Annotated in this window: 51 protein-coding genes and 14 pseudogenes (1 of these 65 running past the window's edge); 30 read left to right on the top strand and 35 right to left on the bottom strand. The window is 49.5% G+C overall.

The annotated features are described in order from the left end of the window. From V6E55_RS19965 to V6E55_RS19905, 13 genes are all read left to right on the top strand, one after another. Window positions 1-114 carry the end of a T6SS immunity protein Tli3 family protein gene (locus tag V6E55_RS19965; protein ID WP_316943750.1) on the top strand. Its footprint begins 942 nt before the window's first position, so the window shows 114 of its 1,056 coding nt (coding positions 943-1,056); the start codon falls outside the window, past its left edge; its stop codon occupies window positions 112-114. Further along, window positions 98-2,032, top strand: coding sequence for a T6SS effector phospholipase Tle3 domain-containing protein (locus V6E55_RS19960; RefSeq protein ID WP_316943749.1), 1,935 nt, complete (start codon window positions 98-100; stop codon window positions 2,030-2,032). The genes V6E55_RS19965 and V6E55_RS19960 overlap by 17 nt, the downstream gene beginning before the upstream one ends. A 79-nt stretch (window positions 2,033-2,111) precedes the next feature. Continuing rightward, window positions 2,112-2,375, top strand: coding sequence for a PAAR domain-containing protein (locus tag V6E55_RS19955; protein WP_316943748.1), 264 nt, complete (start codon window positions 2,112-2,114; stop codon window positions 2,373-2,375). Further along, the gene (locus V6E55_RS19950) at window positions 2,375-3,805 is read left to right on the top strand and encodes a hypothetical protein (RefSeq protein WP_316943747.1); all 1,431 of its coding nucleotides are present in this window, start codon (window positions 2,375-2,377) and stop codon (window positions 3,803-3,805) included. Before V6E55_RS19955 ends, V6E55_RS19950 begins: the two co-directional genes overlap by 1 nt. A gap of 5 nt (window positions 3,806-3,810) precedes the next feature. Then, on the top strand, window positions 3,811-7,215 hold the full coding sequence (locus V6E55_RS19945) for an ImcF-related family protein (RefSeq protein ID WP_316943746.1): 3,405 nt from the start codon (window positions 3,811-3,813) through the stop codon (window positions 7,213-7,215). Continuing rightward, complete coding sequence (gene tssA, locus V6E55_RS19940; protein WP_316943745.1) at window positions 7,215-8,816, top strand: type VI secretion system protein TssA; 1,602 nt, start codon at window positions 7,215-7,217, stop codon at window positions 8,814-8,816. Before V6E55_RS19945 ends, tssA begins: the two co-directional genes overlap by 1 nt. Before the next feature lie 42 nt (window positions 8,817-8,858). Continuing rightward, window positions 8,859-10,613 (top strand): type VI secretion system baseplate subunit TssF, encoded by a 1,755-nt coding sequence (tssF, locus tag V6E55_RS19935; RefSeq protein ID WP_316943744.1) that lies wholly within the window; start codon window positions 8,859-8,861, stop codon window positions 10,611-10,613. Continuing rightward, window positions 10,577-11,662, top strand: coding sequence for a type VI secretion system baseplate subunit TssG (gene tssG, locus V6E55_RS19930; RefSeq protein ID WP_316943743.1), 1,086 nt, complete (start codon window positions 10,577-10,579; stop codon window positions 11,660-11,662). Before tssF ends, tssG begins: the two co-directional genes overlap by 37 nt. Beyond that, window positions 11,640-12,185 carry a type VI secretion system lipoprotein TssJ gene (gene tssJ, locus V6E55_RS19925; RefSeq protein ID WP_316943742.1) on the top strand — a complete coding sequence of 182 codons (546 nt, stop codon included), beginning with the start codon at window positions 11,640-11,642 and terminating at the stop codon, window positions 12,183-12,185. Before tssG ends, tssJ begins: the two co-directional genes overlap by 23 nt. Then, the gene (gene tssE / locus V6E55_RS19920) at window positions 12,185-12,655 is read left to right on the top strand and encodes a type VI secretion system baseplate subunit TssE (RefSeq protein ID WP_316943741.1); all 471 of its coding nucleotides are present in this window, start codon (window positions 12,185-12,187) and stop codon (window positions 12,653-12,655) included. Before tssJ ends, tssE begins: the two co-directional genes overlap by 1 nt. Window positions 12,656-12,695: 40 nt before the next feature. Continuing rightward, window positions 12,696-13,148 (top strand): hypothetical protein, encoded by a 453-nt coding sequence (locus V6E55_RS19915; protein WP_316943740.1) that lies wholly within the window; start codon window positions 12,696-12,698, stop codon window positions 13,146-13,148. A gap of 39 nt (window positions 13,149-13,187) precedes the next feature. Then, window positions 13,188-14,543 (top strand): VasL domain-containing protein, encoded by a 1,356-nt coding sequence (locus V6E55_RS19910; RefSeq protein ID WP_316943739.1) that lies wholly within the window; start codon window positions 13,188-13,190, stop codon window positions 14,541-14,543. A gap of 46 nt (window positions 14,544-14,589) precedes the next feature. Beyond that, the gene (locus V6E55_RS19905; RefSeq protein WP_316943738.1) at window positions 14,590-14,826 is read left to right on the top strand and encodes a hypothetical protein; all 237 of its coding nucleotides are present in this window, start codon (window positions 14,590-14,592) and stop codon (window positions 14,824-14,826) included. 417 nt (window positions 14,827-15,243) lie between these two features. Here V6E55_RS19905 and V6E55_RS19900 read toward each other — a convergent pair. Continuing rightward, a pseudogene (locus V6E55_RS19900) lies at window positions 15,244-15,400 on the bottom strand (DUF4942 domain-containing protein); the annotation flags it as partial. A 348-nt stretch (window positions 15,401-15,748) separates the two neighbouring features. Between V6E55_RS19900 and V6E55_RS19895 the strand changes: the two are divergent. Continuing rightward, window positions 15,749-17,950 (top strand): ATP-binding protein, encoded by a 2,202-nt coding sequence (locus V6E55_RS19895; RefSeq protein ID WP_316943737.1) that lies wholly within the window; start codon window positions 15,749-15,751, stop codon window positions 17,948-17,950. Between the two features lie 26 nt (window positions 17,951-17,976). Here V6E55_RS19895 and V6E55_RS19890 read toward each other — a convergent pair whose 3' ends face one another. The 16 genes and pseudogenes from V6E55_RS19890 to V6E55_RS19815 form a co-directional block, all read right to left on the bottom strand. Next, window positions 17,977-18,960 carry a DNA cytosine methyltransferase gene (locus tag V6E55_RS19890; RefSeq protein ID WP_316943736.1) on the bottom strand — a complete coding sequence of 328 codons (984 nt, stop codon included), beginning with the start codon at window positions 18,958-18,960 and terminating at the stop codon, window positions 17,977-17,979. After that, window positions 18,957-19,376 (bottom strand): hypothetical protein, encoded by a 420-nt coding sequence (locus V6E55_RS19885; RefSeq protein WP_192478178.1) that lies wholly within the window; start codon window positions 19,374-19,376, stop codon window positions 18,957-18,959. The genes V6E55_RS19890 and V6E55_RS19885 overlap by 4 nt, the downstream gene beginning before the upstream one ends. Window positions 19,377-19,976: 600 nt before the next feature. Next, window positions 19,977-20,177 carry a hypothetical protein gene (locus tag V6E55_RS19880; protein WP_192478179.1) on the bottom strand — a complete coding sequence of 67 codons (201 nt, stop codon included), beginning with the start codon at window positions 20,175-20,177 and terminating at the stop codon, window positions 19,977-19,979. Window positions 20,178-20,206: 29 nt separating this feature from the next. Continuing rightward, window positions 20,207-20,698 (bottom strand): DUF5983 family protein, encoded by a 492-nt coding sequence (locus V6E55_RS19875; RefSeq protein ID WP_192478180.1) that lies wholly within the window; start codon window positions 20,696-20,698, stop codon window positions 20,207-20,209. Continuing rightward, window positions 20,695-21,075, bottom strand: coding sequence for a TA system toxin CbtA family protein (locus V6E55_RS19870; protein WP_192478181.1), 381 nt, complete (start codon window positions 21,073-21,075; stop codon window positions 20,695-20,697). Before V6E55_RS19870 ends, V6E55_RS19875 begins: the two co-directional genes overlap by 4 nt. Before the next feature lie 57 nt (window positions 21,076-21,132). Then, window positions 21,133-21,498, bottom strand: coding sequence for a type IV toxin-antitoxin system YeeU family antitoxin (locus V6E55_RS19865; RefSeq protein WP_192478182.1), 366 nt, complete (start codon window positions 21,496-21,498; stop codon window positions 21,133-21,135). 21 nt (window positions 21,499-21,519) lie between these two features. Continuing rightward, window positions 21,520-21,741 carry a DUF987 domain-containing protein gene (locus tag V6E55_RS19860; RefSeq protein ID WP_047358709.1) on the bottom strand — a complete coding sequence of 74 codons (222 nt, stop codon included), beginning with the start codon at window positions 21,739-21,741 and terminating at the stop codon, window positions 21,520-21,522. 13 nt (window positions 21,742-21,754) lie between these two features. Beyond that, the gene (radC, locus tag V6E55_RS19855) at window positions 21,755-22,234 is read right to left on the bottom strand and encodes a RadC family protein (protein ID WP_024156448.1); all 480 of its coding nucleotides are present in this window, start codon (window positions 22,232-22,234) and stop codon (window positions 21,755-21,757) included. 12 nt (window positions 22,235-22,246) lie between these two features. Continuing rightward, window positions 22,247-22,720 (bottom strand): antirestriction protein, encoded by a 474-nt coding sequence (locus V6E55_RS19850; RefSeq protein WP_192478518.1) that lies wholly within the window; start codon window positions 22,718-22,720, stop codon window positions 22,247-22,249. A gap of 5 nt (window positions 22,721-22,725) precedes the next feature. Beyond that, window positions 22,726-22,989 carry a hypothetical protein gene (locus V6E55_RS19845; protein WP_192478183.1) on the bottom strand — a complete coding sequence of 88 codons (264 nt, stop codon included), beginning with the start codon at window positions 22,987-22,989 and terminating at the stop codon, window positions 22,726-22,728. Next, on the bottom strand, window positions 22,989-23,807 hold the full coding sequence (locus V6E55_RS19840) for a DUF932 domain-containing protein (RefSeq protein WP_316943735.1): 819 nt from the start codon (window positions 23,805-23,807) through the stop codon (window positions 22,989-22,991). The genes V6E55_RS19845 and V6E55_RS19840 overlap by 1 nt, the downstream gene beginning before the upstream one ends. A 115-nt stretch (window positions 23,808-23,922) precedes the next feature. Then, window positions 23,923-24,173, bottom strand: a pseudogene (locus tag V6E55_RS19835) (DUF905 family protein). Window positions 24,174-24,363: 190 nt separating this feature from the next. Then, window positions 24,364-24,831 (bottom strand): hypothetical protein, encoded by a 468-nt coding sequence (locus tag V6E55_RS19830; RefSeq protein ID WP_316943734.1) that lies wholly within the window; start codon window positions 24,829-24,831, stop codon window positions 24,364-24,366. A 96-nt stretch (window positions 24,832-24,927) separates the two neighbouring features. Further along, the gene (locus tag V6E55_RS19825; protein ID WP_316943733.1) at window positions 24,928-25,314 is read right to left on the bottom strand and encodes a hypothetical protein; all 387 of its coding nucleotides are present in this window, start codon (window positions 25,312-25,314) and stop codon (window positions 24,928-24,930) included. Window positions 25,315-25,534: 220 nt separating this feature from the next. Then, window positions 25,535-26,422, bottom strand: coding sequence for a GTPase family protein (locus V6E55_RS19820; RefSeq protein ID WP_040229917.1), 888 nt, complete (start codon window positions 26,420-26,422; stop codon window positions 25,535-25,537). A gap of 166 nt (window positions 26,423-26,588) precedes the next feature. Beyond that, entirely contained in the window at window positions 26,589-27,692 is a 1,104-nt protein-coding gene (locus V6E55_RS19815; protein WP_040229915.1) for a hypothetical protein, read from the bottom strand. Between the two features lie 1,196 nt (window positions 27,693-28,888). On the opposite strand from V6E55_RS19815, the gene V6E55_RS19810 reads away from it, so the two are divergent. The 6 genes and pseudogenes from V6E55_RS19810 (at window position 28,889) to V6E55_RS19790 (ending at window position 31,708) form a co-directional block, all read left to right on the top strand. Then, complete coding sequence (locus V6E55_RS19810) at window positions 28,889-29,464, top strand: inovirus-type Gp2 protein (protein WP_192478188.1); 576 nt, start codon at window positions 28,889-28,891, stop codon at window positions 29,462-29,464. A 102-nt stretch (window positions 29,465-29,566) separates the two neighbouring features. Then, entirely contained in the window at window positions 29,567-29,773 is a 207-nt protein-coding gene (locus V6E55_RS19805; RefSeq protein WP_192478189.1) for a helix-turn-helix transcriptional regulator, read from the top strand. Between the two features lie 116 nt (window positions 29,774-29,889). Next, window positions 29,890-30,009: pseudogene (locus V6E55_RS25890) on the top strand (putative zinc ribbon protein); the annotation flags it as partial. An 8-nt stretch (window positions 30,010-30,017) separates the two neighbouring features. Next, window positions 30,018-30,152: pseudogene (locus V6E55_RS19800) on the top strand (IS3 family transposase); the annotation flags it as partial. A gap of 496 nt (window positions 30,153-30,648) precedes the next feature. Further along, complete coding sequence (locus V6E55_RS25885; RefSeq protein ID WP_378108503.1) at window positions 30,649-30,957, top strand: VapE domain-containing protein; 309 nt, start codon at window positions 30,649-30,651, stop codon at window positions 30,955-30,957. Between the two features lie 70 nt (window positions 30,958-31,027). Beyond that, window positions 31,028-31,708, top strand: coding sequence for a hypothetical protein (locus V6E55_RS19790; protein ID WP_192478190.1), 681 nt, complete (start codon window positions 31,028-31,030; stop codon window positions 31,706-31,708). Between the two features lie 183 nt (window positions 31,709-31,891). On the opposite strand, the gene hxsA is transcribed toward V6E55_RS19790, so the two are convergent. From hxsA to qatD, 5 genes are all read right to left on the bottom strand, one after another. After that, window positions 31,892-32,527, bottom strand: coding sequence for a His-Xaa-Ser repeat protein HxsA (hxsA, locus tag V6E55_RS19785; RefSeq protein ID WP_192478191.1), 636 nt, complete (start codon window positions 32,525-32,527; stop codon window positions 31,892-31,894). Beyond that, window positions 32,524-33,636, bottom strand: coding sequence for a His-Xaa-Ser system radical SAM maturase HxsC (gene hxsC, locus V6E55_RS19780; RefSeq protein WP_192478192.1), 1,113 nt, complete (start codon window positions 33,634-33,636; stop codon window positions 32,524-32,526). Before hxsC ends, hxsA begins: the two co-directional genes overlap by 4 nt. Further along, entirely contained in the window at window positions 33,629-35,017 is a 1,389-nt protein-coding gene (gene hxsB, locus V6E55_RS19775; RefSeq protein ID WP_192478193.1) for a His-Xaa-Ser system radical SAM maturase HxsB, read from the bottom strand. Before hxsB ends, hxsC begins: the two co-directional genes overlap by 8 nt. After that, complete coding sequence (gene hxsD, locus V6E55_RS19770; RefSeq protein WP_192478194.1) at window positions 35,017-35,289, bottom strand: His-Xaa-Ser system protein HxsD; 273 nt, start codon at window positions 35,287-35,289, stop codon at window positions 35,017-35,019. The genes hxsB and hxsD overlap by 1 nt, the downstream gene beginning before the upstream one ends. A gap of 356 nt (window positions 35,290-35,645) precedes the next feature. Further along, window positions 35,646-36,395 (bottom strand): Qat anti-phage system TatD family nuclease QatD, encoded by a 750-nt coding sequence (qatD, locus tag V6E55_RS19765; RefSeq protein WP_225622849.1) that lies wholly within the window; start codon window positions 36,393-36,395, stop codon window positions 35,646-35,648. Window positions 36,396-36,474: 79 nt separating this feature from the next. On the opposite strand from qatD, the pseudogene V6E55_RS19760 reads away from it, so the two are divergent. Then, window positions 36,475-36,615 (top strand): annotated as a pseudogene (locus V6E55_RS19760) (IS4 family transposase); the annotation flags it as partial. Here the strand turns inward: V6E55_RS19760 and fdnG are convergent. Together fdnG and V6E55_RS19750 are read right to left on the bottom strand one after the other, a co-directional pair. Beyond that, window positions 36,595-38,353, bottom strand: a pseudogene (gene fdnG / locus V6E55_RS19755) (formate dehydrogenase-N subunit alpha); the annotation flags it as partial. The pseudogenes V6E55_RS19760 and fdnG overlap by 21 nt on opposite strands. Before the next feature lie 14 nt (window positions 38,354-38,367). Further along, window positions 38,368-38,849, bottom strand: a pseudogene (locus V6E55_RS19750) (transposase); the annotation flags it as partial. A gap of 250 nt (window positions 38,850-39,099) precedes the next feature. Between V6E55_RS19750 and V6E55_RS19745 the strand changes: the two are divergent. Together V6E55_RS19745 and V6E55_RS19740 are read left to right on the top strand one after the other, a co-directional pair. Then, window positions 39,100-39,312 (top strand): hypothetical protein, encoded by a 213-nt coding sequence (locus V6E55_RS19745; RefSeq protein ID WP_316943732.1) that lies wholly within the window; start codon window positions 39,100-39,102, stop codon window positions 39,310-39,312. 121 nt (window positions 39,313-39,433) lie between these two features. Continuing rightward, a pseudogene (locus tag V6E55_RS19740) lies at window positions 39,434-39,616 on the top strand (IS21 family transposase); the annotation flags it as partial. Here the strand turns inward: V6E55_RS19740 and V6E55_RS19735 are convergent. The 7 genes and pseudogenes from V6E55_RS19735 to V6E55_RS19705 all read right to left on the bottom strand — a co-directional run. Beyond that, window positions 39,606-39,937, bottom strand: a pseudogene (locus V6E55_RS19735) (transposase); the annotation flags it as partial. The pseudogenes V6E55_RS19740 and V6E55_RS19735 overlap by 11 nt on opposite strands. A gap of 70 nt (window positions 39,938-40,007) precedes the next feature. Continuing rightward, window positions 40,008-40,299, bottom strand: a pseudogene (locus tag V6E55_RS19730) (transposase); the annotation flags it as partial. Window positions 40,300-40,604: 305 nt separating this feature from the next. After that, window positions 40,605-41,564: a LacI family DNA-binding transcriptional regulator gene (locus V6E55_RS19725; protein ID WP_192478521.1), complete on the bottom strand. Its 960-nt coding sequence runs from the start codon at window positions 41,562-41,564 to the stop codon at window positions 40,605-40,607. A gap of 77 nt (window positions 41,565-41,641) precedes the next feature. Then, window positions 41,642-42,547, bottom strand: coding sequence for an ROK family protein (locus tag V6E55_RS19720; protein ID WP_008502520.1), 906 nt, complete (start codon window positions 42,545-42,547; stop codon window positions 41,642-41,644). 47 nt (window positions 42,548-42,594) lie between these two features. Next, on the bottom strand, window positions 42,595-42,909 hold the full coding sequence (locus tag V6E55_RS19715) for a PTS lactose/cellobiose transporter subunit IIA (RefSeq protein ID WP_008502519.1): 315 nt from the start codon (window positions 42,907-42,909) through the stop codon (window positions 42,595-42,597). Window positions 42,910-42,931: 22 nt separating this feature from the next. After that, window positions 42,932-44,254 (bottom strand): PTS cellobiose transporter subunit IIC, encoded by a 1,323-nt coding sequence (locus tag V6E55_RS19710; protein WP_008502518.1) that lies wholly within the window; start codon window positions 44,252-44,254, stop codon window positions 42,932-42,934. 14 nt (window positions 44,255-44,268) lie between these two features. Further along, on the bottom strand, window positions 44,269-44,580 hold the full coding sequence (locus V6E55_RS19705) for a PTS sugar transporter subunit IIB (RefSeq protein ID WP_192478196.1): 312 nt from the start codon (window positions 44,578-44,580) through the stop codon (window positions 44,269-44,271). A gap of 169 nt (window positions 44,581-44,749) precedes the next feature. Here V6E55_RS19705 and V6E55_RS19700 point away from each other — a divergent pair, with 169 nt between their 5' ends. The 5 genes from V6E55_RS19700 to manA all read left to right on the top strand — a co-directional run bounded on the left by V6E55_RS19700 (window position 44,750) and on the right by manA (window position 52,412). Further along, entirely contained in the window at window positions 44,750-46,021 is a 1,272-nt protein-coding gene (locus V6E55_RS19700; protein ID WP_192478197.1) for a PTS sugar transporter subunit IIC, read from the top strand. 209 nt (window positions 46,022-46,230) lie between these two features. Continuing rightward, window positions 46,231-47,568 (top strand): maltoporin, encoded by a 1,338-nt coding sequence (locus tag V6E55_RS19695; protein ID WP_192478198.1) that lies wholly within the window; start codon window positions 46,231-46,233, stop codon window positions 47,566-47,568. An 11-nt stretch (window positions 47,569-47,579) separates the two neighbouring features. After that, a complete protein-coding gene (locus V6E55_RS19690) occupies window positions 47,580-49,775 on the top strand; it encodes a CBM35 domain-containing protein (RefSeq protein WP_192478199.1) in 2,196 nt (731 codons plus the stop codon). 52 nt (window positions 49,776-49,827) lie between these two features. Next, window positions 49,828-51,246, top strand: coding sequence for a glycoside hydrolase family 1 protein (locus V6E55_RS19685; RefSeq protein ID WP_192478200.1), 1,419 nt, complete (start codon window positions 49,828-49,830; stop codon window positions 51,244-51,246). After that, complete coding sequence (gene manA, locus V6E55_RS19680) at window positions 51,243-52,412, top strand: mannose-6-phosphate isomerase, class I (RefSeq protein ID WP_134928573.1); 1,170 nt, start codon at window positions 51,243-51,245, stop codon at window positions 52,410-52,412. Before V6E55_RS19685 ends, manA begins: the two co-directional genes overlap by 4 nt. Window positions 52,413-52,584: 172 nt before the next feature. Here manA and V6E55_RS19675 read toward each other — a convergent pair. Continuing rightward, window positions 52,585-53,335, bottom strand: a pseudogene (locus V6E55_RS19675) (transposase); the annotation flags it as partial. A gap of 388 nt (window positions 53,336-53,723) precedes the next feature. Here V6E55_RS19675 and V6E55_RS19670 point away from each other — a divergent pair. Beyond that, window positions 53,724-54,320, top strand: coding sequence for a hypothetical protein (locus V6E55_RS19670; protein ID WP_134928576.1), 597 nt, complete (start codon window positions 53,724-53,726; stop codon window positions 54,318-54,320). Between the two features lie 218 nt (window positions 54,321-54,538). Here the strand turns inward: V6E55_RS19670 and V6E55_RS19665 are convergent. Then, window positions 54,539-55,409, bottom strand: a pseudogene (locus V6E55_RS19665) (IS630 family transposase); the annotation flags it as partial. A 26-nt stretch (window positions 55,410-55,435) separates the two neighbouring features. Here V6E55_RS19665 and V6E55_RS19660 point away from each other — a divergent pair. Next, a pseudogene (locus V6E55_RS19660) lies at window positions 55,436-55,759 on the top strand (IS66 family transposase); the annotation flags it as partial. A gap of 330 nt (window positions 55,760-56,089) precedes the next feature. Here V6E55_RS19660 and V6E55_RS19650 read toward each other — a convergent pair. Both V6E55_RS19650 and V6E55_RS19645 read right to left on the bottom strand, forming a co-directional pair. Beyond that, window positions 56,090-56,719, bottom strand: a pseudogene (locus tag V6E55_RS19650) (SDR family oxidoreductase); the annotation flags it as partial. A gap of 326 nt (window positions 56,720-57,045) precedes the next feature. Beyond that, the gene (locus V6E55_RS19645; protein WP_316943724.1) at window positions 57,046-57,588 is read right to left on the bottom strand and encodes a TetR/AcrR family transcriptional regulator; all 543 of its coding nucleotides are present in this window, start codon (window positions 57,586-57,588) and stop codon (window positions 57,046-57,048) included. Window positions 57,589-57,671 lie beyond the last annotated feature (83 nt).

Raw genomic sequence — 57,671 nt, 5'->3', positions numbered from 1 at the left:
CAAAGTATAGATTCTAAATATCTATGTAATAAAGGCATTGAAGCAAAAACTATTACATATACAACTGAGTCGAATGGGAAAAAGGAGGTGGTAAAAAATGGTCAGCAAAAATGAACTTGTTCGAGAACTTGAATGTAGGCTTGATGATAATGGACATCCGTCCTGGCAGTCGTTCCCTTCTCATAAAAATTGCCAAGTAAGAGGAGGTTGCGATTTACCACCACACTTACCAGGTATTATTATACTCGTCCATGGTGTTAACTCAACTGGTGAGTGGTTTTTAAATGCCGAAAAAAATATATGTGATGGCTTGAATAAAAGGCTTGGGTTAAATGGAACAAACTATGAGCTGGGAATTAATAAATATCTTTCGGATAATAAAGTAAATTTTGAGCCTCTAACCCCCAGAGACTTACCTGTGGTTGATAAAGAATGCTCCCCAATTATTCGATTTTATTGGGGGTACTCACCAGTTAAAGGTGAAGAGGATAAGTATATTATTCCTTTGGCCAATAGGCAGGGTGTTGATTATCACCAACTAAAAAGGAACGGGATACCTCACGAAAGTATTTTGAAGCAAGGTCCGTTTTTTTGGGGGGGAGGGCCATTTCAGAATGGAACAAATAATTTGCACTCTGTATGGAGTGGTAAAGGGTTTGAAGAAAGTGTGGCTGGTATTAAAGTTCAGTGGTTTAATGAAGACAAAGATCGCCTTTTAACCAATGCACCTCCGAGAAAATACTATGCTCATGCAGCCAAACGTCTCGCAGACCTGATTGATAGTGTTCGTAAAAAATATCCCAAAGATACGGTTACCATTATTTCTCACAGCCAGGGAACGATGGTGGCAATGGCTGCGGTTGCGATTGCTGAGCAAGCTCCTGATGCATTGTTTGTACTTAACTCTCCCTATGCAATGGATCATAACGATCTTAATGGTGCGTCGCTTCCTGCAGAGGAATGTATCTCACCTGAAGGGAGGCAAAGCACATTGTCTGCCATTGTTGATAAGGTTGCTTCCAGAAAAAATCACCTGTCATCGCTTGGCTATGAGGGGCTTTGCGTCGGTCAGACGGCAGATAAAAAGAGTTGGCGACCTGATGTCACTCTTGCTGGTGAAAATGGCATCAGTATTGCCGAACGAGATAATCACGGACGCACTTACATCTATTTTTGTCCTCATGACCGTGTTATGGGATCACGCCCGCTACGCTCAATTGGCTGGCAGGGATTACCCAATGATTCTCAGGGGCAACCTCATCCTCTGCTGAAAAAGCATCAGGGTAATTTATTTCAGCGCATGCTGGCTCGCAGTACCTCATGTGGCGAAGCTCCAAACGCAGTAACACCTTTTGCAAAACTGCCAGATGGCAAACCTTTTTGGGATGATAAAGGCGATAAGTATCAAAGCGGTAGTTTCACCTATCCGGAGCCTCCAGAATGGCAAACTGTTTTTATTAATGCCGAAAAAGTACCTGAACCTATTGATGCTGCAAAATTAGCTAATTTTGATGTATCACGCGTTGGAGCGGAGCATGACCAAGAGCAAAAAGATGGTTGGGGTGAAACAAAAAAAGGGGCAATTTATAAAAACGACAATACCTATGATAATTACATCAATCTATATCCCAATCAGGATATTGTGATTGGATTTAAAAATCTGGGAACTGAATCTGAGCCCCGAATGGTGCCTGTGACCCGTAAAGAGACGTTTGAAGAAAAGGATCTGCGCCTACGAACCTATGTTTCACAGCCCACGGATCATAGTACTCTTCCGATGCGTGCTGATTTCATGTCGCAGGTGGTAGCGTATGACTTACCGATTGGGTATTGCGATGCAACCTGGGATAAGGCATTTATGGCCGATTTACGACGTAAAGCGGATTGGGTGCAGGGCGAGGATCCCTATCTCTTCAGTGGAATACCTGACAAAGTGCCGGAACCTGATTTAATAAGCCGCGACACGGTTATTGATGAATTTAATAAAGCGCAGAGTAAGCTACCTGCTTACAGAACTGTAAATAAGGCATAAATATTATATATTGATTTTAATGTTTCGCGTGCTTTGTAAGGTTAAATGAAATATTTAATTATAAAGAAGGGAATGGCAAGTGGGGAAAAACGTTGTTGTTTTAGGGGATACTACTTCGCATGGCGGTAAAGTCACATCAGCCTCATCCAGTTTCAATATTTCAGGGAAGAATGCTGCTCTTTTAAATGACACAGTATCTTGCCCTGAGCACGGCACAAATAAAATTATTGAGTGTGATGTTTCTGCGTATGAAGAAAATGGTAGAGGGATCGTTTTGCATAACTGTAAAACACAGTGTGGGGCGAGCGTTATCGCAAGTATGCAGGATATGGAGGTTGGCTGATGGGATGGTCTCTGCCGGAGGTAACTGAAAAAAAACCGGCACCGGTCTGGTCGCCGTGGGTTTGTCTGCTGATTATTATCCTGGGTCTTTTCATTGGATTGCTTGTAGCAGTGTTTAAATCACCAATAACAGGGTTACCTTCGTTGAGCAGCGGGTACTGGTTACCACTGACGACCAGGACATTTGCAGGTATTTCTGCAGCCATTGCTATCTACAGCTTCTGGTGGGAAACACTGACAGTCCGTGCCTGGAACTGGAATGAATGGTGCCGGAGCACACGGCTGAAGTGGCGCTTACGCGCGCACCAGCATCTTGTCATTCTCAGCCATGTTTTCATCGCTGCCGATATTGGATTGCTGTCTCGTCTTGCACATACACAGGAAGGGGATAATACAGACACGCCACCTTTAACGTTGCTGCCTGACGCACCGCTTACGCCCGGCATTTCACGTTTTGAGCAGCTACTTCGTCATCTTATCGATCAGATAACACCTTCGATTCGGCGGCGATATCCTTCAGGCCCGCTCCAGATTATTGTTCAGACCAATGGCAGCGACAAAGATCGTGAATCTCAGTCTTTCTATCGTATCTGGACAGCAGGATCCCTCCCCTGGAAAATCGAGATTCATTTTCAGGACGCAGACTCATCCTTTGATGAATGGAATAAGTTTGTCGGGTCCTCAACGAGAGCAATACTGGTTCTGGCGATGCACTACCGCCAGCCCGACGATGTCCTGCAGGAATTTGCCACCGCGTTATTTTTGATGCCTCCGTCAATGCTGAATCCTGGTGAACAAAAAAATGCCTTACGGTTGTTCCGGGCAATGCCGCTCAATACCCGTATGTTTGCATCTGAACTTGGTGAATTACGGGATATGGCCCTCACACCTGCTGGCAGAAAGCATCTTGTCTGGCATAGTGGGCTGGCGGATGCACCACGACAGTCAGTGAGCAGGGTACTGAATGGTCTTGCGATCCCTCTGTATGATGGCGTTGGTACTGGTGGTGTCATTGACTATGACACCGCATGCGTTCGTTATGGTGATCTCGCTGGCTGGGCGATGATTGGTGCAGCAGCGGATATGGCCGCATATGGTCCCACCTGCCAGTGGCTTCTTCTTGAAGGTGAAGATGATGCCTGGGCTGTGACGCTCGGAAACACCGCCCCCGTTCTCGGGCAAGATCGTTTCGTGGTTCCGTCTCCGTTTCCCGGGGGATCAGTTCTGATGGCACTACTTTTGAACGTCGGGCTGTATAGCCTGATGATCCACTATTTCCCTTCAATCGCATTCTCCTGGTCTGGGATCACCCTGCTTCTACTGTCGCTGATTGTGACATTTCCCGGGTTAGCCATTTTGCTGCGACGCGTTATCGCCCGTCTTCAGCGCCCCGTATTTATCAGGGCTGCACGACAGTCCGGAAAGGAATAGCCGGCATGAAAAAGGTTTCAAAGCCCCTGGGAGCAGGATTACTCATTGTGGCAATTTTGCTGATGGTGCTCTTTGCTCTTGCACAGACAACGCAGTTGCCCTCCGACAATGGTGGCGATAATTTCTGGTATGTTCTGGCAGGTTTTATAACCCTCACTGCCGCGCTGTGTACCCTGGTCTTTTTTACGTTGTCCAGGCAGCAAAATCCTTCTCCCGTTACGCCTGATGGCGAAAACAATCACACTGAAGAAAAATCGTCGGATCAATATGACTTTTCGGCACTGAGAAAACATCTCAAAAGACGTTACTCATTCTTCTGGCATAGTAAGGTGCAGCTGCTGCTTATCATCGGCGATGAGGCGGCAATCGAACAGCTGGTACCGGGCCTGCAGGAAAAGCAGTGGCTTGAAGGCAACCGTACCGTTCTGATTTACGGCGGCAGTCTGACCACTGAACCGGACAAGGAAAAATATACCGCGCTGCGTAAACTGCGTCGCGGACGCCCGCTGGACGGAATAATCCGTGTCGTACCGCAGTCGCTTAACCTCACCCCACAAATCAGCGACACCGATTTACGCGGACTGGAAAAAATCAGCGAGTTGCTGCGTTATTCCGCCCCGGTCTGGCTGTGGCAATTGTGCGACAGCAAGTGGTCGCAGGCAAAACGCACTGAACAGACGGTAGGGGCCGCTTTCCCGCTTCGTGCTAAGCCTGACGATATAACCCGTCAGCTTGAACTGATGCTGCCGGTACTGCGGACGCAGGGTGTGAGTCAGGTCGCTGAGAATAACAGCCACGACTTCCTGCTGCGCCTGGGTCAGTACCTCAAAGACGGCGGTATCGTCCGCTGGACTGAACAACTGGTGCCATGGTTGGCTGCCTCCCAGCAACGTGTTCCACTGCGTGGTCTGATGTTCAGCCTGCCGGACAGTGATCCTATTCATATGTCTCAGGGAACTGCCGGCGCTGAGAAATATGTCCCCGAATCACAACGCCATGCGCTGACCCTGCCAGCAACCTGGCAGGGCATCGTGGATGACTGCACCCGTGTACGTGGCCGCCGTGTCGGTATGGCGTGGGAGCAGACCTTTGCCTGGACACTGATGACCATCATCGGTGTCTGGGGCGCGGGAATACTGCTGTCGTTCGCGGTCAACCGTATGCAGATAGTCTCTGTTGCCGGGCAGGCTCATGCTCTGGTGGAGCATCCTTCCGTATCGGATTACCAGCTGACGGCCCTGCATACGCTGCGTAACGACGCCGGCCGTCTGCAGCACCGTATTCAGGAAGGCGCGCCCTGGTACCAGCGCTTCGGGCTGGACCATAATCAGCAGCTGCTTGACGCGATGCTGCCCTGGTACGGTGTGGCGAACAACCGCCTGATACGCGACCCGGCAAATGAGGCGCTTAAGCAGAAGCTCAGCGCGCTGGCAAATTCTGCCCCCAACAGCGACCAACGAGCACAGCTGGCGAAACCCGGTTATGACCAGCTGAAAGCCTGGCTGATGATGGCCCGACCGGATAAAGTCGACGGCGCGTTTTTCGCGCAGACTCTGAAAGCCGTGCAGCCGACGCGAATGGGTATTTCTACCGGTCTGTGGCAAAGCCTGTCGCCGGATTTGTGGGCCTTCTACATTACCGAACTGCCAAAGCAGCCGCAGTGGAAAATCGCCCCTGATGCCCAACTGGTCAGCCAGAGCCGCCAGGTGCTGCTGCAGCAAATTGGCCGCCGCAATGCGGAAAGCACACTGTACGAAAACATGCTCAAAACCGTGCGTCGTAACTTTGCCGATGTGTCTCTGGAAGACATGGCCAGCGGTACCGATGCGCGTCGTCTGTTCACTACCGACGAAGTGGTGCCGGGCATGTTTACCCGCCAGGCCTGGGAAGGGGGCATTCAGCAGGCTATCGAAAAGGCCGCAAATTCCCGCCGGGATGAAATTGACTGGGTGCTGAGTGACTCCCGTAAGGCGGTGTCCTCAGACCTGTCGCCGGAGGCACTGAAAGCGCGTCTGACGCAACGTTACTTCACCGACTTTGCCGGTAGCTGGCTGAGCTTCCTCAACAGCCTGCGACTTAATCCGGCAAACAACATTGCTGACGTGACCGACCAGCTGACGCTGATGAGCGATGTCCGTCAGTCGCCACTGATTGCCCTGATGAATACCCTCGCCTGGCAGGGACAGACCGGCCAGCAAAGCGAAGGTCTTTCGGACTCTATCATCAAATCGGCCAAAGACCTGGTGGGTGGAAAAGATAAGCCTGCGATTGACCAGTCTGCGTCAGGGCCGCAGGGACCGCTGGATGAAACCTTTGGCCCGCTGCTTCAGCTTCTGGGTAAAAACAAAGGCAGCAACGTCATGTCGGCAGACAACTCCCTGAGCCTGCAGACGTATCTGACCCGTATCACCCGCGTGCGTCTGCGACTGCAACAGGTGGCCAGCGCTTCTGACCCGCAGGCGATGATGCAGACCCTGGCGCAGACTGTATTCCAGGGGAAAAGTGTGGACCTCACCGACACCCAGCAATATGGCAGTCTGATTTCGGCAAGCCTGGGCGAAGAGTGGAGCGGTTTTGGCAGCACGATGTTTGTGCAGCCGCTGACCCAGGCCTGGGAGACTGTGCTTCAGCCGTCGGCGGCGAGCCTGAATGATAAATGGAGCCGCTCGATTGTCGCGAACTGGCAAACTGCGTTTGACGGACGTTTCCCGTTTGCCGCCAGCAAAAGTGATGCCTCATTACCGATGCTGGCTGAATTTGTGCGTAAGGACAGCGGACGTATAGAGCGCTTCCTGACGACAGAGCTCAACGGCGTGCTGCACAAAGAGGGCAGCCAGTGGGTACCGGATAAGGTCAACAGCCAGGGACTGAGCTTTAACCCGGCCTTCCTGCGGGCTATTAATCAGCTGAGCCAGCTGTCAGACATTCTGTTCACCGATGGCAGCCAGGGCATCAGCTTTGAGCTACAGGCCCGTCCTGTGCCGCAGGTGGTGGAAACCCAGTTGACCATTGATGGACAAAAGCTGCACTACTTCAACCAGATGGCTGACTGGCAAAGCTTCCGCTGGCCGGGAGATACCTACAAGCCGGGGACGATGCTGACCTGGACCACCGTCAACGCCGGTGCGCGTCTGTTCGGGGATTACAGTGGGACCTGGGGCTTTATTCGCTGGCTGGACTTGAGCAAGCGTCAACAGCTTGACCGCAGTCAGTGGATGATGAGCTTTACCGCTCCGGATGCTCGCACCCTGCAGTGGGTGCTGCGCTCACAACTCGGAAAAGGCCCGCTGGCGCTGTTGGATTTGCGCGGTTTCACGCTGCCGGATCAAATATTCAGTGTCGACAGCGCGGCCACCGCTCAGGCACTTATGGCTAATACGGGAAACAATAACATGGAGGATGTCGAATAATGAGCACACTGCATAATCTGGTTGCCGTCTGTCAGGCTGACGAAACTCAGCAGAGGCTGCAGGCGCAGATACGCACGGAAAACTGGCAACCCTGGCTTGCTCCGGTAAGCGTTGCCAGTCCGACTGGGGAAGACCCGGGATATGACGATGATTTTCAGCGTATCCGCGAAGAGGTCAATAAGCTCTCCGGCATTGATACTGGGCTGATATGCACGCTTGCCGAAAAGTTACTGACCAACGTGGCTAAAGATATCCGGGTTGCGACTTATTACTGCTGGGCTCGCCTGCACCAGGATGGCGAAGCTGGTTTTGCCGAAGGGCTTGAACTGCTGGCGGGATTACTGCAGCGCTACGGCATGCAGCTTCACCCTCAGCGGGACCGCAGCCGCAAGGCTGCTCTGGAATGGCTCGCCGGTACCCGTGTGCTGGACAGTTTGTCACTGTACCCGGAGGTCGTAGGCGAGGATGCACAGCGTACCGCCGGGGCGCTACTGCTCATCACTGACAGTCTGGAAACAGAGCCTGAAGCGTCACGGCCGGAGCTCAATGCACTATACAGTGCTCTGGAGTCCCGCCTGATGAAAGGTGGGGGCGTGGATGCAGTGGTACCGCAGAACGCCAGCAGTCAGACACGTGCGCAGCAATCATCTCACGCGGCAGAACAGGATGCGCCAGTGCTGGGTCGCATCACCTCCGGTCAGGATTTGCTGGCCCAGGCTCGCACCCTGACGGGGTATCTGCGTGAACAACCCGGTGGTTGGCTTGCGGCGCATCGGCTGATGAAAAGTCTGCGTCATGACACGCTAAGCGCTATTCCGGCACCGGATGCTGAAGGGAAAACGCGCATCGAACCGCCGCGGGCTGACCAGCGGGCCCTGCTCAAACGCCTGTACCTGCAACAGAGCTGGCTGGAAATACTGGAGCAAGCGGACAATACCTTCTCGCGCGGAGCCAACCACCTCTGGCTGGATTTGCAGTGGTATATCCACCAGGCACTGATTAAATCGGGGCAGGATGTACTGGCCGATATCATCGTTACAGACCTGAAAGGATTGCTGCGCCGCCTCACCGGGCTTGAAACCTTGGCCTTTAACGACGGTACGCCGTTTGCTGATGAAGTGACGCTGAACTGGATAAACCAGAGCGTACTGGACGATATGTCCGGCTGGCGGGATGAACCGGTCAGCGCAGCCAGCACGGAGGATAACGATATTCTGGCGCTCGAGCCTGAGGCACTGGAGAAAGCGGACAGCGAAGGTCTTGATACCACACTCCACTGGCTGCAGACCCGGCCTGGTACGGACTCCACAAAAGACAAATGGCTGCTGCGCCTGCTGATGGCCCGTGTAGCAGAGCAGAAGGGCAAAAATGAGCTGGCTATGCATCTGCTTGGTGAACTCGATGGAGCAGCTCAGTCCATCACCCTCACGCAGTGGACACCAACACTGCTCTTTGAAGTGAAATCACGTCGCCTCAGACTGCTGCGCATGAAAGCCACACGCAGTGAAACCGATAAATCGCGGCTTCAACCGGAGATGGACCAGCTTCTGGCAGGTCTGATTGCGCTTGATCCGGCAAGCAGTGCAGTGCTTTGCGGGTAACAACACCTGGCATACCTTTAAAACACATATATTCAGGTTCTTATGGACGATTTAACCCTGCGTTATTATGACGCTGAAATGCGCTACCTGCTGGAAGCCGGTGAAGAGTTTGCCCGTGCTCACCCCGAGCAGGCGGCAATGCTCAATCTCGATAAAGCGGGTGCGCGCGACCCTTACGTGGAGCGGCTTTTCGAGGGCTTTGCCTTCCTGATGGGCCGGTTGCGTGAAAAGCTTGATGACGACCTGCCTGAACTGACCGAAGGGCTGGTCAGCCTGCTGTGGCCGCATTACCTGCGTACCATTCCGTCAATGTCGGTGGTGGAGTTCACCCCTGACTGGCGTGAGATGAAAGAGCAGATGCGCATCGTCAAAGGTTTCGAGGTGAACTCGCGGCCGATCGGTGAGAAGGGCACTCGCTGCCGGTATACGACCACCAAAGAGATCACACTTCAGCCGCTGTCACTTGAAAGTGCGCGTCTGGCAACCGACCCGGATGGTCGCTCGGTCATCACGCTGCGCTTTAACTGCAGCCATCTTGCCGACTGGAGTCGTGTTGATCTCAGCCAACTTCCATTCTACTTCAATGCAGACGCACCGCTGGCCTGCGCCATGCATGAAGCCTTCACCATGAACACGGCGCGCCTCTGGCTGCGGATGCCGGGCGACATGGACAGAAGACCGCTCGACGGGTATTTCACCGCGCTGGGTTTTGGCGATGATGACGACCTGTGGCCGAAGGGAAGCAGCAGCTTTAGCGGCTATCAACTGCTGCTGGAGTACTTCACCTTCCGTGAGAAATTCATGTTTACTGGCCTGCGTGGGCTGGAGACCGTGGTCTTTCCGGCTGAGATCCCCTGGTTTGAAATCGACGTGGTACTGGCGGAACGCTGGGAGCATGATTTCAGCTTTACCGAAAAGCATCTGCGCCTGAACTGTGTGCCGGTAATTAACCTGTTCCCGCTGGAATCCGACCCGCTGACGCTCAATTCATTGCAGACCGAATATATGCTGCGTCCGATGCGCGTGCAGGACGGTCATACCGAGATATACGCGGTGGATTCGGTGATGTCATCGAGCCATCATACCTACGTGCCGTTCTCCAGCTTCCGCCACAAGGGTGGGATGATGCGCCATGAGGCCCCGGAATATTACTACCACACCCGCGTGCGCCGCGGCCCATCCGGGCTGCATAACACCTGGCTTATCCTCGGGGGCGAAGCGTTTGATAACCACACGGTGCCGGAGGATGAAAGCCTGTCGCTGACGCTCACGGGCACCAACGGACAGCTACCTCGCCGTGCGCTGCAGAGCACTGTGCTTGATACGCTAATGAAAACCACCTCGACCAGTATCGCCGTCCGGAACCTGTGTGCGCCGACGTTACCCTGTTATCCCCCGTCACAGGATCGTTTTCACTGGCGTGTGCTGAGTCATCTTGGCAGTGGATTCCTGTCGATGATGGACAACGCGGAAGTGTTACGCGGAACCCTGGCGCTGTACGAGTGGACTGACAGCGAGATGAACCGCCGTCGTCTGGAAGCCATCATTGATGTTAAACACAGTGAAACCGAGCGCTTCGAGCAGGGCTACCTGGTGCGTGGCGTGCAGATCGAAGTGACGCTGGACAGCCACGGTTATGCCGGACGCGGCGACATCTGTCTGTTTGGTGAGATGTTGAGCCGCTTCTTCGCACTGTATACCGATATCTATCTGTTTAACCGCCTGATTATCATCCTGCAACCGACCGGAGAGCGCCTGGTATGGGAAGAGAAGCACAACCGCCGTATTCCCGGCTGACCCCGCGGCTGGAGGCTGACCTTAACCGGATTAACTTTTACCGTTTCTGCCAGTTGCTGGAGAAAGAGAATCCGGACCGGCCGCTGATGGGCTCAACCAGCCATCCCGGTGACGACCCGGTGCGATTTGCACCACATCCCGGGATGGGTTTTCCGGCGAGCGAACTCAAGGCCGTGGAGTATGACGAAGAGGATGACAGTAAACCACCGCTCATCCGCGCCACGTTTATGGGCATGTACGGCGTGGATTCGCCGCTGCCAACCGCCTATCTCGACGACATTACCCAGCGCCGGGAAGGGCATGAGGCGCTACAGGGCTTTCTGGATATCTTCAGCCACCGCATCCTGACGCAGTTTTATCGCATCTGGCGAAAATATTCCTACCCGGCCACATTCGAGCCTGGCGGGACTGACAGCATTTCGCAGTCGTTGCTGGGTCTGGTTGGGCTGGGCATTCCGGGCACTGCAGAACTCATTGCCACCCCGGTATCCCGTTTTTTGGCGCTGCTGGGTGTGCTGCGCCAGCCGGGAAAAACCCAGGAGGGGATGCAGGCGCTGGTGACTCTGCTGGCCCCGGAGACCATCGTCAGGGTTAGTCCTTACTGTCTGCGTCCGGTAGAGGTCAGTCGGCCTCTGGGCTTTTATGACGATGATGATTTTCTGCTGGACGGCAATGCACCACTCGGTGACGAAGCGATGGATGCCAACAGCCAACTGCTGATTGCGCTCAAGACGGATAACGAAAAGGAAGCGCAGGGCTGGAAACCGGACGGTCTGTTGTATCACGACTTTCTGGTGATGCTGCGGGTGTACCTGGGCTGGCGCTTCAGGGCAAAAATCACCCTGACTACCTCTACCCGGTTGCTGGCTGTGCCACCGCTCGGCGAAAGTAACTTCTGGCTCGGCATGAACGGCGTACTGGGTGTGGAGGAGGATAGACTCCCGGAGGATATCCCTCAGACCTTTACGACCGAACTGGGTTACTACACCGGGCTGGAGCCTGCGACACCACAACAAGGAAACCGACGTGTTACGTACAAGTTTAACTAAAAAAGCGCGCTGGCTGTTACCCCTGCTGGCATTCAGCCTGGCAGGCTGCGGGGTGACGCAGAGCGTCACCGATGGCACCAAATCAGCATTTAACGCCGTGTTCTACAAAAAGATTAAGGTGTTACACCTCGATTTCACCGCCCGTGAAGCGCTGAACACCGATTCCCGCGAGAGTAACTCGCTGTCTGAGCCGGTGATTATCCGTGTCTACCAGCTGAAAGACCACAAAACCTTCGACAAAACGGTCTACCAGCAGTTGCTGAAAGATGGGGAGACCATTCTGAAAGCTGACCTGCTGGCGAGCCGTGATGTGGTGGTTAAGCCGGGAGGTGATGCGAACCTGAATATGCCGATGGAGGCCGATGCACAGTTTGTGGCGGTGGTGGGTCTGTTCCGTCACCCGGACATGGTCAACAACACCTGGAAGCTGGTGATGGGGCGTGAAGAACTTGACCCGGATAAGCCGCGCATTCTGGAAGCCGGTAACAATCATCTGACGCTGCAACCTCTCAAGGACGACTGATGCCCCAGGGACACAACACACCTTCATTGTATGAAATGCTGACCGGCAACTTCACCGGAGGCCTCGATCTCCACCAGGTCAGCGAGCAAAATCAGGTGATTTTGTCCGTGCTCGATAACATGCAGCGCATCCTCAACTGTCGAGCCGGGACGCTGGCGCATCTGCCGGACTATGGCCTGCCTGATTTGACCAAAATTCTGCAGGGGATGCCGGGTACCGCACACCAGTTGCTGCAGATCTTCTCCGGGGTGCTGCTCAAATACGAACCACGCCTGAAAAGTATCAATGTCATTCTGCTCGATCAGGAAATCCCCGGCGAATTGCGTTACGCCATTGATGCCGAGCTAAAAGGCATCGGCCTTGTCCGCTACGGCACGGAGTTTATGCCGGAAGGGCGAGTGCTGATTCGTCACCTCAAACAGCAGAATTATCTCGATACCAAAGCCCATATACAGGGCTCATTTATCTGACGAAAACCACAGGGAAAGCATGTCAGCCAAAGCACGATTTATGAAAAAACTGCAGGAGCAGCAGCCCCGCAGCCGCGTTTTTGACAACAAAATTCAGGCCGATATTGCCGAGTTTTGTGAGCGAATGAACCAGCTTCAGGAAACAATGGAAGGTTGGCTCACCGGGACGGGCATCAACATTGAAGCGATGCCGGTGTCGGTTCTCGACGCCTTTGCGGGCAACCATTCCTTCACCGTCCCCGCTATTGCTCTGCGTTATGGAAAACGAATGGTGAAATTTACTCCTGTATTTTTGTACGGGCAGGGGGTGACGGGGGGCATCGAAGTGACGCTATGCAGTGACGGTCGCATTACGCCGTTATACCGCCTGTTTATGCGTTCGGGAGAGGATGCGAACTGGTCATTCAGTACATTTGGCCGCCCGGCGGCTCCCCGAACTGTTTTCAGTGAAAATGCATTTTTCGACATGATTAGCGTACTGCTACCAGAGTAAACCTCGCTTTCTGCTTATCCTCAGGGATGGAACCACTATATGCACGATGTTCAACCTCGCCCGGTGAAAACCGGCAGTGACCCACGTCAGCTACCTGATTTCATTGCGTTGCGCGATGAGATGGCCAAACTCACCCATCCGGCTCGTCCCGACGTGAACTGGCCGCAGGTGGAGGCCCTGTCGCTCTCATTATTTGAGCTAAATGGCGTCGAGTTACAGACCGGTGCCTGGTATACGCTTGCCCGTAGCCACCTTGCCCGTATCAATGGCCTGAACGAAGGGCTGGCTATCCTGAATGCCCTGCTGAGCCATCAGTGGGCGCAGTTCTGGCCGCAACCGGTTCATGCCCGCGCAGAAATCCTCAACGGGCTTTTGCAGCGCTTGCAGAAGCTTTTTCGCACTTTTTCACTCGATCATGGTGATTTGTCTGCGCTGGTGCAGACAGAAGGGCTGCTACGATCCATCAACGATATTTTGGTGCGTCAGGAACTGAAACATGTCTGCCTGACTGCGCCGTTGATGCAGCAGATACAAGGTGCGTTGACACGCCTTGAAAACAGCTCGGCACAAGACAATGGACTGCAGGCGGTGACGCTGCCGCCACAGGCGCTGGTCGAGGAATCGGCCCTGGAAAACTCATCTTCTGCCAGCCGCCTGGTGTACGTTATTCGTCCTGAGCCAGAGCTGAATGTGCAGGTCGTGCATGCGGCAACACCGCAGCCGAAGCGCTGGCCGGTGTTTCTGGCGGGAGTCTGTTCCGCATTGGTGTTGAGTTCTATTGCACTCACTGGCTGGCACTATATATCCAGGGTAGATGAGGCTACGGATGCGCTTGCAGCTTCGGTGGCTCCTCTTCCTCAGGCGCTGAGCAGTGCTCAAGTGCAGACACTTCAGCAATCTGATAAAGACAAACTTGACCCTACAGGCTGGCTGAAAAATGCATCATTGCAGCTGGACAGTTTGGCCGCACTTCCTCCTGACTGGATATATCAGTATGGCAATGGGTTGCTGGCACAGGCAAAAGTGCTGTGGCCCCAGAAACCCGAAGTCGCTGAACTACAGCAGAAGTGGCAACAACGACAGGCTGAAAACAAACTCTCTGCAAGCGCATTAACTGGCTGGCATGAAGGCATGCAGCAACTTCAGGTGTTGGCCGACAGGCTCAATACGCTGGACGGACAGAAAGGCAAATACATCACTGTCAGCGAACTGAAATCCAGCGTTTACCAGATGATGAACAGCTTTAGCCAGACGATCCCTCTGGAGGAGCAACTTCGTGTGATGCAGGGCCAGCAGGGCGATGCCGCATTGGTAACGCAACAGCAAATTCAGCGTCATTTGAACGGGGTGACTCAGTTATTTGCGGAGCAAAAATCTCCCCCTGTAACTCCTTAAAAAGGTGATGACAGCTTCGGTTTGGCAAAGAGAAAGGAGGCATTGCATGAGAAGTAAAATTGTCGAAGACATGATTAGCAAAGTGGAAAGCACCGCTGAAAAAGATCGGTTAACTCGGGATGAAATGATTCTGGTGGTTGCGACGATAATGAAAGCGATGATGGAGGACGCGAGGTGTAATCTGATGGAAATTGAGATTAACGACAAGAAGCTAGTCGTTGGGCTTAGGCAGGCAGATTCTGAGCAGCCATACCCGTTAACGCATACGGCACCGGTTCACTGATTAATCCCGCACTGATGGGGGCTAAAACGAAAAACGGACGTCTTGCGACGTCCGTTAATACTGAATTTGGTGCCGGACTCGGAATCGATGTGTTTATTCATTGTATTGAATATTAATGATTATTTTTGATGTGGTTGATTTTATACCCTCATTTGTACCCTCGTTCCCGTCAGGTATGCATCGGAAACTCGAATCAGTGACAAGAAGGGAATACTCGCCTCAGGGTGAAGTGATGAGGCTTCAATGGTCGTCTTATGCATGGTTACGCTCCCGGTGCGTTACAGAATCCAGTAACAAACCACCAGAAGAAAAGCACTGGGGACGCCGGTATTATTCTGACCATAAGTAGGCCAGCCTGGCAAGTGGCTTGTTGAAATCTTCGCAGGTAATAATATTTCCCTTGTGCAGCCAGGTAAATCATGCGGGCCGCTGTCTGAATGCCAGCATTCCCGGGTAGTGGCGTGCGATGATTTCGTTCAGTCTATCGACCAGTTCAGGGCGTTTAAAAGTGATTTGCGCTGTCCTCTTTTGAAAATAACTTAATTGTAAATATTTTGTCTTCATAGTGATTACTGTGAAGGTAATAAAACCAGACAACAGCTCACCCGCTGCATCCACATGTAAAAATATTGATCTCATAACGTTGTATCAGCGTGGCCACTAACAAGCCATCAGTTCGATTGATTTATGAGAGTTGACTTGGTCAGGTAAACTGCGCGATTCTGATATAAACAAAACCCGGGGTAAATCAGGCTCTTTCCTGTTTTTCTGAAATCGCCTGCCATGGCTCTTTGGCTGGTCTGTTTTCTCACATTGTAGTTCTAACACCTCCTCCGGGCAGTATGATTTTGATTACAGTACGTTCACTTGAATGTGCTTTATTTAAATATTTGATTATGCACAATCCGTACATGGAGTTCATATGCCTGAGAATCTCTTGCCGTTAAATCCTCGTTTTCCGGCTGGGGCAAAATTGCCAGCAAACACAATAACTGAACAGCTTCCGTTGGAGACAAGACCCGAGGCTTTCTCTCTGCGCATTCACTCAGGCATGCTGGAAACGATGGGGCACAATATGTACTCATCTGTTGCAAAATGCCTCGCCGAGTTTGTTGCGAATGCCTATGATGCTGATGCAGAACACGTTGAAATCCATATGGATTTTGAACGTATCAACTCAGCAAAAAACATCGTTCGTGCGAATGCTCGCGCTGAGAAGAATGCCGGAACACGCAAAAATGCTTCAGCCGTCTATGACCCACTCCCTTCGGATATCACTATCCGAATTTGCGATGATGGTCACGGTATGGATGCGCATGAAATTCAGAACTGCTTTCTGGCTATCACCCGCAACCGTCGCATAGATGACAAAGGCCAACAAACGCTACAGACCAGTGAGTCAGGACGCAGAAAAGTAATGGGGCGAAAAGGCGTGGGCAAACTTGCTGGCTTTGGTGCTGCTGAACACATTCGTATTACTAGTAAACGTCAGGGTCAGACATATTCAACTAGCTTTGAAATGGATTATTCGAAGATAAAAAGCACCACTGACTTAAGTAACAACTCCTTTGAGGCTGTATATGTCGAGGATCTGCCAGTAGATGAACATTTTACTGAGGTAGAACTCAGTAACCTGAGATGTGATTCAATGAAATCATCTCCTGATACCATCAATGCGACGTTAGCGAGAACCTTCTGCATCCTCGATCAGGGTTTCTGTATCAAGATTAATGGCACACCGGTACAAGAAGAAGAGATTGACTGGGAGTATACCTATCCGCCAGGAGCAAGCCTGGCAAACATGGGTATAGGTAAAGTTGCCATCGATTCTGACGATGAAGAAAGCGCTATTGAGTTTCAATACATCATTCGTTTTCGGGCTCGCCCCAAGGATCACGGCACCGATGCACAAACCTCGCGAAAAAGAGCCAATCTGCCTGCAGAACGACGTGGGGCAAGAATTTATGCACATGGCAGGCTTGCCCATGGTCCAAGCTTGCTGGACCTCCACTCAGGTGTACATAACTTCCATGCGCAGGACTACATGGAATGTATCGTCCTCGCTGACTCCGTTGATGAATACGAACACGATTTCATCGTCACCAGTCGCGAAGGGCTCAATAAGGATAATCCTGTCGTTGCTGCACTGTCCCGCCAGGTGACAGAACTGATGAAAACAGCTCTGAGTGAACACTCGAAATATAGGGATGTGGTCATTACCAAAGCGATTGAAGAGGACGAATACACCAAAAGGATCCTTGTCCCTATCCATTCCCTTAACGGTAAATCTCAGAGAGCTGCAAAAGAAATTCTTAAGGTGATTGGAAAAGAGCATGGCGTTAGAAGTGACATTTACATGGAAATGGCTCCTATCCTTCTCCAGGCTGTAAACTCTAGCGAAGTGCTCACACGTCTGATAGAACTCGAAACCAATCCGGGGAGTATCCGTGAATTGGCGAATTCGATGGCAGATTTGACTCGCATGGAGCGAAGCGATCTGCTGAAACTGTACCGCGGACGTAATAAAGCGATTAACGCTCTGCAGAAACTGCATGATGAGGGTAATACGACACGTAAAAACAAAGGATTTGAAAAGGAACTCCATCTTCTGCTCAAAGAAAACCCCTGGCTTGTTGACGTTACCTATTCGAACTTTCTTACAAGCGATCGTCCTATGGGGGATGTCTGCCGTGAGCTTAATCGTGTACTTGAAATCGACGACAATGCGAAGGTTACTGATGATGAAACACGCCCCGATCTGGTTTATGTCGCGGCGAACAGCATCGCCTGTGAGAAAGTGATCGTTGTTGAACTCAAGTCACCGGGGATTGATCTGGTAAAAGATCACCTCGAACAATTAACCCGTTATATACGAAAAACCGATCAACATCTGCGAACGAAATTCCATGATCGTAAGATTGAAGTAGTGGGTTATTTGATCGGCAAAAAACCTTCTCCCGATTCGAAGGGGGATGGGCAGCAGGACTTGATCTTCGCGATGAGTAATTTCGGCGCGAGTTCTTCAGTAAATGTTATTGATTTGCTTGAGCTTGTCATCTCTGCGAAACAGGCGCATGAAGCAGGTATAGACGCACTGCTGAAAGAGGAGCAAGAGGAGGAGTAAGTCATGCTTCTCCTCCTGAGTAGGTATTAATGGTGTTGCGTAGCTAAGACCTTTCCGATTGCATCCGCGACAGCGCGAGCAAGCGGCACTGGTACACCATTTCCAATTTGACGCGCTATTGAACTCCGGTCACCTGAAAATACCCAGTTGTCCGGAATCCCCTGCAGCCTTGCTCCTTCGCGAATTGAAATGACCCGGTGTTGCTCGGGGTGCAGATAACGCCCCTTTGAAGCGGACTGGAATGAACACCGTAAAGTATTAGCCGGTTTGTTCCAGTCCATTCGTCCCCATACATCTACTGCCTGATTACCCATTCTCATCCAGCTTGGTGGACACAATTCTGGCGCATTACGCATAATATCCCGCTTGTCTCCATGGGGAGGAATGAGTTTCATCCTTGCCAAACCAATTTCAGTTGGCTCGGGTGATATATGGTAGTTTTCACCATTAGGAACCGAACTGAGACCTGAGAACGCATCCCGAACGGTCAGTTTTCCCGGAAGTGGCTGCGGACATTCTGGCAGGCCAATACGGGAAAATATGGTAAAACTTCTGCGCCGATGTTGCGCCACGCCATAGTCACTTGCGTTCAGTATCCAGGTCACGCATTCATAACCATCACCGGTGAAAAGACAGTGTAATTTTTGCCAGTAATCTGACTCAAGAAACTGAGGGACATTTTCAATCACCACCATTTTGGGATGGTGTGCTTTAGCCCATTCGTACACGGTCAGGGAAAGTGCGTTTCTTACATCTTTAGGGTCCCGACGTCCTAGAGTACTGAATCCTTGGCAGGGTGGGCCTGCGACAAGTACGTCATATTCCAACCCTTCACGGACAACGGTGACATCATGTACTTCCGCAACCGGAGATAGATTATTGTTATAAGTGGCCACTGCTCTGGCATCAAGTTCAGCGGCAAATATGCTTTTAAATCCTGCAGCATGAAACCCCCCCCCCATTAATCCGGCACCGGCAAAAAGTTCAGCAACTCTGAAATATTCTTTCATTTGTCAGCCCTGTCCATTTGTTCCGCAAGATCCGCAATGTTCATCAGTAGCGCACTAATTCTTAAACGTAATGCCGGATCGCCTTCGGCTAATGCTTCAACGCGAGCAAATTCTTTCTGAAAAACACGTCTGGGCCCACTCACACTCACCGGGATTTTAAAAAAATCGCATAATTTTAAGACACGTAAATTAGTCACTTCGAAATTATTATTCTTGATTCGCAGCAGGAAATCTTTGTTAAGCTCCGGAGCTTGTTGCAGCGAGGCGTCGTTTTTACGACGTGAATTATAGGCACTAACACAATCTCTCAGCGTCCATTTGTGAGCCTTAAGCCTGGCCTTTACCAGTTCACTGATGTCTTTATTACACAGTAATGATTCACTCATAGCCCTTTTCCACCATAACTGTTTATTCATTTTGTCTCATTTTAATGAGACAAAGTCAATGCTTTTGTTCATAATTTGAACTCATCAAAAAATGTGCAGTGTATTTATTATGTTATTAGTTAAATAACAATCAGAGCCTACGCTAAAACTGTAGTGTGCTTTTAAAAATTTATCATGCACTTACCCGTAGGATATCCAAAAGAATATTAACTTTGCTGATTGGCGGGAGGTTCCCCACCTTAAAGTTCTTTACTCTCGGACGATGAGCCTCAGTATTCTTTAGAATCACTATTCCGGGCTTCAGCATCGGAACTCATCAAATGTTGCAATCTCTATTATGGGGGAGCGCCCTTGTCTTATTGCCCAGTGTGCACTGTATCACCATCACTGAATGGGCTCCCTCAGGAAACTTATCAAGCTGACGAATCAGTATTCCTGTCTGTTGTAGTCCAGAATCTTGACCTGTGATTAGATGTTCAATACTGGTGTAGCAAATCACATCGGTATGGTCGGTTAAGACTTCGGGTTCGGTGAGAGTGAGGTCTGGCATCGTTTCTTTCCTTTTATAAAACAAAACGCCAGTCGGTCAGGACTGGCGCTTATGTGCGTGTGGTAAGTCTGGCTCGGGGGCTAGTCTGTTCTGGCCTGTTGCAGAAGCTGCAGATGGTGGAGATCCCGAACATCTTTGAGCGCCTGTTCAATCCAGGACAACAACTTTGCTGAGTTGGTGTTGTCTTCGTTGTCGAAGATGATCCTCGTACCGTTATCGATATTGTCCTGCAGCCAGCCAGTCAGACTATTGAGAGCGACTTCAGTGGTTAACTCCGGCATTAGATTTTTTTGTGGTGATTGATGTTGTGTTACCAGTCAAATGTGGGAAAACCTGGCAGCACTTCGCCACAGGCATCAAGATGAATAATGCTGACGGAGTAACGACGCATAAGTGCTACCACCAGACGACGACAGGCTTTCGACAAACCGAGTCGTTTTAGCCGCAACACCGGAAATGACCACGCGCTCAGACGGAGCAGATAGCCGGTGCCCGAAAAATGGATCCATTCTGACTCGCTAAAGTCTTCATGCTGATGCGACTGTTTGTACAGCAGGGTGTTGTCGGCTTCGGTGATATGCGCGGTACTGCAATGGATACCGGTAAGGTGGGCGGCGGGTAGTAATGGATCTTCAACAACCCGCTTTCCGGGGGTATCAGCAATACGAAGTGAATATCCGTTGTCGCGGATCGCGTTAATAATGTCGTCCAGTTCAATGCCATCGATATCCACGATGATACGACCCATGTTGAGGGCCAGTACATTGATAGCATCGGCTTCTGCCATCAGGGATAGTTTCATGAATGTTGCTCCTGAGTTGCATTTCCAGCGATGAGAAGAGTGATCCTTTTATACCCGTTACGTTGCATCAAACCCGTTGCCCGTCTGGCCCGGAGAATATCAATCACCCCGATAAAAGGGGACTGATGCTTAATGGAGAAACCGGGACGATCAATCCGCACCAGTTCAGATTTTTCAACGAGAAAATTGAGTGCATCTGACAGTGAGATACCGGCGTCAATATATTGCGTAATAATCTTCTCATCGGAAAATTGCGTGTCGTTAAGCGAAAGGCCGTAATGTCTTTTTAACAGATAAGTAAGAAGTTGCTGCCAGATTTCAACGGGCGTCGGGCGTGATGGTGCCTTCCGCGTCGGGATGGCGGATAAGGTTTGCATAATGAAATGTTCCTGAATGAAGTCGGGTTAAAAAGAATGAAGGATTATGGGACGGGGTTACCGGGTTATGCTGTCGTCTGGTGTCGGATAAATTGCTGTATAAATGTAGCCATGTGATCCGAGGGAATCTGCTTCACAGGTCAGCCCTTTTGCATATAACGTGACACAGTGCTGATGGCGGGGATTGAGCTCACCGGAAACCAGCATTAATTCCAGCTGTTTGAGCAGTACCGGAAATGCCTGATCGAGATGGCGTAAATCCGCATCGTTGAACACACCGGCGATACTGGCCCGATCAGCCAGATAATGCAGGCGGTTGCCTTCCTGTACCAGTCGTGCGCCAAAACACGGAGTGATGCCCGGTTTCAGCCCCCACCAGGGCTCAGAGACATCATGGTTTACTGGAGGTAGTTGATTCGACAATTTAGTGCTCCTTAATTAAGGTTAATTGAGCGTGACGCTACGCAATACGACATACGGGCCATTGCGGTCCTGGCGGCGTTCAGCGAATACAGCCAGCACACCACTGATATCCTGCACCTCCCGGCCGGCATAGTGGCAGATACTGCCGGACCACTCGTATTTCCCGGTACAGAAGCGAAACAACCGGGACTGCGGGTGTTGACGGTATATTGCCATTGCCTGACGTTTGCTGATTATTTTCATCGCTGTTTACTCCTTACAGCCAGCCGCGTTCAGCAAAGGAGACAATATCCATCCCGCCGATGATCAGATGATCCGGCAGGCGAATGTCAACCAGTTCCAGAGCCTGTTTCAGACGTTCCGTAATCAGCCTGTCGGCTTTACTGGGTTCAGCCTCTCCCGACGGGTGGTTATGCGCAAGAATGGCTGCGGCAGCGTTATTTTTCAGGCCGGATTTAACGACCTCACGCGGGTGAACGGTGACAGTGTTGATCGTCCCCAGGAACAGTGTGTCGTGGGCTATCAGTCGATTCTGGTTGTCAAGCCACAGGACGGTGAAAGCTTCGCGGTCAAGTGTGGCAAGCTGCAGACGCAGCCAGTCACGAACGGCATGGCTGGAGGTAAATGACGTGCCGGGTTCGCGTAGCTGGTACTCCAGCAGGGTTAAGGCTTCCCGGATAGTGTGTTGTTCTGATGACGTTAATGAGGCGGCAAATAGCGGTAGCTGTTGTTCCATACCAGAGCTCTCTCAGTCAATAATACGCATAATGGCGTTGCATTCCGCGTGGTTAATCGCGTAATCGCGCAGATGGTAATAGTGTCCGGTCATGGCATCGCATTCCGTGCGACAGGCGTGGTGGCTGTAGGCGATGAGGCAGACCGCAATCCCGGCGGCTTCAGCGCTCATCTCCGCGCCGTTGCCGTTCATGGGGTTAAACAGCACCCATTTCTCATCGTCGCCTTCGTCAGCGTCCGGGGCCATAAATGCCCCGCCGTTGGCCAGCGTATAAAAATTCCAGATGCCCCCGCTGTAGTGCTCACAGAAACGCTCCATCCACGCAAAAACAGCCGGTTCAAGGATTATCCATTGTGGAATGCTGCCAAAGTGCTGCGGCCAGAAGGCAATGCGCTGTTCATCCGGTACAGGTGTGCAGACAATTGCGGTTGCGTGCTGTTGTTCCGGAGATGCCGGGCCGGCGGTATTGTCGTCCAGGGGGAGCATGTTGTTCATTTGATTTCCTTTGTATTTTCAGGTGGGTTGTTGAAACGAAGTGACGGACAGGACTGTGCGTAGCCATTCTCATCACAGCGTGAAGGCCAGTGCTCCTCAGGGATACTTATGCCGCACTGGCTGAGTTCACCGGGACGATAAAGAAGGTGAGAGCGCCAGGCGCACAGGTCGTCCTCAGAGATGGAGCGGCAGCCTTGCTCACTGATCAGGGAGAACGGATGTGGCGAAACCTGAATCACGCCGCCGGGAATACACTGCATTACTTCAGACTCTCCAGCAGACTTTCCGCCATCACCCAGAGCGCACGGTTGAGCTTCACGTCGCCGTCGATGCCGTTAACCGCACGGGTGTGGGCCCGTTTGCCTTTCGTTGTTCTGCCCGGCAGACCGCCTTTAATCAGGTTTTCCTGGATACGCTGGTAGGTGGTCCACAGGTCGGAGCTTTCATCCTGCCAGCGTCGCGCAGACAGAATCTGTGCTTCCGTCACCGGCTGGTGCTCTTCCCCAAAGCGGTACGTCAGGGCGGCTCTGGCAAACGCCTGTTGTGCCGGCGGAGGAAGTAGCAGTGACTGCATGGCATCCCGCTTCTCCTCCACCCGGTCAAATATCCCCAGCACCTCATAAGCCCCTTCAATGACTTTATCCACCACATTCCCCTTGTGCGGTACGCGAACCTCACCAAAGGTTTCGCCACAGACAAGTCCGTTCTGGCAGACAAAGCGAAACAGGCCCGGCAGCATCTGGTATGAGCTGGAGCCGTCGTGGCTGTTAAGCAGGATGATTTCGGGGACCTGTTTGCCGGTGATTTGCCCCTCACGCCGCAGACGCAGCATGTGCTTTGTGTGGTCGCGTTTATTCAGGTCGCGAACGCGGGTCTGGCAGGCAAAGAACGGCTGGAAGCCTTCCCGCTGCAGATTATCAAGCAGTGTGATGGTCGGGATATACGTATAACGTTCTGAGCGTGATTCGTGCTTTTCTTCACTGAATACGCTGGGCACATAGTGTGCCAGTTCATCACGGGTCAGTGGGCGGTCGCGGCGTACGAGACTGGCCGCACCAAAACGGCTGGCTAAGCGCATGGTTAATACCTCTGATATCGGGTTAAAGGGCATAAAAGCAGAAAGGCCATGCTCCGGAAGGTGCATGGCCTGTGGGGGACTGTGTTCTGTTGAAAAATGAGCAGGACTTCGCCGCTCAGTGGCTCAGTGGCTGTGGTGACACAGGAATACCGTCGCTGATGAGATAGCGGTTCAGCATCTCTCCGGCCTGCGGGGCAAAATTCCAGTCCCGCCATATCAGCATGCCACGGCAGTCGCGGATGACCAGACGAAAATGGGGCCCTGGTCGTCTTCGACGGTGACGTTGAGATAGCGTGCGGCCATGGCTTCCGCCTGTCGGCGGGTGAAGGGGCCGGGTGGCAGCGACGCATTATCAGTGGGCTGCATATCTGATCCCTGATGAGAAACAAAAGAAAACGCCCCGCTCAAATGAGCAGGGCGTCGGCGGTGTGAAATACTGATGCAGTGGTCAGGGCTGGCGGGTGTGTGCTGCCTGAACCGGGATATGCGTCATGGACTGAGGTTCCTGTTGTCGTGAGCGTGAATGAATTCAGAAAAAAGGCGTTACCTGTCTTTATTACGGCAGGGCATATTTCGGCAGACAGCCGCTGTCCCCGAACGCGGGAAGGACCTTCCCCGCACCGTTAAGCGTAAACACGGCTGCCTTTACGCCCTCCCCGGACACAATGACCCGCTTACCGATGCGCAGTTTATCCCATGCCCATGCCACGTTGTCTGAGCCCACATGTGACTCGCTGTCACTGACGCTGACAGGCTCCTCATCGTCAATTTTCATGTCCAGCGACTGGCCGTTATCCATCCTGACCTGATGACCGTTTGCGTCGGTGAAGGTCAGGGTGGCCGCTTGTGAGCCGGTGTCTTCGCAGGTCAGGTAAAGCTGTGACTGTCCTTTCCCCAGAATTACAAACTCAGACACGCCCTGACCCCAGCCGCTGGCCCAGGTATCACGGTTACCGAAGGCCTGTGACACTGCCGGAGTCAGAGCAGATATCAGAAGAGTGAAAAGCAGTATTTTCTTTTTCATAGTATTCCCTGAGGGTGATGGTTAAGACGATACGGGTCTCTCCTGAAGACATTGAGACGCGTTAAGAAAGAGGGCTGATAAGTGATACTGGCGATATCACTGGCTGATGGTGAATGTGCCCTGATCGGTGAACACCCGGGCCTCAACAAAATTGCAGGCTTTACCAAAATCCAAAGTGTGACCAAATTTCCAGAAGACACTCTCAGCGAAGGTCATTTTACGGGGTGTGAACGGTTTATCTGTGGGCCACCAGCCATCCACATTCCGGCCCCTGTAGGCTATTTTTCGGTGTGTCAGCATCGGGCATTTTCCCCTGTTAACATCGATTTTCTTTATCAGAACGGTGTCGGTTTTTGCTGTCACGGTGACATAGATGCAGCCATAGCACTCATGGCCGGCATGGCTGACCTCCACTTTAACGGGCATATCGCTACCGGCCAGGGAGGGAAGTGAGGTGAACAACAGACTGGCGGTCAGCGCCATAAAAAACCTTTTCATTACTTTTCTCCGGATGAAGGCATTCCTGCAATTCATCGCATTGATTTTTAATCAGTAAATGGCTGAATACAGTATCCCTGAGGGATTCTATAACCGGAAATTCATCATGAAAAATGAATAAAACCGATCGGGTCGATCGACAAAATCGATCGTGACAGAGCCAGATTATTTATCGAAACGGAAGACAGGCTTATCGATGCGGAAGTCAGCCAAAGAAGAAGGACCAGACGGTCCGGGCAGCACGGGCCACGGTGTGTGTGACTGTCCGGAGCGCGCAACGTGCAACCTGCGGCAACGGGGCCAGGTCGATGACCGCGTCAATCACTTCCACCACGGCATCGCCAAAGCTGTTGCGGGCGGTAGTGATAATGCCGGGGGTGTGGTACCCGCTTTGCAGGTGAGGCACCAGCGGGCTGCGGGCCTGCTTTGGGAGACGGGTAATCATCGCCTCCACCAGACGGGGAAGGTGGTACCGCCCCCTGACTGACACCGGAAGAATATTCGTCTCTGCGGTTCCCATCTGACGGGCCACGGTCTGTTGTTTCTGTATAATACGTTCAGCCTGCAATGCTGATGGCTGCGCCGATAACCAGTTCCAGTGCGCTGCAGGTTCGGTTTTATCCACCTGGTTGAGGACCCATAACACCGGTGGCAGCGGTCCGCTGTATTGTGCGAATACCTCCTGATAAAAAAGCTCTTCCACCGAGAATGCGCGGTCATCGGCCTTGAGCACCCACAGCACCATATCGAGTTGTGGCATGAGTTCGCGGTACAGCTCACGGTATTCGTTGTCACGGCTGATGCTCTCTCCCGCACCGGGTAAATCCACCAGCGTCAGGTAATGGTTACCGAAGCGCAGACGTACACGCTGAGGCTGACGGGTACAGGCCTCCACGGCATTCACCGCACAGACTTCACTCCGGAACAACGCATTACACAGCGAGGATTTGCCGACGCCGGTCTTGCCCATGATGCCAATCACGGGTTCATACGCGACGAGGCGGCTGAGCTCCCGGAGAAGATGCTGCCGCAGAATACGGGGATAGCGCCGCAGATGGCGACGGATAAGGGCATAGCCCGAAGGATGTTTCATATAAGCCTCGGCATAATAAAATGGCCATCACGGATGGATGGCCTGACTGACGTAAACGGGAGGGAATTCACTGAGGTGATATATAACTGAGAAAAATTTAAAAATGCGGATATAGCATTTAATCCAGATATCAGCAGGGGCGAGCGCCCCCCACAGATATGTTGATTCAGTTTATGGTACGCATAAAAGGAATTTTGTTGATTTTTTTTGCAATTCTTAAAAAATATTCCCTGTGAATTGCTGGTGTGTTTTTCAGTTTGTCATAACCACTCTTTTTTTTAGTCGCACTGATTTCTGCCTCCCTGTCAGCAAGACGTCGTCGGTGGGGTCTGTTGATGTTATCTTCCCTTTCTGTTCTTCTGAGCAGACGGGAGAATAATGTGCAGGGTTCATGACGCCGATAGCCAGGTGCAGTGACATCAGGGAACGGATTCAGTATGTCGGATATGAAAAAGTCTATTCCTCCTGGCGTGGGAGAACTTTTTTGTTTGTTGATGACTTCACGCTGGAAGTTGAGTAAGAAATTAAAGTCAAAACCAGAAACACCCACCAGGCATTCAATATCTTCAGGGATGAAAGAGTACCAGACCTCAATAATTTCCCTGATAAAGTCATGACTGACAGCCCCGTCCTGAATAAAAAATAACACATGGGCGAAAGGCTCAAAATTCTCGTCCAGCATGCCCAGTCTTACATGTCCGGCTATCCGGCTGTACATTGTGCGATGTTTTATTTTACTCATCATCGAGGAAAAGGCTATGTTAATTATGGTTAAGTCATCGATGATGTGTTCAAGTATTCCATTTGTCTTGCAGTTGAGGTGAAAGCTGATTGGGATTATTGTGATTTTTCCGGATGCTTTATTTTTTATTTTGTTATATTCAGTCTGGATTTTAAGTAGCACATCTTCTTTGTGAATAAGATTTTTCTTCAGTTCTTCTTTATATTCTGGGGTTGCTTCGCAATGAAGCTTCAAATATTTATGCGTTCCCGCGAGAGAACGGGATGAGCCAGGGCGTAATGAATTCTCATATTTAAGAATGTCCGACAAAAGATTGCATGCGTAGCCGTCTGTTACCTGCGTTTTTCTTTTTTTAGTGGAAAGTTTATCAGGCGGTATTTTTTCACATTCTGCATCTTTAAAGCTGATGAAGCTGTATATGTCAGCCAGGTCCACGTAACGTATGGGTTCCGATGGATACGTGGCATCTATCTCCCTTAACCTCAGAAAGTTCACTTCATAAAAATCATTCAGTCCGTCCCTTCTCATTCTGCTCTCCCGAATACTGGTTCTGTTTTTATACCTCCGAATTATATCGTATAAAGCTCTGAATTAAGAGTGATTGGATCACAGTACCGGCATGGTAAAACATAGCCTTTTAAGCATTATTCAGAGCTTATGATTTCCTATTAATTCATTGAATTAAATGAATTATATATACTTTGCTTGTCATTTTTTTTTGTGTTTGTTTTTTTCTGTTGTTTCAGATTGTTATGACATGATTTTAAGGTGAAAACGATTCTGACTGTCTTTTCAGGCGACTGAGGGTGTTCCGTTACTTCCGATCAGCGTCTTACAGCGAGACTGTTTTTCCGACTGTGTTTACCTGGTCAGGGAGTATCTTATCCTGTCATCCAGTTGCAGAGCATTCTGTGGTCTGATTGTTATCGCCGGGGAGAATGCAGTTTCCCCTCGAAAATAAATACGTTAGCCCGTCATGAATTTACCTTTTTTCATGTTTTCCGGGCCGCGCATGGAATGTTTTTCCTGAGTAACCAATAATTACTCTCTTACTTCCACGTTTTTTGTGCCTGAAAATACCGGGGGAGTAATCAGAAAATAAACCCCGTATCGGTATAAATAACGGCAAGATACTATTGCAGTAAATATTACAGTGGCAGGGTGACCAGTTCCGGGAGTCAAAAAGTGTGCGTATACAAATCTTTCATGAACACATGCCTGTACAGGTATCAAGTCCGGAAGACAGAAATGGTGGCTAATATCATTTTAACACCAGGGTGTGAATAACTTAAACCTGCGTAGTGTGTGTATTCTCTGGAGGTTACTGACGGTGTGAAAAGAAACATTAAGGTTATTAGTGTTATTTTATAAAAGATGTGTTATTTATCCAACTGCTTACACCTTTGTATCCATGAATACTGACTCTTCAGTAAGTACAGTATTCCTTCGTCTACCGGGTGATGATTTCTTTTCAGACATCCCGGTACGTTCAATGATTACTAACATCATTGTTTATTCTTTGCCGTAAATCATAATGATTGTCAGACTTTTCTGTGTGATGAACATCCATTCCATTGCACGATAAGAAATTACTGTTACAGCACGTGTGAAAAATGATACTCAAGAAACATACTTTAATGGCTGAAAGCCTGAATCGGTATTCTGCATAAAAAATTAATCTCTCCCGTAATCTCATGACCAATAACTGTTATGGGATATTTATCATGGAATACGTAATCAACTCAAACCACAAACCAGACTGTTCTCTTCAGTCAGTATTATTTAACCATCAGGACCGGTTATTTGACTGTCATTCGAAATTACTCATGCTTCGGGTGGATTTCGCATACAGGAAAAACTCTGATTCATACGCGTATGGTGATATTCATCAACTGGCGGCTGAGATGACATGGCTGACTGAGCAATGCGCAGAGATATCCGGTCTGGAGGGATATGCCTGGGTAATGGAATATGGGGGAGATCACCGTTACCACATTCATGCGGCGTTTTATATCAATGGTCAGAGCCACCGGAAGGCCTGGTGCTTCTGGAAAGCCATCCAGTCGCTGTGGGAAGACATCACGGACGGAGAAGGCTACGCGCACCGGTGTGAGCCTAAGGGACATTACCGGGTGCGAGGTGAACGAGTAATCAACTTTTCAGATCGCAGAGGAAGGGAAGGTATGCAGTACATCCTGAGCTATCTGGGTAAACAGTCGCAGCGTACAGAGCGCCGGATTTACAGAGTCAGCGCAGTCCCTGCTCCGGCAGTCAGTGGCAGGCGGCGTAAGCGGAGCTGAATCTATCCAGTAAAAAATCACGCTAGAGCGTTATCGTTTGAAGAAGTCTGCACCATTCGAACACCTGGCTTCTTCTCCCTTACCACCAACGGAGAAAAAACGATGACCACACCAACCAGCCTGCTTAACGATAAGTTTGTCGATATGGCGTTTATCACCCAGCTCACCGGCTTAACAGACAAATGGTTTTACAAGCTCATTCAGCTCGGTGAATTCCCAAAGCCCATCAAGCTGGGCAGAAGCTCCCGCTGGCTTGAAAGCGAAGTGGAAGCCTGGCTACAGCAACGCATTGCAAAGTCCCGCCAGTGAGTGATTAAACGCAATCACATCTCCCACCTGATTTAACTCCAGAGACCGATGACCCACAGTGCAGCCCTCCCCGGGACGGCTTAGCCTTGCGCGTCATCCAGCAAAGGACCAATACTATGTATGCAAAATCGTTTATTGCTCTCGATGGTAATCGACGCCTCACGGGAGCGATCATTGCCCAGATTTATCCTTACGATCACCTCTGCGGCAGCGCTCTGATATTCCACCCGGAATGGGCCATTACAAAAACCTGCAAACGGAGAATGTGGCAAAGGCCTTCCGACAGGCGTTACGACAAAGGAAAGCCAGCGAGCCGCTGATACATCATTCCGACAGAGGACAACAATACGGTTCAGCGCTTTACCAGTCGGTACATGAGATCATCGGTACGTATTCACCCCCGGCAGTCAAGTAATGAGGGTAAAGTTATCAAAAAGTGGGCTTTGGCGGGATGTGAAATTATTATGCGCTCTGAATGGGATGTTGCCCCCCAGCTCAATTCCGGAGCTTTGATAAGGATTTTAGCGGGTTATCAATTACCCTATGCAGATAATATTGCACTGAGCACTGAGGGAGTTGGAAATAATCCCTCCGGAGCAGAACAATTTATTCGACTGCTAAAGACATCTTTAGCTTTATGCCTCTGGAAGGGGCTCAAGGGGACTTAGTTCTCTGTCAGTTCCTCGTTCAAAGCTGCCTGTGAATTTTTTATTGCTTAAAAAATAGACTTGACATGGGACAATTTCCGCTTTCCAGGCGGATCACAAAGATAATGCCCGCGACGCCATGTTTCATGTCTGCGAAAACAGCAAATTTGACAGCGCTCAGAACGGGCTTACCACTCAGGAGTAGGACGGAAAGCAACGCGTGGAGAAATTTTCTCCCTTTGTTTCAAATGCGAGGGCGATGAGGAATACATTGCAACTGTCAGCCGCTATACATTGATGGCGCTCGCCGGGCATGTCATGCAGTCGGGCATCAAAGCCGATATGGTTCCTTTGCTTTACGGCGCTCAGGGTGCCCGCAAGTCTACTGGCGTGCGCCTTATCTCTCCTATCAGCGAGCCATACGGCAGTTTTAATCTTAACTGCAAGGATGTGCGGCCTATGGCGGTGGATTCCTGTCTGTGGCATCACGACCACCTTTTGACAGTGCAGCTACCACCATACCGACATAGCCATTGACGATGAATACAAAATGTATTAATTTAAATTTAGCTACATTTTGTAGCGCATGTTATCGAAAGGTAAAACCATGTCTGTCAGGAAAGAATTACTAAAAAATAGTCTTTTTAATCAGGTTGATGATAGTGTTTCCACACCTATATCGATTCGCCTTCCGGCCGTCTTAAACAATGAATTAGACGAACTGTCTTTGAGCCTTGATCGCTCCAAGAGCTCGCTGATCAGCGAGTTTATAAAGGCGGGAATAGCTGACGCTAATGAATTGCTAAAAGAGAGCTCTCTGATTAGCGAGGAGTTGAAAGAGCAACTGGTTGATCAGCGTGAGGATAACGCTGCTAGTTTCATGGATAGAAAAGCCTTCATGTTAAATACGAACTACAATAACGATGAAGAAACTCATTTCGATATGCTGAAAAATCAAGAGGCCGCAGCCTTTTGCAAAGGCTGGAAGGAATATATCTGCCAGCTTTCTAAAGGAGATAAGGTTTATTTTTATCAGAGCGGCGTTGGCATCATTGCCTCTGGGGTTGTGGATGGTGAGCTGGTGAAAAGTGAGCATTACGGCGTAGCTGATGATAAATATGCTAAGCCGCTCAAAGATTTTAAAACTGGCTTCAGGGCTATCTCTGCGCGTCGTTTTAAAGAGTTAACCGGGGGCGGGGCTAATTTCCGTAGAACGATGATTGAGCTCACTTCGATGCAGTCTCATGCTATTGCTCAAGAGATTGAAAGGCTTACCTCTAAATCCTGATGATCCTCAGATAGTAAAGCGGTCCACAGGGCTTTTTTTGACGACGGGCCTGTAATGCCCTAAAAGGTCTTGCTCATACGAGTACCAACCAGGAATGTTTTCCCCCTCAGTTCTCTCGGTAGCTAATCGAGCCAAAAACGGTAAAGCCGAGCTATTACTTTTCATTTTATGCCCCATTAAGATTTAACGAGCCAAAATATTTAAAGAATTCAATAAGTGAGTGTCGAGTGTTTCAGTTGTAGGAATTGGTAATCCGTTCGCAATGCGGTAATTTTTCACAGACTGCCTTGTAGATGGTCCCATTATGCCGTCAATATTCCCGTTGTAAAATCCCTTGTCCAACAATGCGAATTGAACACGCATGATCAAGCGCTTACGTTTCTCTGTACCAGAAATCAGCCCATTACTTGCACGGTTAACTTCTGAAGTTCCAATAGAATTCGTGGTCGTGGATCTGTTATTGTCGTTAGAGTGAAGTGCACGCACAGAGGAAGAGGACGATGAGGAACTTGTACCTGAACTTGAAGAGCCAGATGAGCTTGGTGAGCTGTATGTTTTTGGATAATAAAGAGTGCTGCCACCATAGTACCCGCCACCTGATGATGATCGGTGAGAACTATGGCTCCGATGGGAGCTATGACTGCGATGCCCTGCAATGTAGAATGGAACTTCGGTGTTAAGTGGGGCTATCACTAAATCATGTTCATTAAGAGTCATACCAGGCAAATCACTTGCTCCGGTAGATGAATCACTTGCCCATACAGAATTATTGAGTGCCAAAAATCCCGGAAGTAGAGCAGCAAAATTAAATTTTTTCATAAAAATGGTCTCGGTGGTTGATGAAAACGGCCTGTTGAGGAACTGAAATAACCAGCACAGGAAGACTTCTGAGTGCATTCATCACATTCTTTAGGATAGTAATTTTTCCAATCAGAGATCGACTGAGCAGCAAGCTCCCAGGCTCTTTCAGGAAGATGACACAAAGGATAATTAAAAATTGTTAGAGGTATGCCTGACCTGTGTGCAGCGTCTATAGTGGAGGTTATTTTCTCACTATAGCTGCTGTGCTCAATGAAGATTGTTGACCAGTTTTTTCGTGCCCAACCGATAGATTCCAACCCCATAAGGGAAATCTGATTAATGTTGGAGAAAACACGACCAACGAACTCTACGATGTCATCCAATTCCGTATAGTTAGCCAGTGTCGGAATAACTCTAAGTTCGATATTAATCCCTGAGTTCCCTGCATTGATTAACCCCTTAACCGTTTCATTAAATGCGCCATCATTCCCTACCAGATGATCATGCACAAGTGGTCTTGATGAGTAGAGCGGGATACCAAAGGTGATTTTGGTCTTTTTGCTTCGCTTTGCCATTTCCTGAGTAAAGTTGGTATCAGCAAATTTGCGTCCGTTTGTTAAAACATGCAAAGCAGTATCTGGTGAGTTCTCGATGATAAAATCAATGAAGTGTAGGAAATCATCTCCATATAGCAGAGGTTCACCACCGCTGACCCCAACAACTCCATTCAAACCAAATGAAGCTATAGCAAGGGCTGATTGGGTAAGCAGCCAGTCATCATTTGCTTTCTTTGGTGGCTGGGAACAAAACAGGCACAGGTTATTGCAGCGTTCCGTAACTAAGACAGTATTATGATTGGCTTTGCGGGACAGAATAACGCGTATCATATTGCCATTATTGATTATCCCAATATCTCCATCTTCAATTGACTCAAATAATTCAGTGCTAATAACAGAGTAATCAAAGCATGGCAAAATGGCTTCATTGTTGCTTTCAGCAACTACCAGCAAATTGGGCAAAAAGAATAAAGGGTTCACTGGTTTTTGTTTGCATAACCGATAGAACCCCGTGGGCACATTCTTTTTTGAAGCAAAATGAAAGATATCGTTCCTGATAACCTCAGACATATGCCCATCCTTTTAGCATCTCAGCCTTCGGACCACCTTCTGAGATGCAGTTCATCAGATACCTGAACATCCCCTTGTGATACTGACAAAACGTTGAACGACTCCTATCACCGACAGGCTCACCCTGTACACTTATGTTCTGGCATGGATCTGCACCGCAAAATGGTTGATATGCACATGTATCACAACCTGGTAGGGCAAAATTGAATGATGAACTCAATACTGCGTTATAGTAAGGACTCGTGGAAAATGATAGCGTCCTTACATCCCCCGCACTGAACTCCGTTTCAGGATTCACCTTCTGCAACATGCGGCTCTCATCGCTACCAAATACTCGACCGTCATAATTGAAAAGAATGCTGTTAAGCACGACCCCACTTGGCGACTTTAAATCCGCATAACCACTAAAGCCGGGATTGAAGATTCTTTTCAGATGAATGGAGGCCGAATGTTCCACAACCCTTATCCCTTCATTGTTGATCCTAAGAATTTCATCTATCAACGAGGCATAGAAACTGAAGTATTCGGCCATAGAGAAGGTGAACGATGCTTTTTGTGCAAACCCATAGGGACTAACTGGTCGGATAAACATATCATTGAGGCCAAGAGACAAGTGAGCCTGGACAATCGATTCAGGATGCCTGATTAGTTCTTTAGTAACTGTAGTAACCGTTGCAACGCGACCAACGCCTAAAGACCGTTTGATAGCCTCTACCCCTGACACTGTTCTACTGTACGCAAGCCCATGACCAAGAATTCGATTACTGTTGTGAACAACTTCCTCACCATCAAGCGAAACAGAGAACGTTATGTTCCTATCTCTCGACCATACAACCATATCCTCATTCAAGACAGACAGGCTTGATGCTATCACCATCTCAAAATCGTTGCTTCCCAGAGTTTCAGCGCATTGCTCATAGATGGACTGAATTAAATCGAACCGCAAGAGTGGCTCTCCACCCTGTATCTCTATCTTGTAAGGTGGCGCCGAGAGTTTTTTGATAGTAGAAATGATGTCAGGGATGAAATTGGGATTTAGATCATAACCAGAGGCGTTTACGGAAGCTCTACTGACCTGACAATACTTGCAAGTATGGTCGCAACGTAATGTGGGCACAATCATGAAAATTGGCCTGACTTCCAGTTCATTCATCAATCGTTTTGCAAAAGCAGCACTTAAAGCATAGGGGGTTGTGGCAGATGAGTTTTCGTTGGTTATGAAAAGCTTACTTTCTAGGGCGTTTGATTGCTCCGCACTTATTTGCTCATTAGCCAGATCAAGCAGGTCTTGCTCATCGATGAAGTGATGAAAGCCAGCGAGATTGCTTATAAACACCTGTCCATTAGGCAATCTGTCAAAATTGAAAGGCATCATTTCCATTAAGAAAGCCTTTCATCGACACTGCGAAGCACTTTATGGATAATAGAATCTCTCAACGACCCTGTTTTATGCTGTAGTTTTTCTCGCAAAGTGTAATCATTCAGCAGCCTCTCGAATTCATAGAGGCATTCGGGGCTACTGCTTTCAAAAGAGATTGCCCAGCAGGATAGATCCTCACGGAGTTTCCATTGAGTAAATGGAGTCATCCAGTATAGGCTATTGCGTATAACCCATTCAGAATAAAATTCTTTTTCAAACATCCTTTCGCACATTGCCATTACCTTCCAATACGAATAATCACAATCAGCAACCGCTTTGAAGCAGATTTTTCCTATGGAAACAATAATACAACATTCAATTGGTATGTTACAGGTGACCTGTTCCCCGTTGATGAATACATCGCGACGTTAGTAATGCCATCACCAATTATGAACTTCCGCTCTTCGCTCACAACGGATCTTTAGCAGCCAATAGGTGTCTGCTTAATGCCAAGAGCAGACGTTGTTTAGCCCGAGATGTAACAATATTTAGGGGGCGGTTCAAACCCTCAAAGCTAAAATGAGGGCTTACGTTATTCTGATTACGATAATGAGCGCTCTCATCATTGACCTTTGCAAAGCTGCATTTCTCAGACTCGAGAGACCAACTGTCTGAGATTATTTAGTATTAGTTTGCCTGCATCCAGCGGAGCCAAATTATGGATCAGAGCAATCTCATGTACTGTACGATGGACATCACTCGGCCGAAGAGGGGTGCCTTCGTGTAGAATAAATGGGCCATCTGTCTCGGTCAGCAATCGGTCAAGAGGAAAAATGCTGATGAGTTTGCGGTGTTTTTCTGACCTAAGCATCTCCTCATTAATCGAAAAATAACAGCCGAGCTCAACTGCCCGCCGGGCTTCAGAAACGGTCCCGGTAAACCAGTGAAGGATCGCCTGACTATTATCAAACAGCCTGCTCTCCTCAAGGTGCTTCAGTACTTTTGAGGTCGTTCGCACACTGTGGATACTCAAAATTTTATTCCCCTGCTCAGCGCTGGCGCGAAGAATACGGGAAAAAACACGTTCCTGGGCTTCAAAGCTTTTATAGAAACGAGGGCCAGCATCAAGACCAACTTCTCCCACGTAGCGAGCGGAGGGCAGATAGCGCTCAAATAAAGCAATCTCCTGTTCCCGTTCCTGAATTAACTGGGGATGCATACCCAAGCCCACCCTCACATAATGTGACTCGGCTGTCAGTTCGCAGTTTCTGGACCATGCCTTAGGCGTGGTCGTAACCGCCAAGGTGGCGACCCGCTCCTGATCACAGTCAGCAATGATGCCGACGTGATCAGAATAAAGGTCGAGATGACAGTTAAAATAGACCCATAATGGAGTAATGCCGATCAGTTAAGGATCGGTTGACCGATCCTGTGGTTGTGTAAGAATCCGGAAATGCTCACCCATTTCCGGATTTTTTATGGACATTGGACAGGCTCTTGATCTGGTATCCCGTTACGATTCTCTGCGTAACCCTCTGACTTCTCTGGGCGACTATCTGGACCCGGAACTGATTTCCCGCTGTCTGGCCGAAGCCGGTATCGTCATGGTAAATATGCGCCACCGGGCTGGATACAACATCCGGGTGCAGCGGGTTGGTACCAATAGGCGACTCCATGGGTTCGTAATGTTCCGGGAATGGCCCGTCGTTCATTTTGTCGATGGAGAACAGACGCGCTACGCCTTCCGGGTGCATGATAAACGGACCAACGTTGCTGCCCGGTGCGGCCTGGCCGTAGTTGGCTACGTCCATACCGGCCCATTTTTTTCCATTCCAATGCAGCAGGGCTCGTTTGGGATCCCACGGTTTTCCTGATGGATCGGCCGAAGCGCGATTGTAGAGAATACGGCGGTTGGCAGGCCATGACCACGCCCAGCCCGGTGTGCAGCCCAGACCATATGGATCGCTGTTGTCGCGATTGGCCATCTGGTTGCCTTATTCTGTCCAGCTTCCGCAGTAGACCCAGCAGAAACTGCTGGTCGAGCCATCATCGCGCAACTGTGCTGAGCTGCTGGCCTTTTTTGGCTATAAGCTGGCCTTTGTCATCATAAAGGTCTTCAAGCGCCTGGCCATTTGCTTCACGCGCAATCTCTTCTGGGTGTGGGTCGTATGGATCTTTATAATTCCAGGCAATATTCAACAAGGGTTGCGGATTCGCTCCACCTTCCTGTTGATACAGCTCGCGCAGTCGCATAAACAGGCGACCAAGGATCTTCCCGTCATGTAAGGCTTCACCTGGTGGTTCTGCCGCAGCCCAGTGCCAATGCAACCAACGCCCGGAGTTAGCGATTGAACCATTTTCTTCAGCAAAGCAGGAAGAGGGCAGACGGAAAACTTCGGTCTGAATATCTGCCGGGTTTACATCGTTCATCTAGCCATGATTTTGCCAAAAATTGGACGACTCAGTGACCAGCGGATCGATAACCACCATATATTTCAGTTTTGAAAGCGCGCGAGTTGATTTGTTTTTATCCGGAAACGCCGCCAGCGGATTGAAGCCCTGAACGATGTAACCATTAATCTTCCCTTCGAGCATCAATTCAGCTTGGGCCATTACGTCATACAGGCGATCCCATTTAGGTAGCCAGTCGTAGCCCCAGTTATTTTCCACTGTTGCATTGTCGCCCCAGAAACTTTTCATCATGCTAACAAAGAACTTCGGCGTATTTTGCCAGTAATTGACCTCATTCACGCCTAGCGCAGGCGGCGTGATTTGCGAAATATAGGTCTGGTAGTCTGGCTGTTTTTCCGACGGCAGCGGCATATAGCCCGGCAGGTTCGTCGACAACAAGCCAAGATCGGTATAGTCCTGAATATTGGAGTGGCCACGTAAGGCGTTAACGCCACCTCCCGCCATGCCTATATTGCCAAGTAGCAACTGGAGCATAGCGGCGGCGCGGATAATCTGTGCCCCGGCGGAGTGGTGTGTCCAACCCAGCGCATACAGAATAGTGGCGGTGCGGTCAGGCACGCTGGTGCTGGAGAGAATTTCGCAGATACGATTGAAATCTGCCACTGAGGTCCCACACAACCGGTTAACCATTTCTGGCGTATAGCGGTCGACGTGGGCTTTCAGCAAATTCCACACGCAGCGTGGATGAGACAATGTTTCATCACGCAGGGCATTACCCTGTTCGTCAGGCTGGTAGAACCAGCTCGATTTATCGTACTGGCGTTTTTTGTCGTCATAGCCACTGAACAAGCTGTCGTCGAACTGATAGTCATCACGGATAATCAGGCTGGCGTTGGTGTAATGGCGCACATAGTCGTGCTGCACCTGGTTGTTTTCCAGCAGATATCCGACAGTATTTCAGCGTCTGCTTCATCATTACGCCGGTTACAGCGCCTGTCCTGCCAGTCGGCAGAACGGTTAATTCGCAGTGACAGCTGCGCACGCGACACGCCCATTGTGCGGCTGACCAGGGCTATTCCCCGTCCTTTGGCAACAAGAGCGCGTGCGCTATCCATTTTCGCGACTGACCGTACTCCACGACTTCTTTCAGGATCTCAACTTCCATTGTCTTCTTGCCCGGCAGGCGCTGAAGCTCCCGAACCTGCTTCAGAGCAGCAGTAAGCTCAGAAGCTGGCACGACTTCTTCTCTGGCCGCAACGGCGGTGAGGCTGCCTTCCTGATATTGCTTCTTCCACTTAAACAGCAGGCTGGGCTGGATGCCATGCAGGCGGGCGACATGGGAGACATTCATGCCCGGCTCCATCGTCTGCTGGATAATGGAGATCTTCTCCTGAGGAGTTTTACGTTTACGGACTTCTTGCCCTAACAGGATCCCGGTCATCTCAAAATTGGCGTTAGTGTTAGACATATATTCAAGCCTATCTCTTATCTGGAGATACAGCTACTGTCTGGCGTTTCAGGGGGTTACATCACTTTGTACCTAGAGCAGACATTGCAAATTACTTTGCGGGAATCATGTCAATAGTTGCGCCTGATGACATTTTTTAGACGCTTGGCTTATCACGTTTGATATCGTGGGAATGTTCTAAACTATGTCAGATAAAAATGTAAGGACATAACGAGGAATTTTGATGAATAGAACCATCATGATTGATGAACTTCTGATACTAGCCAGATTGACTCGCATTGCTTATGACACGCCAGTTAAGTTCATGACGCAGGATGAAGTTGAGCTTACCCGGCGCTTTGCAAAAACGTTCACGCCACGGCTTATTGAATCCCTCTGTCTTCGTATCATCGAGCTTGAAGCTGGCGAAAACAGTTCTGACGCATCAACGCAGTAGTGTTAGAGGGTTTAACAAATACTGCCTGTATGAGACGACAATAACTCAGTCCGCCTAGTGCTGATTATTCTGGCCGGTTTTGTAATCTGAATGTCATGTTCATGATCCAACAGGAAATGGCGTGACGCTCAATACTTCTCAGGTCAGTTACTACATGACTCAACGTAAAAAAGGGGCAACCCAGCATATCTCGGCCATGAAGGCCGGTATCTCTGTCCGGTCTGGTCGCCGGATCGAGAAAGAACAATGGTCAAAAGCGGGTGAACGCCATTGGCGAACGCGTAAAGATCCACTTGAAGCTGTGTGATTAGCGCGACAGTTTGCCGGGAATTTCGCTCATCAGCACGGCAGCCTGCTTTAGGATTTCTTTTTCCATCTCAAGGCGCTTTATCTGCGCTTTAATCTGCTGAATTTCTCGCTGTTCAGGGGTAATGGCATTACCAGTAGGCTCAATACCCTGACGTTCTTGCTTATACAGACGTATCCATTTGCGCAAATGGTCAGGGTTGAGCTCAAGTACCAGCGCGACTTTTCTGACATCGCGCTGGTACTTAACCACTTGCTCGATAGCTTCGAGCTTGAACTCCGGGGAAAAGGTGCGTTTAGTCCGACGAGTTTTGAGCATGCATCACCTCATTTTCACTGTTTTAACATTAACAGGATTTCGAGGTGTCCTGAATTACCGATCCACTACAGATAAAGGGGGACCTCAGTCGGACAGCTTTGCGAAGTACGCCGCGGCTTTTTTTATACGTCCAGTTCGTCGGTAACCCGCTTCAGCTCTTTCTGGAGATGGCGGATCTCAGCCTGAGCATCTGACTGTTCTTTATTAGTGGAAGAATCCGGACCATACTTTTTTATCCAGCCGTAATAGCTGTGGGTGGTGATATCAAGACGTGTTGCAACTCTGGAAACAGAATAACTACGATCAACAACCTGTTTGACTGCTTCAATTTTAAACTCTTCGGGATAATGCTTAACACTCATGGGCACATCTCTTTAAGTCATCATAAATAACTCTGTGGTGTCTGTTAAACCTGTGGCGATTCATTGCTCGCAATCAGTGGGTATTTTGTATAGTTCGCGGACAGTCTTGCCCACCAGGAAGCACAATCTTTTCGCGATGCTCCGCAAGGTCATAAACACAAATCGTACCTTCATCTGTATGGACTTGTTCTTTCAAAGGCAGGCTCGCCTCTTGGGCCACAACGGGGTTGGAAACAATGAAGAACAGCGTAAGGATACTTAACGGTCGGACTGCATTCATGAAATTACTCCCATGTAGAATATGGTTAACTCACTTCCATCACCGACTGGCGGGGGGTGAGCTTGCCAATGATCGGTGGTAGTTCCGTTTCGCGAAGTGGACGGCCTTCAACCAGACTCTTAATGCGCTGTACACATTGGTTCAGCAGGGGCTCCATCGGCCAGGAAATACATGTCAGTTGTGGGTATAACTGTGTGGCCAGCGGAGAGTCTTCGAGGCTGAGCAGGGACACTTCCTGCGGCACGGATATATTGAATTCACGGAACAATCGCATTGCTTCTGCTGCGTATGCATCGCGTTTTACTACGATTGCGGTGAACTTACTCAGACTGTTTATCAGCGTCAGCAGTGCGCGTTCAACGTCCTCATTGGCTGTTAACACCAGTTGGCGATTAAACGGAAATGAGTAATTTTGCAGTACGTTTCGATAACCTTCCACCATCCGCTTGCTGGTGTCGTCCGTATCATTATCGATAACCAGCGCGATATTGCGGTGGCCTTTACCGATCATATAGCGGCAAGCGCTCTCAGCAGCAAAAGCGAAATCGTAGCCCTGACTTTTCGCGTCTACGACTGGCCGATCAAATGAGATAACGTTATCGGCACTTCCCGGCACAATAGGGCCAAACACCACAACGGCAGCGCATTGTCGCTGTAGTTCATCCACCGAAGAAGCATGTTCGATGGCGTTATCGACATACTGAACGATCAGCGTTTTGTTGAGCAATTTCATGGCGCGTGCCAGTGCGGGAAGCAAACGTGCACCACTGTTCTCATCACGTGAGGAAAGCACCACGCCGATATAGCTTGATGACTGACTCGCCAGATTTTGCGCGGCAAAGCTTGGACGGTAATTCAGCTCTTCTACCGCCCGTAAAACCGCTTCACGGCTTTCTTCGCGTACGCCTCGCGTGCCTGTTAGCACGCGGGAAACCGTTGCTCTGGAAACATTGGCTAATCGTGATACATCATCCATCGTTGGCATAGTGTTTTCTGCGTGGTGAGTTTTCATCATCTTAACATAACCCTCCCGAAGAATCGCCACATCACCTGTCGTCAACGTCATGTTTCCCGCGCATTAAGACCAGGAAGCCAGGCCGCGCCGCGTACGCCACTGGCATCGCCAAATCGGGCCGGAACAACGCGCGTGTGGCAGGAATTGGAAAAGATATACGGTACTATTGCGTCCGGAAGCTCATGATAAATTCTGCTGATGTTTGATAGTCCGCCTCCCAGCACAATTACTTGAGGATCCAGAATATTGATGACTGACGCGAGGCTCCGGGCGAACGCGTCAATGAAATGCTGCCAGTGTGCACGAGCCTGCGGGTTTCCTTGTTCGGCGGCTTCGATAATCTTCTGTGATGTCAATTCAGCCGGGAAACGACGGGCAAACCCAGTGCCGGAAATAAAGGTTTCAATACAGTTAATATTACCGCAATAACAAGGCTGCTCAGGACCGTCATACGCTGGTGTATATCCTGGAAGTGGGTTGTGCCCCCATTCACCGGCAATGGCATTCGGGCCTTGTAATAAGCGCTTGTGTACGGCAACCCCACCGCCGCAGCCGGTTCCTATAATCACACCAAAAACGGTATCCGCTTTTGCACCCGCACCGTCCACTGCTTCTGAGAGGGTGAAACAATCGGCATCATTGGCAATCCACACTGGTTGCTGGATACGAGCAGCTACATCGGTTTTGAGATCGTGGCCGTTGAGCACCAGACAATTACAGTTTTTGATTAGCCCGCTTTGCGGGTCAATGGCACCCGGCAACCCGATCCCTACGCTGAATGGCACTGGGCTGATTGAGCGTGATTCCTCAATCAGGCTAACAAGATGCAGCATAAACGTATCATAGCTCTCCTTCTGTGTAGGGCGCCGTTGACGCCAGAGACATTCCCCTTGCGGCGAGAGCAGCACAGCTTCCATTTTTGTGCCGCCAATATCCAGTCCGAGATGGTGCATACAACCCTCTGTAAAAAAAGAGAGGCCAAAGCCTCTCCTGGTTATCGTTATGCCTGTTGCGGGCGGGTGCGGTAGATGTCGATGAGCTCAGTCACCAACTCTTTGGCCAGAATGGACGTCATCAGGTGATCCTGGGCGTGAACCATTACCAGCGTCATTTTGGTTTTTCCTTCGCCTTCATCGGCTTCAATGAGCTGCGTTTGCACCAGATGCGCCTCGCGAGCATAGTGCGTTGCCTCTTTCATTCGTTCATCTGCGGCTTCAAAGTCACCACGTTTGGCGCAACCTAGCGCCTCATAACACAGGCTGCGCGACTGGCCCGCATTGATGATGATGCCCATAACTTGTTCTTCTAATTCCATGTATTACCTCTGATTACATCTGTCAGGCGGACTGCGCCGCATCTTGCGCGTGTTCAACCGCGTTTTCATTCTCTTGCTCAATAAGCTGTTTTTCGTAGGCTTTCAGGAACGGAAGGTACATCGCAGCGGATGTCACCATGCACATAAGACACAAAATGACCGGACTGAAACTCCAGTTGGCGGCCCATGACGCGCCAATAGGAGCCGGTGTAGTCCACGGTGTCATTGAGACCACGCGGCTGACTAAATCGAGATCCAGCGCAAACCAGGCAAGCGTGGCATTAACCATCGGCACTAATACGAATGGCAGGAAAAACAGCGGGTTCATGATGATCGGTGCGCCGAACAAAATGGGTTCATTTATGTTAAAGAGTCCCGGTACCACGCCCATGCGGCCAATGGTGCGTAAATGGATGGCTTTGCTGCGCAGTAAAAGGAAGGCGAGCGGCAGTGTGGAGCCGACGCCGCCGATCAACAGATAATGGTCCCAGAACCCCTGAACGTAGATGTGAGGGATCGCTGAGCCCGCCGCCATTGCTGCCTGGTTAACTGACAGGTTTGCCATCCAGAAGGGGTTCATGATGCCCGTGACGATTAGTGCACCGTGGATCCCGGCGAACCAGAGAACCTGGCACACCAACACAGAGAGCAGTACTGCAGGCAGAGTATCAGAGGCGGCAACCAGTGGTTTCACCAGCGACATGATCGCTTCCGGGATAATCATACCCAGTTGTGATTCGATAAAAAGATTGAGTGGGTGCAGGGTAACGACGACGGCCAGAACCGGTACCAGAATCTCAAACGAGCGTGCCACGCCTGTTGGTACTTCCGGCGGGAGGCGGATCGTAATATTGTTCCGTTTCAGGAAGGCATACAGTTCAGTGGAGTAGATGGCGACCAGAATGGCGGTGAAGATCCCCTGACCGGAAAAATAGGCTGTGGAGATCTGCCCGTCTTTTAGTGGTGCGGCGACCAGTAAAAAGGCCATCAGTGACAGCATTCCGGCGGTCAGCGGATCCAGTTCATGGTGTTTTGCCAGACTTGCGGCGATCCCAACCGAAATAAAGAGCGTCATAATGCCCATACTGAAGTTAAACGGTAGCATCAGCGCATCGCGGTGATCCAGCGAGAATTTCAGCCACGCCTGTGCAAACCCCCAGGTGGTATCAGGCGAAAACGGTGGGAAAATAAACACCAGCATGAACGAGCCCACGATCATAAAGGGCAGAGCAGTAATGAAACCATCACGGATTGAGGTCACATACTTTTGTTGACCGACAGCACCTGCCATCGGTGTGATTTTTTGTTCAATGACGCTGATGAGTTTAGAGTACAGAGAGCTCATGGGATTTCCCTTAATTATTTGTTATCTATCAGGGTGAGTGCGAAATCGAGCACGGCGCCCCCTTTTTGCATGCCGTAGTCCATCATGTTGATCGGCTCGACTCGTATCCCATATTTGTTGGCTTGTTTTTGCAGATCACTCTGCATGTACTTGACCTGTGGGCCCAGTAACACCACCTGGTAGTGGCTAACCTGTTCGGCAAATTCGGCCACGCCAAAGGCCTTGATTTCCGCTTCTATTCCACGCTTTTGGGCTTCCTCAACCATTTTTTTTACCAGCAGACTGGTGGACATCCCGGCAGAGCAACACAACATGATTTTTTTCATAACGACTCCTGTTAACTGATGGCTGGAATATAGCTATCGCGGAACTAAACGGAAAGCGCTTTCCATGAATGGATTATCTAATTGTGACCATGATCACCAGAGGGAGGCTTTCACTTTGTCGTGATGTACGCGATCATCGCTGCTATTCAGGAATGACTAAGGTTGAATTATGAACATTCATTTAATGAATGTTGTTGTGGATTTAATAGAGCAACGTTTAACACCCATCGCGAATATAATTACGAGAAATCAGCATATTACGTCAATGCGAGATGGCTTTTCCCTGGCAATGCCTTTTGTGATTGTCGGCAGTCTGATGGTGCCGCTCCTGTTTCCGCCGGTAACCATTTCTAGTTCGTCGTTCTTTGGACAACTCTACCAGCAACTGCGTCCAATGTTGTTGCCAACTTTCGAACTGACGCTTGGACTGGTGGCTCTGATTGTGGCCTTTGGTGCCAGCGCCAGTCTCGCCAAACAGTACCAACTCCCGGAAAGGCTCTGCGGATTGACCGGATGCCTGTCGTTTTTGCTGTTTATTGGTTTTCGCGATAATGGGGCTACCAACATTTTTCTGGGAGGAATGGGGCTGTTTACCGCACTGATTTCAAGTGCTTACTCAATTGAAATTATTCGTTTTTTCTATAATAGAGGCTGGTGTATCCGCCTGCCGGAAGAAGTCCCGGTGATGACGCGAAACGGTTTCCAGATATTAATTCCGCTACTGGTGATCATGTTATCCATCAGCGTGATGAACACGCTGATGCTACAGGCTACAGGGCGGATCCTCCCGCAGCTGATAAGCGAAGCCCTGAGGCCATTGATTGTTGCCTCGGATACTCTGACCGCGGTACTTATCTCCTTGTTTATCTGTAACCTTTTGTGGTTCGTTGGCATCCACGGTGCGTTGATTGTCACCGGTATTATGAACCCGTTCTGGTTAACCTATCTGTTTGAAAACCAACGGGCTCTAGCCATGGGTGAAGCTGTACTGCCACATATTTATCTGCAAGGCTTCTGGGATTTTTATCTCCTGATTGGCGGTATTGGTTCCACGCTACCTCTGGTATTTATGGCGATGCGCAGCCGGTCGCGGCAGCTCAAAAGTGTCGGGAAAATAGGGCTGTTGCCGTCGCTATTTAATATCAACGAGCCGATATTGTTCGGCTTTCCCATCATTATGAACCCAGTATTTTTGCTACCATTTATCTTTGTTCCCTTGATAAATGCCTGTATTGCCTGGTATCTCACGCAACTTGGTGTACTTGATCGAGCGGTGGCTATGCTCCCGTGGTCAATGCCTTCTCCACTGGGGGCAGCGTGGTCGGCAAACGGTAGCTGGAAAAATATGTGCATGTGTCTGTTTGCCATTTTCAACGCCTGGATGCTCTACCGCCCCTTCTTTAAAGTTCACGAACGCCAGCTTATGACCCTGGAAAAATAACCCTCCTTCGAGCGGCTTATCTGTGAAATATGGATAAGCCGTTTTTTTTGTGACTTATTTCACAAATTTATTCCATCTTAACTCAGAAGTGTGATTCGATCCGGTAAAAATGGAAAGCGCTTTCCATTTATGGATGTACATTTCCGTCAGGGATCCTTACATTTCCTCTGCGACGTAAAGCAGTGAAAATAAAAAATCTAAGGGAACCTATGAGAAAGTTAATTAAATCAATACCTCTGTCCTTAATCGCCCTTGCGGTAATCAGTGACTATGCCAGCGCAGACGAGAAATATGACTTTGCCCTGCACGGTTATATGCGTTCCGGGATACTTGCGAACAGTGATGGTAACCGCGTGAACTCCGTAGGCCTGATGCCAGATGGCAAATGGCGATTGGGTAACGAGGAAGATACGAAAATTGAACTGATCCCGACGGTAACGCTGAAGTCGGATTCAGGTGCTGTGGCGCGGATTCAGGCCAACCTGACGCATCAAACTAAGTGTACGGCCGACTGGAACTGTACTGACGATGACGGTAAAGAAACGCAGTTCCGCGAGGGTTTCGCCGAACTAAGCAACCTTGATTTTGCCCCTGGCATGACGTTCTGGGCTGGCAAACGCTACAGCAGTTCTAACACCTCAAGCCACCAGTTTGACTGGGAATACATTCAGTACAACGGGACTGGCGGTGGTTTCGACAATATGGATCTTGGCTTTGCACAATTCGATGCTGGGATTTATGCCTTCTCTCCAACTGATGAGACCAAAGCCTATCCGGTTGATCGAGGCGATCAGGGTTATCCGGATGACTATTCCCTTAATCTGTGGTTCAAGAAAATCGGTGGAACCGGGCTGGATCTGGAGTTGATTGGCCATCGCATGAACCGTAATGAAAACCATCCTACGGCGGCACAGAAAGGTTACGGCGCCACGGCGGTTTATAACTTCGATGGTTTTTACGGTCTGACTGGCGGTTATTCGCGTATTGCCTTGCAATATGGTAAAGGGCTTGCAGCCGCTGATTCACTGGGTAAAAACGGCTGGGGATGGGCGAATCTGGAGGATACGCAGTCCTGGCGTATCGTGCTGGACAACTTAGCCAGCATGGGCGATCTGGAAGTGTCGACTTTCGCGTTCTACCAGAAAGACAAAAACTACCGCTGGTGGACCAGCGATGACGACGGCTGGGGACGCTCAATGTGGGTTGCCGGGATCCGCCCTTACCATCAGATCACCAAAAACTTCGCCATGCAGTATGAGTTGGGTTACGAATATCTCGATGATAAAAACTACATGGGAGCGAACGGTAAAGGAAAAGGCGGTTTGACGAAAATTACCGTAGCGCCAACGCTGACGTTTGATTCGGGTTTCTGGAGCCGCCCTCAACTGCGTTTCTTCGCGACCTATGCGAAATGGGATAAAGGCGTTTCTGATGCACTTGATGGTAGCTACGACTGGGGTACCGGCACAATCAGTGCGGGTGGCTATTCCCGTAGTGGTGAAACCGACACGCTCAATTTTGGCGTACAGGCTGAAGTCTGGTTCTAAGGAGAAGAACAATGCACATCCCGATGAAAAAAATGCTTCTGATTTCTCTGCTGTCGGCGCTGGGCAGCGTTGGAGCAATGGCGGCGGAGCAATCACATTTTGAACATTTTATTACCCGCGACGGCGCTCAGCTAAAAGATGGCGATCAGGTTTTCCGCTTTGCCGGGATTCACGCGCCAGAATTGCACCGAATTGAAGATGACGCGCGCGGAACCTGTAAAGCCGATCCTCGCGGTTGGGGGCAATATTTTAAATGGCCAACCGCTGAAGAACAGGAGAACTGGATCAAGGCGATGGTGAAAACTGGTGCGAAAGCCCAGCGCGTATATGTACTTTCCGTTCAGCAGGAGAATGATGCTGACTGCGCCCGTGAAACGCATATTCTTGCACCCGCCACGCCAGACGGTATGCCACGGCTGAATGAAACGGCGATGAAAGTCTACGACAACATGATTGCCGAAGCAGACAAGCAGGGGCTGCGCTTGATCCTGCCATTCATTGACCACTGGTGGTGGTGGGGGGGCCGCGAACAACTTGCCGCGTTTTATGGTGAAAAGCCGGAAGATTTTTATCGTACCGACAGTAAGACCTACAAAGCTTACCAGGATGTGATTCGCCAGGTTATTACACGCACCAACTCCGTAACCGGGCGTCATTACTATGATGAAAAAGCCATTATGGCTTGGGAAACTGGCAACGAACTTGAAGATACCAACGAGGAATTTCTGACAGAAACGGCGGCGTGGATCCGCAAATGGGCACCGCATCAGCTTATTGTTGACGGGACGTACAAGAAGATTAACGACTTCTCACTGAGCGATCCGAACGTCGATATTATCAGCAACCACTACTACACCAATGCTGACAACAACCATCCTGAACAGGTGCGTAAAGATCTGGAAGCGATTGGCGGTAAAAAAGTGTATCTGGTCGGTGAGTTTGGCCTGCTGGACCATAAAGATCTTAATAGCATTATGCAGTCTATCGTGCATACCGAGGTGAACGGTGCGCAGGCGGCAGGCGGTTTTATCTGGGGCTTCCGTGGCCATCGCCATGACGGCGGATTCTACTGGCACAAAGAGTATACCGGTCATTACAGCTATCACCTGCCGGGCTTCCCTGTCGAGGGGAAAGCAAATCAGGAAATGGAAGTTGTGGATCTGGTCCGTAATGCGTCTGCGCAAATGGCTGGTCTTGAAAAAGCGCCTGCACTGCCTGTGCCGGAAGCCCCTAAGCTCCGGGCATCCGATTCTCCGTTTGCCATCAACTGGATGGGTGCGCCGGTAGGCCGCACTTACGATATTGAGCGGGCAACCAGTGCAAAAGGGCCGTGGACCGTTGTTGGCCACGATGTCTCTGACGGGGTGAATGAATGGGAACCGGCCAAAATGGATCTCTTCCGTGACGACTACCGCAGTCTGCAACTCGGCAAAACCTATTACTACCGCGTGATCGCGAAGAACGAAAGTGGAGCCTCTTCCCCGTCAAACGTCATTAGCATTAAGCACACGCAGAAAAATGTCGCGCCGCAAATCACGCTGAGTGAGGCGCTGACCACCACAGTGGATAAAGGTGTACAGCTTCACGGAGCCTGGACGGATGACAATCTGCCGGACCGGCAGGTGAAAACTGGCTGGAGTAACGGGGGAGATAAGAACGTTCATTTCTGCGACGCGGAAAAAGACGATACCCGTGCCTGGTTCTCGGCACCTGGAGACTATGTACTGACCTTTACCGCTGACGATGGATTGCTGAAAAGCAGTAAAACGCTGAACGTTTCTGTTAAAGAAGCGGCGGGCAAAATCCCTGCGGATTACTGCAACTTTGGCGGTGGGGCGATGGATGTAAAACAGGGAAAACTGAATGTCGTGAAAAGCAATGAAAATCAGCTTGCTATCAGTGATGACGGTTTCCTTGGCCCATTCGCGAATGAAGGCGACAGTGTGAGCTGGCAAGTGAATGCACCGTGGGCCGGGAAATTTGCCCTGCATGTGAAGTTCAACGCCAAATGGGGCGGTAAGAAAAACTCATTCATGGTGAATAAAGGAACACCGATTGGCATTGAATTCCCGCAAACCGATGAGAAAGGACAAGACATCATTGTGCCGGTCGTTCTCAACGCTGGGGAGAACACCATCACGTTCGGGAGGTTGTCCGGTGACTGGGGCTATATGTTTATTAAATCTATTGAAGTGACTGCAGAGTAGTTGTTTTGGCTGCGCCCCTTGGGTGCAGCCCTTTTTTCTCAAAGGAGGCGTTATGACCCGGTATCAATTTCCCGAAGGGTTTTTCTGGGGGGCTGCGGCATCTGGACCGCAAACCGAAGGATCTGCGTGTAAGGCACACCGTTCCATCTGGGACAGCTGGTTTGCTGAGCAGCCGGAGCGGTTCTATCAGCAAATTGGTCCGCAGAGCGTTTGCGAGACCTACAGTAAATTCAAAGATGACGTGAAACGGATGAAGCAAACAGGGTTCAACTCGTTTCGTACCTCAATTCAGTGGTCGCGGCTGATTGATGATTTTGAAACGGGTGCACCGAACGCAGAGGCAGTTCAGTTTTATCATGACTACTTCGATGAGATGATCGCCAACGGTATCGAGCCGATGATTAATCTTTATCATTTCGATATGCCGGAGGCGTTACAAAAACAGTATGGTGGTTTTGAATCGTCATACGTAACAGAACTCTTCTCCCGCTTTGCACGAACAGCGTTTGAACTGTTTGGCCATAAGGTCAAATACTGGATAACCTTTAATGAGCCGATTGTGCCGGTTGAAGGCGGTTATCTCTACGACTTCCATTACCCGTGCAAAAAAAACGGTAAGCTTGCAGCACAGGTTGCGTTCAATATTATGCTGGCCCACGCGAAAGCGGTGCAGGTGTATCGTGAACTGGAACTGCCGGGGGAAATTGGCGTCGTCCTGAACCTGACACCCTCGTATACCCGAAATGACAGCGAGGAGGATAAAAAAGCTGCGTGGTACGCTGATCTGCTTTTTAATCGCAGTTTCCTTGATCCGCTGGTTAAGCATGAGTTCCCAAAGGAGTTGTGTGAAATTCTGGCTAAGCACGATTGTCTGCCTGAAATAAAAAAAGAAAATGTAGACTTGATTACCAATTCGCAGATTGATTTCCTCGGCGTTAATTATTACGTTCCGCGACGGGTTAAAGCACGGGAATGTCCGTATGAGCTCGATTACTTTACGCCAGAATATTATTTCGAGAACTATATTGACCCTGAAGGTCGCTTCAACCCTTATCGTGATAATAACGAAATCTATCCACAGGCGATTTATGATATTGCCAGCAACATTCGCGATAATTACGGCAATATTAAGTGGTATCTGGCTGAAATAGGCATCGCCATGGATGTGCAGTCTGAAGGCCCGGTTCAGGCCGACGGTGTTATTGATGATATGTTCCGCATCGAATTGATGGAAGAACACCTTGAACAACTTCATCACGCCATTAGCGACGGTGCAAACTGTTTTGGTGTACATCAGTGGACGTTTATTGATAACTGGTCGTGGATAAATAGCTTTAAACGTCGATACGGGTTCTGGCGCCTGGATTTGGAAACCGGAGAAAGGCAAATAAAACGCAATGCCATCTGGTTTGCTGAACTGGCCACAAGCAACGGATTTACCCCCGGTGCATTTGGAAGGGGCGTTAAATGAAACCTTCTTTTTATCGTCTGAGAAACGACATTAAAAATTATGCCTGGGGTAGCCGGACGGCTCTAAATACGTTGTTTGGGGTACCTAATCCTGATGAACAACCGCAGGCTGAGGTGTGGATGGGCGCGCATCCGGCAGGGTGTTCGGAAATAGAAAACGGGTCAGATTCTGTTTCGCTGCTTGAAGCGATTACACAATCTCCTGTGTCTGTTTTGGGTTCTCGAACGGTGGAGAAATTTGGCCAGCTACCGTTTTTACTGAAAATACTTTCAGCAGAAACAGCGCTTTCCATTCAGGTTCATCCTGATAAACATCTGGCGGAAGAGGGATATGCACAGCAAGGGAATCGGGCCGGAGAAGATTATAACGATGCGAATCACAAACCTGAGCTGGTTTATGCCATCACGCCTTTTATGGCAATGAATGGTTTTCGCCCTTTTCAGGAAACCGTGAATCATTTTCTTCGTCTTAATGCGCCTGAACTGATGCCTGCACTGGCTGAATTCCGTGGAAACCTGACATGTGAAGGATTTAAACACTTCTTTGTAAGCCTGATGCAGCTCGCTCAGCGTGAAAAAGATAGCGTCCTGAAACAGTTACAGGTGTGCCTCGACAGCGGCGGGTTTACGCATTTGCAGAGTTTTATCACTTGTCTGATGCGTGACTACCCTGGTGATATCGGCATTCTCGCTCCTCTGTTCCTGCACTGCATTACGCTTGAGCCAGGCGAAGCCATGTTTTTACGTGCCGGAACGTTACATGCATACGTGCATGGAACTGCTGTTGAAGTGATGGCCTGCTCCGATAATGTACTACGAGCAGGGTTAACGCCTAAGAAAATCAATCTTCCAGAACTGGTGAAATGTACGGTATTCAGGGAAATACAGGAACAGGAACTGAGACTACTACCAGATGATACCGGAACTGAACGGAATTATTCTGTACCGGTAGAGGATTTTTGTTTTTCAGTTATTGGAAATTGTCAGCAAAAACGTGTCGATGTCGACAGCGCACAAATTTTACTGGTGCTCGATGGCGTAACGACCCTACGTCATATGAACGATGAAGAGATGACGCTTTACGCTGGTCAATCAGTATTTATACCGGCCTTAAATGAAACTTATTTTCTTACACAAAACGGGCAGTCCTGTCTGGTTCAGTGTTGAGCAGATGATTAGTGAGCGGGATAAATTAGGTGAACCTTGTTACCCGCCCATATCGTCATCTCAATGCCTTCTTGGTCATCCCTTGGCTGAAAATGTGTTATCAAGACAACTAACCTTGCTGACGAACCTTTTATCCCCGGGAAGACTGACCAGAATCCCAGATGGTCGGTTATCCACCATTACTGGCTGCCCAGAGCAGGGCTTCACGAACGCTGCAGTCCAGTACGAACGTTACACGTAGTTTTTCGTCATTATCACAGTTGAACTCGAAGCCGTCAGAGCACCACCGCTGGTTACTTTCTCCGATGGCAACTTTCCCTGTATGCGCCCGTTTCGAGGGCGGTATTGCAGGTTTACGCTCAAGCAGCAGCGCATTCTGATGCATGATGTGGTATACACGTTTGGCATTGATAACGGCTATATCGTCAGTTTCTAATTGCCTGCGCAGAAGTGTCCACATTCGACGATAACCATACGTTGGCAGATCTCCGATAATAGTACGGATACGGCCTGCACATCAGTCTCATCTGGTTTTCGCCTTCGCCGGTGATCCTACCCATCAGGAGGCCGACGAACACTGACGCTAAGTTGAGCACGCGACACGTTACTACTCCGGCAGATGTCGGTTAGTCGTCGTCCTCGGGTAACAAGGTCGTATGCGCAATCCATTTTTTGCCCGGACGTACTCCACAGCCGCTTCCATCGCCTTTTTGCCAAGAAGGCGCTGAAGCTTGCGGATTTGCTTATTGGCCTAAGCCAAGTTCAGATGCAGGTACGACCTCTTTGCCTGATGCCTCGGCAGCCAGAGAGCCATCTTCATACAGCCTACGCCATTTGAAGGTCTGGTCGGCATTGATGCCATGCAGGCGAGCGACATGAGATACAGTCATCCCGGGTTACCTAGTCTCCTGAATAATGGAGATCTTTTCCTGCGTGTACGTGAGCCACGTACAGCATCATTTTACGGATATCGTCATGCACAAAAAGTCCATCCGGATAGTTGTCCGGGAAGGTCAAAAAACAGATGGGTGTATAGCCATGTTACCCCGAATCAATAGTTGGAGAAAAAAGTAGTGTTAATTCATCAGGGTGACAATTTCGTTGGCATTTACAGCTAGTTCCGTGATGTATTATTGCATGCTGCGCCATCCGACAATTCCATTTTCTTGTTTTTCAGATGGCTCATCAACATAAGGCCCATCCTATCAAAACTTACTACTTAAATGTAAGGTGTTTATAACACTAAAAGATAAAAAAATAGAAGGAGAATGTTTTACTCTAGTATACCATATTCTCTAATTCGAATATATTATGAAAATTGATAACCGTTTGACACCAGTAACAATTCTACTATCTATCTTTTCGTGTTTGATACCATTTTATGCAGACCTTTCCTTGCCGTTGAAAAGTGGGAGTGTTGTAAAATGGGTGGAAAATGTCCAAGCTATATGGTTGTTATTTTGTTGTTTGTTTACATTACATTATATCTGTAGTACACGATTGTCGAAAGGGGCTCGGGCGTTTTGGCTGTGGGCCGCTCTGTGGTGGTTGATTTTATTCGGTAGAAGTATAAATTGGGGGCGTGCATACTTTCCAGAGGGACCACGCATTCTCTTTCGAGTAATTTCCGTGATCCTGATCGGAACATTAATACTGTCACTTCTTTTTTCTAAATGGTTGAGAAAAGAAATTATATTCCGGATCCAGAATGAAACTATTCTTGTATGGACGTTTGCATTAGTTGTGATTACTTTTTTTATATCAGATGGCGTGGAGCATCATCGTTATTTTTCCGGATTTTTTTTACATGATTATATTTATCGTGACCTTGTTGAAGAGCTTTACGAAATACCATTTATGGTGGGGCTTTTCTGTATTGTTTATGATTTAATGGAACGGCAGAAGTAATGCCATTATGTTTCTCTATTGATTTTTTAACTGCTATATTCACCATGTGAATATAGCAGTTAATTTTAGGTGGACAGATTGCGAGAGATGTTTCAAGTGATTTTTGAATATCATAATCCAGTACAGATCGATGTGCGTCATGGAAGGACCCTGCTGATGGTGTGCCGCACTCCCTATTCGCTATTTTCATACCCGCTAAATAACTGATCCTAATATCGCTACACTTTAGCCTGCCCATGTTTCCCTCCGGGGAACGGGCTGACGGTATCCATAAAGTGACGAACCTTTTTCAACACAGCACTGGTGATTCCGGGTTATTGTCTCATGAAGCGCCAGCCACAACCGTTCGACGTGATTGACTCACGGCGAGTAAACCGGCTGATAAATTACCCTGAACTTCGGGTTTGCTTTCAGCCAGCGCAACGTTTCACTGCTTTTGTGGATGATGTAGTTATCGACAATGAGCGTAATCGTTTTTGCCCGCCGGTATGTCGCCTTCAAATGTTTTAACAGACTAATAAATAAGGACGAACATTTACTGTTTCCACCAACGTAGCTGACTTTTCCCGTACCGCTGTGCAGCGCACCCGCAAGATAGTACTTTTCATTCTGACCCGGCGTGACAACGCGCTTTTGCTGCCCACGTAACTGCCAGTCAGCGCCGATTTTGGGATTGAGGTGGATATCCACTTCATCTTCGTAAAACACCGGATGTTCTGTGCTACAACTGGCTAACGCCACATTAATCGCTGCCATTTTTTCTTCCTTATTAGGGGCCCGGATACGCAGTGTTGGTGCTGCTCTGCGCCATACTAGCCCGGCAGCAGGTAACCATCGCCGGATGGTTGAAGCGTGTAGCGGACAACCGGTGACATCACGGATTTTTATCGTCAGCAGTTCGGTACTCCAGCGGGAACGTTGATAACCAAAATCGCCGGGAGAATGTTTAACAAGCTCACGCAGCAATGCGCAAATATGCTCGAACGGCCAGCGCCTCCCTCGTCCTGACTGCAATGACTTCAGGCCTTCAGCGCCAGACAGCGTGAACCAGTTAATCCAGCGACCAATCGATGAGCGGGCGCAGCGTAAGCGTACAACGTGAACCGTCTGGTCATAAAACGCTGTCGCGGCACTCAGAGCTGGCGAAGGCGTTCGCGTACGCACTGAACCAGTGGCAGGCACTGACGTACTATGCGGAAGACGGCTGGGCTGAAGCCGATAACAACATCGCTGAAAATGCACTGCGGATGGTCAGCCTGGGTCGCAAAAACTTCCTGTTCTTCGGCTCTGACCACGGAGGTGAGCGCGGAGCACTACTGTACAGCCTGATCGGTACATGCAAACTGAACGGTATGGATCCAGAGAGCTATATCCGTCATGTGCTCAATGTCATAGCTGACTGGCCGGTCAACCGGGTCAGCGAACTGCTACCGTGGCGTAGCGGAATAATCCTCTTCGTCAATACGGCTTCTGCTGTACGCTTACGGCGCAGCAGAGCGTTCTGGCAATATGACTGACGGTGTCACCACGATGCAGCATCAGCATGGCAGTGAGTCACCGGGCGTGGTTTTTGTCATTTGTTTTATGGATCGTTTTCTGCATCAGGCGTCGTTCAGTTCTGGGTATGGGTGCTATGATCGGCATTGCTCAGTCCGGCTGGTGATTTGGGATATTCAGCGATTGATCAGATCGCATAAACCGGACTGAGTTCCCCCTGAGTGATCTATTATTCCGAGCAGTTATTTAGATGAGGCCGAGGCATCCTGGACCTATTTTGTGGTGTAGCCACCGTTAACAAGAATGGTTTGTCCTGTCATCCACCACCCCTCACTGACCAGGAAGCGAACCCACGGGACGATATCTTCAATATCTGTCAGTCCGGTTTTACTGAAGGGAGACAGGGCGGCAGCTGTTTTATGATAGGCCATCGCTTCATCACCCTCTGCAGGATAAAAGAAGGGCGTGTCCATCGGACCCGGGCCAATTGCCGTGATGGAAATCCCTCTATCTCCGAGCTCTTTTGAGGCGGCGCGCGTGAAATGTTCTACAGGTGCTTTCATTCCGGCGTAAGCGGCATAAAAGGGTGTGTATGCGCCCAGCAGTGAAGTTACCAGCGTGCAGATTTTACCATTGTTGCTGACGTGTTTGCCGGCTTCTTTGAGAAAGAAAAAGGCCGTTTTAGCGTTTACGGCACTCATCTCATCAAATTCGTCTTCAGTTACCTCGGCCATAGGTTTTTTCAGCACCTTGCCCACCGTATTGATGGCGATATCGGGTTTACCGACAGTGGCCACGACGTCTCTGAAAAGATTTTCCATAGCGGTTGCTGACGTCAGGTCAGCCTGAAATGCATAGGCTTCCGCGCCGGCAGCCTTAACGGCCGCAACTGGAGTCAAGGCTGGGGACGCGACTTTTTCACCGCACAACCCGCAGTGTGTCCCTGACAATCGACGGTAATGCTTTTTATGCGCGTTGCAAGACTGCCGTTCAGTATATCGAAGAGACGGAAAATCTTTTCAGGCATACCAGCAGCGAAGTGACAGGGACAATACGTGTTGATGTACCGGGTCGCGTTGGCAGTCATATCATTGTTCCTGCTCTGCCATCATTTTTCAGGCTACACTCAGCGATCAAAATTGAACTCGGGGTGACTGATCGTAACGATAATCTTGCAGAAGAAGGCATAGATTGTGCTGTACATGATGACCATTAATAAAGTGTCAGACTAACAATTATAATTTACCTCTATCGTTTTAAGGTAGGCAGTAAGAACAATTAATATTTTCGGAACGAAATGGAATGCCATTTTATCATCTCGTTGAGTAGCCTGTTGTAATATACCTGTCGCTATGGCATGTATAAAGTCTGCTTCTATTATTAGTTGTTTTTCATCCAAGTTAGGATAACGCTTACGTAAGGTTTTTTTTATAAACTCAAGGAGTTTTGATTCCATGAATTTAAACCCCTGAAACTGCAAAAGAGGAAGATAGTCCCGGCGTGACAGAAGGTAATCAGAATAAGGTGAAAAAAGCATACCTATAAATACGGAAACATCCTTATTTTGAATATTATCAATATTAAATCGCTCCTCCAGATTAACCAGTATATCTTGTAAGTTTTGTTCGTGTTGTTCAATTAAAGCATGAATAACAGCCTCTTTGCTGGGGAAAAAATGGTACAATGACCCGATGGTCGTTTTTGCCGTTACAGCAATATTTTGCATCGTCAGATGGTCGAGGCCTTTTTCAGCAATAATACCAGCCGCCATATCTAGGGAAGGTGCGAACAAGTTCCTGATATGAGATCATCATATTCATCCGGAGCGCATCCCAGAGGGACATCATGAGCCAT

It is taken from the genome of Enterobacter sp. 342 (genome assembly GCF_036663495.1).
Lineage (GTDB): Bacteria > Pseudomonadota > Gammaproteobacteria > Enterobacterales > Enterobacteriaceae > Enterobacter.
The sequence above is the reverse complement of the archived record's forward strand: the minus strand, read 5'-3'. Positions and strand labels throughout refer to the sequence as shown.

Coding starts and splice junctions, on each gene's coding strand:
- V6E55_RS19960 (WP_316943749.1), top strand. CDS start 98: ATGGTCAGCAAAAATGAACTTGTTCGAGAACTTGAATGTAGGCTTGAT.
- V6E55_RS19950 (WP_316943747.1), top strand. CDS start 2,375: ATGGGATGGTCTCTGCCGGAGGTAACTGAAAAAAAACCGGCACCGGTC.
- V6E55_RS19945 (WP_316943746.1), top strand. CDS start 3,811: ATGAAAAAGGTTTCAAAGCCCCTGGGAGCAGGATTACTCATTGTGGCA.
- tssA (WP_316943745.1), top strand. CDS start 7,215: ATGAGCACACTGCATAATCTGGTTGCCGTCTGTCAGGCTGACGAAACT.
- tssF (WP_316943744.1), top strand. CDS start 8,859: ATGGACGATTTAACCCTGCGTTATTATGACGCTGAAATGCGCTACCTG.
- tssG (WP_316943743.1), top strand. CDS start 10,577: ATGGGAAGAGAAGCACAACCGCCGTATTCCCGGCTGACCCCGCGGCTG.
- tssE (WP_316943741.1), top strand. CDS start 12,185: ATGCCCCAGGGACACAACACACCTTCATTGTATGAAATGCTGACCGGC.
- V6E55_RS19915 (WP_316943740.1), top strand. CDS start 12,696: ATGAAAAAACTGCAGGAGCAGCAGCCCCGCAGCCGCGTTTTTGACAAC.
- V6E55_RS19910 (WP_316943739.1), top strand. CDS start 13,188: ATGCACGATGTTCAACCTCGCCCGGTGAAAACCGGCAGTGACCCACGT.
- V6E55_RS19905 (WP_316943738.1), top strand. CDS start 14,590: ATGAGAAGTAAAATTGTCGAAGACATGATTAGCAAAGTGGAAAGCACC.
- V6E55_RS19895 (WP_316943737.1), top strand. CDS start 15,749: ATGCCTGAGAATCTCTTGCCGTTAAATCCTCGTTTTCCGGCTGGGGCA.
- V6E55_RS19890 (WP_316943736.1), bottom strand. CDS start 18,960: ATGAAAGAATATTTCAGAGTTGCTGAACTTTTTGCCGGTGCCGGATTA.
- V6E55_RS19885 (WP_192478178.1), bottom strand. CDS start 19,376: ATGAATAAACAGTTATGGTGGAAAAGGGCTATGAGTGAATCATTACTG.
- V6E55_RS19880 (WP_192478179.1), bottom strand. CDS start 20,177: ATGCCGGAGTTAACCACTGAAGTCGCTCTCAATAGTCTGACTGGCTGG.
- V6E55_RS19875 (WP_192478180.1), bottom strand. CDS start 20,698: ATGAAACTATCCCTGATGGCAGAAGCCGATGCTATCAATGTACTGGCC.
- V6E55_RS19870 (WP_192478181.1), bottom strand. CDS start 21,075: ATGCAAACCTTATCCGCCATCCCGACGCGGAAGGCACCATCACGCCCG.
- V6E55_RS19860 (WP_047358709.1), bottom strand. CDS start 21,741: ATGAAAATAATCAGCAAACGTCAGGCAATGGCAATATACCGTCAACAC.
- radC (WP_024156448.1), bottom strand. CDS start 22,234: ATGGAACAACAGCTACCGCTATTTGCCGCCTCATTAACGTCATCAGAA.
- V6E55_RS19850 (WP_192478518.1), bottom strand. CDS start 22,720: ATGCTCCCCCTGGACGACAATACCGCCGGCCCGGCATCTCCGGAACAA.
- V6E55_RS19845 (WP_192478183.1), bottom strand. CDS start 22,989: ATGCAGTGTATTCCCGGCGGCGTGATTCAGGTTTCGCCACATCCGTTC.
- V6E55_RS19840 (WP_316943735.1), bottom strand. CDS start 23,807: ATGCGCTTAGCCAGCCGTTTTGGTGCGGCCAGTCTCGTACGCCGCGAC.
- V6E55_RS19830 (WP_316943734.1), bottom strand. CDS start 24,831: ATGAAAAAGAAAATACTGCTTTTCACTCTTCTGATATCTGCTCTGACT.
- V6E55_RS19825 (WP_316943733.1), bottom strand. CDS start 25,314: ATGGCGCTGACCGCCAGTCTGTTGTTCACCTCACTTCCCTCCCTGGCC.
- V6E55_RS19820 (WP_040229917.1), bottom strand. CDS start 26,422: ATGAAACATCCTTCGGGCTATGCCCTTATCCGTCGCCATCTGCGGCGC.
- V6E55_RS19815 (WP_040229915.1), bottom strand. CDS start 27,692: ATGAGAAGGGACGGACTGAATGATTTTTATGAAGTGAACTTTCTGAGG.
- V6E55_RS19810 (WP_192478188.1), top strand. CDS start 28,889: ATGGAATACGTAATCAACTCAAACCACAAACCAGACTGTTCTCTTCAG.
- V6E55_RS19805 (WP_192478189.1), top strand. CDS start 29,567: ATGACCACACCAACCAGCCTGCTTAACGATAAGTTTGTCGATATGGCG.
- V6E55_RS19790 (WP_192478190.1), top strand. CDS start 31,028: ATGTCTGTCAGGAAAGAATTACTAAAAAATAGTCTTTTTAATCAGGTT.
- hxsA (WP_192478191.1), bottom strand. CDS start 32,527: ATGAAAAAATTTAATTTTGCTGCTCTACTTCCGGGATTTTTGGCACTC.
- hxsC (WP_192478192.1), bottom strand. CDS start 33,636: ATGTCTGAGGTTATCAGGAACGATATCTTTCATTTTGCTTCAAAAAAG.
- hxsB (WP_192478193.1), bottom strand. CDS start 35,017: ATGGAAATGATGCCTTTCAATTTTGACAGATTGCCTAATGGACAGGTG.
- hxsD (WP_192478194.1), bottom strand. CDS start 35,289: ATGTGCGAAAGGATGTTTGAAAAAGAATTTTATTCTGAATGGGTTATA.
- V6E55_RS19745 (WP_316943732.1), top strand. CDS start 39,100: ATGAATAGAACCATCATGATTGATGAACTTCTGATACTAGCCAGATTG.
- V6E55_RS19725 (WP_192478521.1), bottom strand. CDS start 41,564: ATGCCAACGATGGATGATGTATCACGATTAGCCAATGTTTCCAGAGCA.
- V6E55_RS19720 (WP_008502520.1), bottom strand. CDS start 42,547: ATGCACCATCTCGGACTGGATATTGGCGGCACAAAAATGGAAGCTGTG.
- V6E55_RS19715 (WP_008502519.1), bottom strand. CDS start 42,909: ATGGAATTAGAAGAACAAGTTATGGGCATCATCATCAATGCGGGCCAG.
- V6E55_RS19710 (WP_008502518.1), bottom strand. CDS start 44,254: ATGAGCTCTCTGTACTCTAAACTCATCAGCGTCATTGAACAAAAAATC.
- V6E55_RS19705 (WP_192478196.1), bottom strand. CDS start 44,580: ATGAAAAAAATCATGTTGTGTTGCTCTGCCGGGATGTCCACCAGTCTG.
- V6E55_RS19700 (WP_192478197.1), top strand. CDS start 44,750: ATGAACATTCATTTAATGAATGTTGTTGTGGATTTAATAGAGCAACGT.
- V6E55_RS19695 (WP_192478198.1), top strand. CDS start 46,231: ATGAGAAAGTTAATTAAATCAATACCTCTGTCCTTAATCGCCCTTGCG.
- V6E55_RS19690 (WP_192478199.1), top strand. CDS start 47,580: ATGCACATCCCGATGAAAAAAATGCTTCTGATTTCTCTGCTGTCGGCG.
- V6E55_RS19685 (WP_192478200.1), top strand. CDS start 49,828: ATGACCCGGTATCAATTTCCCGAAGGGTTTTTCTGGGGGGCTGCGGCA.
- manA (WP_134928573.1), top strand. CDS start 51,243: ATGAAACCTTCTTTTTATCGTCTGAGAAACGACATTAAAAATTATGCC.
- V6E55_RS19670 (WP_134928576.1), top strand. CDS start 53,724: ATGAAAATTGATAACCGTTTGACACCAGTAACAATTCTACTATCTATC.
- V6E55_RS19645 (WP_316943724.1), bottom strand. CDS start 57,588: ATGGCGGCTGGTATTATTGCTGAAAAAGGCCTCGACCATCTGACGATG.